57 protein-coding genes (1 of these 57 running past the window's edge) are annotated in these 54815 nt (G+C 70.4%); 28 read left to right on the top strand and 29 right to left on the bottom strand.

The window, feature by feature from the left end:
• Nucleotides 1–246, bottom strand: partial view of a phosphoserine transaminase gene (locus MKK69_RS13370; RefSeq protein WP_243968398.1) — the start only. It extends 924 nt beyond the left edge of the window; the window shows 246 of its 1170 coding nt (coding positions 1–246); the start codon lies at nucleotides 244–246; its stop codon lies beyond the left edge, outside the window.
• Nucleotides 247–596: 350 nt separating this feature from the next.
• Nucleotides 597–1346: a tRNA (guanosine(37)-N1)-methyltransferase TrmD gene (gene trmD, locus MKK69_RS13365; protein WP_243968396.1), complete on the bottom strand. Its 750-nt coding sequence runs from the start codon at nucleotides 1344–1346 to the stop codon at nucleotides 597–599.
• 74 nt (nucleotides 1347–1420) lie between these two features.
• On the opposite strand from trmD, the gene MKK69_RS13360 reads away from it, so the two are divergent.
• Together MKK69_RS13360 and MKK69_RS13355 are read left to right on the top strand one after the other, a co-directional pair.
• On the top strand, nucleotides 1421–2140 hold the full coding sequence (locus MKK69_RS13360; protein ID WP_243968395.1) for a class I SAM-dependent methyltransferase: 720 nt from the start codon (nucleotides 1421–1423) through the stop codon (nucleotides 2138–2140).
• Nucleotides 2141–2226: 86 nt separating this feature from the next.
• Nucleotides 2227–3012 carry a DUF4239 domain-containing protein gene (locus MKK69_RS13355; RefSeq protein WP_243968393.1) on the top strand — a complete coding sequence of 262 codons (786 nt, stop codon included), beginning with the start codon at nucleotides 2227–2229 and terminating at the stop codon, nucleotides 3010–3012.
• A 77-nt stretch (nucleotides 3013–3089) separates the two neighbouring features.
• Here MKK69_RS13355 and rimM read toward each other — a convergent pair whose 3' ends face one another.
• Genes rimM through MKK69_RS13330 form a run of 5 tightly spaced genes read right to left on the bottom strand, consistent with a single transcriptional unit; the run spans nucleotide 3090 to nucleotide 6285 of the window.
• Nucleotides 3090–3767: a ribosome maturation factor RimM gene (gene rimM / locus MKK69_RS13350; protein WP_243968391.1), complete on the bottom strand. Its 678-nt coding sequence runs from the start codon at nucleotides 3765–3767 to the stop codon at nucleotides 3090–3092.
• A gap of 10 nt (nucleotides 3768–3777) precedes the next feature.
• Nucleotides 3778–4140, bottom strand: a complete 363-nt coding sequence (gene rpsP, locus MKK69_RS13345; RefSeq protein ID WP_243968389.1) for a 30S ribosomal protein S16 — start codon at nucleotides 4138–4140, stop codon at nucleotides 3778–3780.
• A 4-nt stretch (nucleotides 4141–4144) separates the two neighbouring features.
• Complete coding sequence (locus MKK69_RS13340) at nucleotides 4145–4480, bottom strand: chorismate mutase (RefSeq protein WP_243968388.1); 336 nt, start codon at nucleotides 4478–4480, stop codon at nucleotides 4145–4147.
• Nucleotides 4477–6039: a signal recognition particle protein gene (gene ffh, locus MKK69_RS13335; protein WP_243968386.1), complete on the bottom strand. Its 1563-nt coding sequence runs from the start codon at nucleotides 6037–6039 to the stop codon at nucleotides 4477–4479. Before ffh ends, MKK69_RS13340 begins: the two co-directional genes overlap by 4 nt.
• 15 nt (nucleotides 6040–6054) lie before the next feature.
• Complete coding sequence (locus MKK69_RS13330) at nucleotides 6055–6285, bottom strand: glutathione S-transferase (RefSeq protein ID WP_243968385.1); 231 nt, start codon at nucleotides 6283–6285, stop codon at nucleotides 6055–6057.
• A 287-nt stretch (nucleotides 6286–6572) separates the two neighbouring features.
• Between MKK69_RS13330 and MKK69_RS13325 the strand changes: the two genes are divergently transcribed.
• The 6 genes from MKK69_RS13325 to MKK69_RS13300 all read left to right on the top strand — a co-directional run bounded on the left by MKK69_RS13325 (nucleotide 6573) and on the right by MKK69_RS13300 (nucleotide 12515).
• Nucleotides 6573–7148 (top strand): ATPase, encoded by a 576-nt coding sequence (locus MKK69_RS13325; RefSeq protein WP_243968384.1) that lies wholly within the window; start codon nucleotides 6573–6575, stop codon nucleotides 7146–7148.
• Between the two features lie 411 nt (nucleotides 7149–7559).
• The gene (locus tag MKK69_RS13320; RefSeq protein WP_409564809.1) at nucleotides 7560–8597 is read left to right on the top strand and encodes an aromatic ring-hydroxylating oxygenase subunit alpha; all 1038 of its coding nucleotides are present in this window, start codon (nucleotides 7560–7562) and stop codon (nucleotides 8595–8597) included.
• A 185-nt stretch (nucleotides 8598–8782) separates the two neighbouring features.
• Nucleotides 8783–9019, top strand: a complete 237-nt coding sequence (locus MKK69_RS13315) for a DUF6894 family protein (RefSeq protein ID WP_243968382.1) — start codon at nucleotides 8783–8785, stop codon at nucleotides 9017–9019.
• A gap of 88 nt (nucleotides 9020–9107) precedes the next feature.
• Nucleotides 9108–10169 (top strand): MBL fold metallo-hydrolase, encoded by a 1062-nt coding sequence (locus MKK69_RS13310; protein WP_243968381.1) that lies wholly within the window; start codon nucleotides 9108–9110, stop codon nucleotides 10167–10169.
• 129 nt (nucleotides 10170–10298) lie between these two features.
• Nucleotides 10299–11918, top strand: a complete 1620-nt coding sequence (locus tag MKK69_RS13305) for an ABC transporter substrate-binding protein (RefSeq protein ID WP_243968380.1) — start codon at nucleotides 10299–10301, stop codon at nucleotides 11916–11918.
• Nucleotides 11919–12101: 183 nt separating this feature from the next.
• On the top strand, nucleotides 12102–12515 hold the full coding sequence (locus MKK69_RS13300) for an EF-hand domain-containing protein (RefSeq protein ID WP_243968379.1): 414 nt from the start codon (nucleotides 12102–12104) through the stop codon (nucleotides 12513–12515).
• Between the two features lie 114 nt (nucleotides 12516–12629).
• Here the strand turns inward: MKK69_RS13300 and MKK69_RS13295 are convergent, their stop codons facing one another.
• Nucleotides 12630–12905 carry a DUF2061 domain-containing protein gene (locus tag MKK69_RS13295; protein ID WP_243968378.1) on the bottom strand — a complete coding sequence of 92 codons (276 nt, stop codon included), beginning with the start codon at nucleotides 12903–12905 and terminating at the stop codon, nucleotides 12630–12632.
• A 211-nt stretch (nucleotides 12906–13116) separates the two neighbouring features.
• Between MKK69_RS13295 and MKK69_RS13290 the strand changes: the two genes are divergently transcribed.
• Nucleotides 13117–13386: a hypothetical protein gene (locus MKK69_RS13290; RefSeq protein WP_243968377.1), complete on the top strand. Its 270-nt coding sequence runs from the start codon at nucleotides 13117–13119 to the stop codon at nucleotides 13384–13386.
• 27 nt (nucleotides 13387–13413) lie between these two features.
• On the opposite strand, the gene MKK69_RS13285 is transcribed toward MKK69_RS13290, so the two are convergent.
• Complete coding sequence (locus MKK69_RS13285; RefSeq protein WP_243968376.1) at nucleotides 13414–13779, bottom strand: hypothetical protein; 366 nt, start codon at nucleotides 13777–13779, stop codon at nucleotides 13414–13416.
• A gap of 98 nt (nucleotides 13780–13877) precedes the next feature.
• On the opposite strand from MKK69_RS13285, the gene MKK69_RS13280 reads away from it, so the two are divergent.
• Complete coding sequence (locus MKK69_RS13280; protein WP_243968375.1) at nucleotides 13878–14306, top strand: DUF1810 domain-containing protein; 429 nt, start codon at nucleotides 13878–13880, stop codon at nucleotides 14304–14306.
• A gap of 4 nt (nucleotides 14307–14310) precedes the next feature.
• On the opposite strand, the gene MKK69_RS13275 is transcribed toward MKK69_RS13280, so the two are convergent.
• Together MKK69_RS13275 and MKK69_RS13270 are read right to left on the bottom strand one after the other, a co-directional pair.
• Nucleotides 14311–16761: a PBP1A family penicillin-binding protein gene (locus MKK69_RS13275; protein WP_243968374.1), complete on the bottom strand. Its 2451-nt coding sequence runs from the start codon at nucleotides 16759–16761 to the stop codon at nucleotides 14311–14313.
• Between the two features lie 103 nt (nucleotides 16762–16864).
• Nucleotides 16865–17500 carry an HdeD family acid-resistance protein gene (locus tag MKK69_RS13270; protein ID WP_243968373.1) on the bottom strand — a complete coding sequence of 212 codons (636 nt, stop codon included), beginning with the start codon at nucleotides 17498–17500 and terminating at the stop codon, nucleotides 16865–16867.
• Between the two features lie 205 nt (nucleotides 17501–17705).
• On the opposite strand from MKK69_RS13270, the gene MKK69_RS13265 reads away from it, so the two are divergent.
• Together MKK69_RS13265 and MKK69_RS13260 are read left to right on the top strand one after the other, a co-directional pair.
• A complete protein-coding gene (locus tag MKK69_RS13265) occupies nucleotides 17706–18989 on the top strand; it encodes an HlyD family secretion protein (protein WP_243968372.1) in 1284 nt (427 codons plus the stop codon).
• 5 nt (nucleotides 18990–18994) lie between these two features.
• A complete protein-coding gene (locus MKK69_RS13260) occupies nucleotides 18995–20638 on the top strand; it encodes a DHA2 family efflux MFS transporter permease subunit (protein ID WP_243968371.1) in 1644 nt (547 codons plus the stop codon).
• 187 nt (nucleotides 20639–20825) lie between these two features.
• Here the strand turns inward: MKK69_RS13260 and murA are convergent, their stop codons facing one another.
• Together murA and MKK69_RS13250 are read right to left on the bottom strand one after the other, a co-directional pair.
• The gene (gene murA, locus MKK69_RS13255) at nucleotides 20826–22115 is read right to left on the bottom strand and encodes a UDP-N-acetylglucosamine 1-carboxyvinyltransferase (protein ID WP_243968432.1); all 1290 of its coding nucleotides are present in this window, start codon (nucleotides 22113–22115) and stop codon (nucleotides 20826–20828) included.
• 85 nt (nucleotides 22116–22200) lie between these two features.
• Entirely contained in the window at nucleotides 22201–22413 is a 213-nt protein-coding gene (locus MKK69_RS13250; RefSeq protein WP_243968370.1) for a hypothetical protein, read from the bottom strand.
• A 330-nt stretch (nucleotides 22414–22743) separates the two neighbouring features.
• On the opposite strand from MKK69_RS13250, the gene hemA reads away from it, so the two are divergent.
• The 8 genes from hemA to MKK69_RS13210 all read left to right on the top strand — a co-directional run bounded on the left by hemA (nucleotide 22744) and on the right by MKK69_RS13210 (nucleotide 29465).
• On the top strand, nucleotides 22744–24024 hold the full coding sequence (gene hemA / locus MKK69_RS13245) for a 5-aminolevulinate synthase (protein WP_243968430.1): 1281 nt from the start codon (nucleotides 22744–22746) through the stop codon (nucleotides 24022–24024).
• Nucleotides 24025–24183: 159 nt separating this feature from the next.
• Nucleotides 24184–24981, top strand: a complete 798-nt coding sequence (locus MKK69_RS13240; RefSeq protein WP_243968369.1) for an inositol monophosphatase family protein — start codon at nucleotides 24184–24186, stop codon at nucleotides 24979–24981.
• A 70-nt stretch (nucleotides 24982–25051) separates the two neighbouring features.
• The gene (locus MKK69_RS13235) at nucleotides 25052–25597 is read left to right on the top strand and encodes an adenine phosphoribosyltransferase (RefSeq protein ID WP_243968368.1); all 546 of its coding nucleotides are present in this window, start codon (nucleotides 25052–25054) and stop codon (nucleotides 25595–25597) included.
• A gap of 169 nt (nucleotides 25598–25766) precedes the next feature.
• Nucleotides 25767–25901: a 50S ribosomal protein L34 gene (gene rpmH / locus MKK69_RS13230; protein WP_039893469.1), complete on the top strand. Its 135-nt coding sequence runs from the start codon at nucleotides 25767–25769 to the stop codon at nucleotides 25899–25901.
• A gap of 61 nt (nucleotides 25902–25962) precedes the next feature.
• A complete protein-coding gene (rnpA, locus tag MKK69_RS13225; protein ID WP_243968367.1) occupies nucleotides 25963–26574 on the top strand; it encodes a ribonuclease P protein component in 612 nt (203 codons plus the stop codon).
• On the top strand, nucleotides 26564–28420 hold the full coding sequence (gene yidC / locus MKK69_RS13220; protein WP_243968366.1) for a membrane protein insertase YidC: 1857 nt from the start codon (nucleotides 26564–26566) through the stop codon (nucleotides 28418–28420). Before rnpA ends, yidC begins: the two co-directional genes overlap by 11 nt.
• Before the next feature lie 11 nt (nucleotides 28421–28431).
• Nucleotides 28432–29085, top strand: a complete 654-nt coding sequence (yihA, locus tag MKK69_RS13215) for a ribosome biogenesis GTP-binding protein YihA/YsxC (protein ID WP_243968365.1) — start codon at nucleotides 28432–28434, stop codon at nucleotides 29083–29085.
• Nucleotides 29086–29087: 2 nt separating this feature from the next.
• Nucleotides 29088–29465: a DUF423 domain-containing protein gene (locus MKK69_RS13210; RefSeq protein ID WP_243968428.1), complete on the top strand. Its 378-nt coding sequence runs from the start codon at nucleotides 29088–29090 to the stop codon at nucleotides 29463–29465.
• Here MKK69_RS13210 and MKK69_RS13205 read toward each other — a convergent pair.
• From MKK69_RS13205 to MKK69_RS13190, 4 genes are all read right to left on the bottom strand, one after another.
• Entirely contained in the window at nucleotides 29457–30134 is a 678-nt protein-coding gene (locus MKK69_RS13205; RefSeq protein WP_243968364.1) for a metallophosphoesterase family protein, read from the bottom strand. The two genes, MKK69_RS13210 and MKK69_RS13205, sit on opposite strands and share 9 nt — an antisense overlap.
• A gap of 59 nt (nucleotides 30135–30193) precedes the next feature.
• Nucleotides 30194–31357: a mandelate racemase/muconate lactonizing enzyme family protein gene (locus MKK69_RS13200; protein WP_243968363.1), complete on the bottom strand. Its 1164-nt coding sequence runs from the start codon at nucleotides 31355–31357 to the stop codon at nucleotides 30194–30196.
• A 55-nt stretch (nucleotides 31358–31412) separates the two neighbouring features.
• The gene (locus MKK69_RS13195) at nucleotides 31413–32054 is read right to left on the bottom strand and encodes an RraA family protein (RefSeq protein ID WP_243968362.1); all 642 of its coding nucleotides are present in this window, start codon (nucleotides 32052–32054) and stop codon (nucleotides 31413–31415) included.
• 171 nt (nucleotides 32055–32225) lie between these two features.
• Entirely contained in the window at nucleotides 32226–32717 is a 492-nt protein-coding gene (locus MKK69_RS13190) for a pilus assembly protein N-terminal domain-containing protein (RefSeq protein WP_243968361.1), read from the bottom strand.
• Between the two features lie 318 nt (nucleotides 32718–33035).
• Here MKK69_RS13190 and MKK69_RS13185 point away from each other — a divergent pair, with 318 nt between their 5' ends.
• The 3 genes from MKK69_RS13185 to MKK69_RS13175 all read left to right on the top strand — a co-directional run bounded on the left by MKK69_RS13185 (nucleotide 33036) and on the right by MKK69_RS13175 (nucleotide 34784).
• Nucleotides 33036–33200, top strand: coding sequence for a Flp family type IVb pilin (locus MKK69_RS13185; protein ID WP_243968360.1), 165 nt, complete (start codon nucleotides 33036–33038; stop codon nucleotides 33198–33200).
• 185 nt (nucleotides 33201–33385) lie between these two features.
• Nucleotides 33386–33937, top strand: a complete 552-nt coding sequence (locus tag MKK69_RS13180) for a prepilin peptidase (RefSeq protein WP_409564808.1) — start codon at nucleotides 33386–33388, stop codon at nucleotides 33935–33937.
• Nucleotides 33938–34049: 112 nt separating this feature from the next.
• Complete coding sequence (locus tag MKK69_RS13175; protein WP_243968358.1) at nucleotides 34050–34784, top strand: M48 family metallopeptidase; 735 nt, start codon at nucleotides 34050–34052, stop codon at nucleotides 34782–34784.
• Between the two features lie 16 nt (nucleotides 34785–34800).
• Here MKK69_RS13175 and MKK69_RS13170 read toward each other — a convergent pair whose 3' ends face one another.
• Entirely contained in the window at nucleotides 34801–35175 is a 375-nt protein-coding gene (locus tag MKK69_RS13170; RefSeq protein WP_243968427.1) for a hypothetical protein, read from the bottom strand.
• A gap of 185 nt (nucleotides 35176–35360) precedes the next feature.
• Between MKK69_RS13170 and MKK69_RS13165 the strand changes: the two genes are divergently transcribed.
• The 4 genes from MKK69_RS13165 (at nucleotide 35361) to MKK69_RS13150 (ending at nucleotide 40201) form a co-directional block, all read left to right on the top strand.
• Nucleotides 35361–35906, top strand: a complete 546-nt coding sequence (locus tag MKK69_RS13165) for an invasion associated locus B family protein (protein ID WP_409564807.1) — start codon at nucleotides 35361–35363, stop codon at nucleotides 35904–35906.
• A gap of 23 nt (nucleotides 35907–35929) precedes the next feature.
• Nucleotides 35930–36595 (top strand): hypothetical protein, encoded by a 666-nt coding sequence (locus MKK69_RS13160; RefSeq protein ID WP_243968357.1) that lies wholly within the window; start codon nucleotides 35930–35932, stop codon nucleotides 36593–36595.
• A gap of 151 nt (nucleotides 36596–36746) precedes the next feature.
• Entirely contained in the window at nucleotides 36747–38627 is a 1881-nt protein-coding gene (locus MKK69_RS13155) for a glycosyltransferase family 2 protein (protein ID WP_243968355.1), read from the top strand.
• Nucleotides 38624–40201, top strand: coding sequence for a glycosyltransferase (locus tag MKK69_RS13150; protein ID WP_243968353.1), 1578 nt, complete (start codon nucleotides 38624–38626; stop codon nucleotides 40199–40201). The genes MKK69_RS13155 and MKK69_RS13150 overlap by 4 nt, the downstream gene beginning before the upstream one ends.
• Before the next feature lie 5 nt (nucleotides 40202–40206).
• On the opposite strand, the gene purC is transcribed toward MKK69_RS13150, so the two are convergent.
• The 11 genes from purC to nth all read right to left on the bottom strand — a co-directional run bounded on the left by purC (nucleotide 40207) and on the right by nth (nucleotide 54053).
• Nucleotides 40207–41001 (bottom strand): phosphoribosylaminoimidazolesuccinocarboxamide synthase, encoded by a 795-nt coding sequence (purC, locus tag MKK69_RS13145; RefSeq protein WP_091789573.1) that lies wholly within the window; start codon nucleotides 40999–41001, stop codon nucleotides 40207–40209.
• Nucleotides 41002–41292: 291 nt separating this feature from the next.
• A complete protein-coding gene (locus MKK69_RS13140) occupies nucleotides 41293–43086 on the bottom strand; it encodes an ABC transporter ATP-binding protein/permease (RefSeq protein ID WP_243968351.1) in 1794 nt (597 codons plus the stop codon).
• A gap of 132 nt (nucleotides 43087–43218) precedes the next feature.
• Nucleotides 43219–45744 (bottom strand): TonB-dependent siderophore receptor, encoded by a 2526-nt coding sequence (locus MKK69_RS13135; RefSeq protein ID WP_243968350.1) that lies wholly within the window; start codon nucleotides 45742–45744, stop codon nucleotides 43219–43221.
• Between the two features lie 150 nt (nucleotides 45745–45894).
• Nucleotides 45895–46992, bottom strand: a complete 1098-nt coding sequence (locus MKK69_RS13130; protein WP_243968349.1) for a M16 family metallopeptidase — start codon at nucleotides 46990–46992, stop codon at nucleotides 45895–45897.
• A gap of 268 nt (nucleotides 46993–47260) precedes the next feature.
• Entirely contained in the window at nucleotides 47261–48565 is a 1305-nt protein-coding gene (locus MKK69_RS13125; protein WP_243968348.1) for a M16 family metallopeptidase, read from the bottom strand.
• 129 nt (nucleotides 48566–48694) lie between these two features.
• Nucleotides 48695–49126: a TonB system transport protein ExbD gene (exbD, locus tag MKK69_RS13120; protein ID WP_243968347.1), complete on the bottom strand. Its 432-nt coding sequence runs from the start codon at nucleotides 49124–49126 to the stop codon at nucleotides 48695–48697.
• A gap of 4 nt (nucleotides 49127–49130) precedes the next feature.
• Complete coding sequence (gene exbB, locus MKK69_RS13115; protein WP_243968346.1) at nucleotides 49131–50102, bottom strand: tonB-system energizer ExbB; 972 nt, start codon at nucleotides 50100–50102, stop codon at nucleotides 49131–49133.
• A gap of 120 nt (nucleotides 50103–50222) precedes the next feature.
• Entirely contained in the window at nucleotides 50223–51035 is an 813-nt protein-coding gene (locus MKK69_RS13110; protein WP_243968423.1) for an energy transducer TonB, read from the bottom strand.
• A 297-nt stretch (nucleotides 51036–51332) separates the two neighbouring features.
• Nucleotides 51333–52340, bottom strand: a complete 1008-nt coding sequence (locus tag MKK69_RS13105; protein WP_243968345.1) for a DUF4880 domain-containing protein — start codon at nucleotides 52338–52340, stop codon at nucleotides 51333–51335.
• Nucleotides 52341–52346: 6 nt separating this feature from the next.
• On the bottom strand, nucleotides 52347–52943 hold the full coding sequence (locus MKK69_RS13100) for a sigma-70 family RNA polymerase sigma factor (RefSeq protein WP_243968344.1): 597 nt from the start codon (nucleotides 52941–52943) through the stop codon (nucleotides 52347–52349).
• Nucleotides 52944–53273: 330 nt separating this feature from the next.
• Nucleotides 53274–54053: an endonuclease III gene (gene nth / locus MKK69_RS13095; protein WP_243968343.1), complete on the bottom strand. Its 780-nt coding sequence runs from the start codon at nucleotides 54051–54053 to the stop codon at nucleotides 53274–53276.
• A gap of 20 nt (nucleotides 54054–54073) precedes the next feature.
• Between nth and MKK69_RS13090 the strand changes: the two genes are divergently transcribed.
• Nucleotides 54074–54595 (top strand): DUF2244 domain-containing protein, encoded by a 522-nt coding sequence (locus MKK69_RS13090; RefSeq protein WP_243968341.1) that lies wholly within the window; start codon nucleotides 54074–54076, stop codon nucleotides 54593–54595.
• Nucleotides 54596–54815: the final 220 nt, after the last annotated feature.

The following is a 54815-nucleotide window of genomic DNA, read 5'->3' as shown; positions in this document are numbered from 1 at the left end:
CATCGCCATCTCGACGGCGCCGGTGTCCGAGGCCGGCACGATCCCGATGCGGTAATCGGCGGGCACCTGCAGGACCGACCGCGTCAAGTCGATGGCCCGGCCGAGCTTGGCCTTGCCGAGGGCCGAGCGATGCGAGCGGCCGAGGGCGGCGTCGGCGAGGGCGGCGGGGGTCCAGCCGGGGCGCTTGGCGCAGGGGCCGGAGGAGAAATGGGGCACGCGCGGGCGCTGCGCGGGGCGGCTGGTCATCGCAATCCATCCTTGCAGGGGATGCTCCGCGGCGGGGCGGCGCCTCCCGCGCTCGCGCATGCGCCCAAAGCGTCTGTCTTGCAAGCGCCCGCCGGGCCAGCGATCTTCGCTGCCTGCCCCCGGCCGGGACTCTCCGCGGACAGGCGTGGAACCGTCGATTAAGCCACGGGCATTAGCCTTAACAGCGTGCCGTGTTGTGTTCGAGGTACGCCCATGTCCATCCACAGCGCCGCGATACTGGCGGTCTGGTCTGCTCTGCTTGTGGTTATTGGAGCCTTAACGGCCCATGTCGCGCTTCCGAGCCATCTCCGGCGGCCGCTGCGCCAGCCGCTGCGGCGCGATCCGCTGGATCACGATCGCGACGGCCCGGTGATCGACCTCGAGGTGGCCTGATCCGGCGCGCCGGTGCCGCGCAGGTCCGGGCGGCGCTCGGCGGTGATGCGCTCGGCCTCCGCCCGCCGCCAGCGGGCGATGGCGCCGTGGTTGCCCCCGGACAGCACGTCGGGGATCGGCCGGCCCTCCCAGTCCCGGGGCCGCGTATAGTGCGGGTATTCGAGGAGCCCGCCCTCGAAGCTCTCCTCGACGCCGGATGCGACCTTGCCCATCACCCCGGGCAGGAGCCGGACGCAGGCATCGAGGACCACCAGGGCGGCGATCTCGCCCCCCGAGAGCACGTAATCGCCGATCGAGACCTCCTCCAGGCCGCGCCCGGCGATGACGCGCTCGTCGACCCCCTCGAACCGGCCGCAGACGATCAGCGCCCCCGGCCCCGCGGCGAGGTCGCGCACGCGAGCCTGGGTCAGCGGCCGGCCGCGGGGGGACATCAGCAGGCGCGGGCGCGGGTCGTTGGCCGGGCTCGCGGCGTCGATGGCGGCGGCCAGCACGTCGCAGCGCAGCACCATGCCGGCGCCCCCGCCGGCGGGCGTATCGTCCACCGCCCGGTGGCGGCCGAGCCCGTGCTCTCGGATGTTGCGGGCCTCCAGGCTCCAGGTGCCCCGGGCGAGCGCGTCGCCCGAGAGCGAGACGCCGAGGGGCCCGGGGAACATCTCCGGGTAGAGGGTCAGGATCGTGGCCCGCCAGGGCGTGTCCGCGCGCGTCATGGCGCTTGATCGCGCGCGGGGTGCGGCACGGTCAACGGCCCGGGCACCGATCCGCCCGCGGTGGGTTGTCGGCCATGATGCGCGTGGCGGCCCTTCTCTCCCTCGTCCTCGCCGGACCGGCCCTCGCGGCCGGACCGCTGGCTCCTCCAGGCGCGCCCGCGGAGGCGTTCCCGAAGCCCGACCGGCCGGTGGCCGAGATCGTCGCGCCCCGCTGGTCCGCGGAGGCCGAGCGCGACAAGGCGGGCGAGTTCGATCAGGTCGCCAGGGGAATGGGCATCGTGCCCGGCGAGACGGTGGCGGATATCGGTGCCGGCAGCGGCTACTACGTGGTCCGGCTGAGCCCCCGGGTCGGCCCGGGCGGCCGCGTGCTCGCTGAGGACGTCACCCCGGAGTACCTCGCCGCCCTGGAAACCCGGGTGAAGGATCTGTCCAACGTCACCGTGGTGCAGGGCGAGCCGCACGATCCGCGCCTGCCCCCGAACGCCGTCGACGCGGCGATCCTCGTGCACATGTACCACGAGATCACCCAGCCCTTCGGCCTGCTCCACAACCTCGCTTCGGCGATGCGCCCGGGCGGTCGCGTCGGCATCGTGGACGCCGATGACATCCCCTCCCGCCACGGCACACCGCCGGCGCTCCTGCGCTGCGAGCTCAAGGCCGCGGGTTACCGGGAGACCGGCTTCCACCCGCTGAAGGGCGGAGCCTACCTCGCGGTGTTCGCCGCACCCGCGCCCGAGCAGCGGCCGGCGCCGGAGGCGATCCACCCCTGCCGGGACGGGGCGACCCGGCGGTAACGCCTGTGAATCGGCGCCGACCTTCACGGTTTCTCAGCCCAAGGTTGTCAGCATCGCGGCTCGTCGCCCACGCTGCAGGCCGCCGCATGCTCCTCGGACTCTGGCTCGATCAACCGCTCTGGGCGATCTTCGCGGTGCTGGCCCTGTCGTTCGGCCTCCTCAGCGCGCTCCTGTACGGGCTGTCGCATCTGCGCCGGACGCGTCCGATGATGCGCCGCCTCGGCGCCGGCATGGTGCCGACCTACTTCACCGCGCTCGCGACCCTGCTGGCCCTGCTCACGGGCTTCGTGGCCAACGATGCCTGGGAGCGCCAGCGCTCGGCCGCCCGCGCCCTCCAGGCCGAACGCGCCGACGCCCTGGCGCTCTACGATCTCAGCCTCGCCTCGGCCTCCGACATGCGCAACATCCGGGCGGCCCTCGTCGGCTATCTCGACGCGGTGATCGAGCGGGAATGGCCGCGGATGAGCGAGGGCGGCTACGCCCCGGAGGCCGGGGTCGGGTTGCGGCGCCTCCTGGAGGCGGTGTCCGACCCGAAGATCACCGCGGAGGCGGGCGCGCCCACCCACACCGCGCTGGTCGGCGCCGCCATGGCCCTGCGGGGCGATCGCGGCGAACGGCTGGCGCTCAGCCAGACCGCCAGCGACGGAACCAAGTGGCTGACCCTCCTAATCCTGGCGGCGCTGACCCTGGTGGCCCTCGGGCTCGTCCACACGGAGCACCCGGCCGCCCAGGCGACGGTGCTGACGACCTTCTCGCTGGCGATGGTGACCACCCTCGGCCTGATCGCCCTGCACGAGCGCCCCTTCGACGGGCCGCTGGCGATGAGCGCGGAACCGCTGGTGATCGCCCGGGCCGCGGTGGCGGCGCCGTAGGGCATCCCTCCGGTTCGCCGAGGGAAAACCATCCCCCTCATCCTGACGAGCCGGAGCGAAGCGGAGGCCTCGAATGCTCAGCCCGGATCGTCGGTCGGCTTCACCCCCGGCGGCGCGAACAGATCCTCCGGCGCCAGCACGGTGACGCGGCGCTGCGCCACGTCGAGGTGCGGCACGAAGGCCTTCGTGAACGGCAGCAGCGCCGTGGGGCCTCCGCCGGGGGGGCGCAGTTCGAGCAGATCGCCGCCGCCGTAATTCGGCACGGCCACGATCGTGCCGATCTCCGTCCCGGCCTCGTCCACGGCCGTGGCGCCGATCAGGTCGGCGGCGTAGACCTCGTCGTCCCCGGGGGCAGCGAGCCGATCGCGGGGGACGAACAGGGCGAGGCGGTTCAACGCCTCCGCGGCGCTGCGGCCGGAGACGCCCGTCACCCGGGCGATCAGCATGTCGGGCGAGGAGCCCGGCGCAAGGCGCACCTCGGCGAGCGACAGGCTGCGCCCATCCGCCGTCATCAGGGCGCCGTAGCCGGCGATCGCCAGCGGGTCGGCGGTGTAGGATTTGAGGCGGACCTCGCCGTTGAGCCCGTGCGCCCGCCCGAACTCGCCCAGCAGGACGAGGCTCGGGTCGGGCGGCGGGGCCGGCTTCGGGGCCGGCGCCTTGGGCGAGGTCGCGGCGTCGGGCGCGATGGCGCCGACGGCCGCGCGGCCGCGGCGGCCGCCGTCGCGGGGGGAGGGACCTGCGGGGCGGCGCGCCATGATGCGGCCCTTAAGCGGCGGCGTCCTCGGCGGGGGCGGCGGCCTTCTCGGCGCGCTTGGCGGCGCGCTCCTTGGCCTTGTCGCCGGGCTCGGCCTTCTGCGGGTTGTTGCGGGTCGGACGCTTGGCGAGGCCGGCCTGGTCGAGGAAGCGCAGGACCCGGTCGGTCGGCTGCGCGCCCTTGGCGAGCCAGCCCTGGATCTTCTCGTTGTCGAGCACGATCCGGGCCGGATCGTCCTTGGCCTTCATCGGGTCGTAGGCGCCGACCTTGTCGATGAAGCGGCCGTCGCGGGGGGCGCGGGCGTCGGCGACGACGATGCGGTAATAGGGGCGCTTCTTGGCGCCGCCGCGGGTGAGCCGGATCTTCAGGGCCATTTTCTTACGACTTTCTCTCGGTGTCGGTCGCCGACTCGTGCGTCGCCGCGATCGACTGGTGGTGCCGGATGACTTCCTTGACCACGAAGGCCAGAAACTTCTCGGCGAAATCGGGGTCGAGCTTGGCCTCGACCGCGAGCGTGCGGAGCCGGGCGACCTGACGGGCCTCCCGGTCCGGATCGGAAGGGGGGATCCCCTTTCGGGCCTTGAGCTCGCCGACCCGCTGCGTGCAGCGGAAGCGCTCGGCGAGGAGATGGATCAGCGCCGCATCGAAATTGTCGATGCTGTCGCGCAGGCGCGCGAGTTCGGGATCGACGGCCTGCGCCGCGAGCACGTTCATTTCTTCTTCCCCGGCATGAACCCGCCGAGACCCGGAAGCTTCGGACCGCCCAGGCCCGGGAGCCCCGGCATCTTGGGCATCCCGCCCCCGCCCAGGCCCGGCGGCATCGGCGGCAGCTTGCCGCCGAACTGCTTCTCGATCTGCGCGATCTGCTCCGGCGTCGGCTCCGGCATGCCGGGGGGAAGGCCGGGCATGCCGCCGCCCATGCCGCCCCCGCCCAGGCCGAACATCGAGCCGAGCGCCTGCCCGATCCCGCGCTTGCCGGAGCCCATCGCCTTCATCATGTCGGCCATGGTCCGGTGCATCTTCAGGAGCTTGTTGATCTCCGAGACGTCGACCCCCGACCCCGCCGCGATGCGCTTCTTGCGGCTGTTCTTGAGGAGATCGGGGTTCTTGCGCTCCTGCGGGGTCATCGACGAGATGATGGCGCGCTGGCGCTTGAACATCTTCTCGTCGAGGTTGGCGCCCTCGACCTGCTTCTTGATCGCGCCCATGCCGGGCAGCATGCCCATCAGGCCGCCGATGCCGCCCATCTTCTCCATCTGGCCGAGCTGCATGGAGAGATCCTCCAGGTCGAACTTGCCCTTGCGCATCTTCTCCGCGGTGCGGAGCGCCTGCTCGTGGTCGATGGTCTCGGCGGCCTTCTCGACGAGGGAGACGATGTCGCCCATGCCGAGGATGCGGTTGGCCACCCGGGCCGGGTGGAACTCCTCCAGCGCGTCGACCTTCTCGCCGACGCCGACGAGCTTGATCGGCTTGCCGGTGACGGCGCGCATCGACAGGGCCGCGCCGCCGCGGGAATCGCCGTCCATGCGGGTCAGCACGATGCCGGTGACGCCGAGCCGCTCGTCGAAGGCCCGGGCGGTGTTGACCGCGTCCTGGCCGGTGAGCGCGTCGGCGACGAGCAGCACCTCGTGGGGTCTCGTGGCGGCCTTCACTTCGGCGGCCTCGGCCATCAGGGCCTCGTCCACCGTGGTGCGGCCGGCGGTGTCGAGCATCACCACGTCGAAGCCGCCGAGCCGCGCGGCATCCAGGGCGCGCTTGGCGATCTGCACCGCCGACTGGCCGGCGATGATCGGAAGGCTCTCGACGCCCACTTGCTTTGCCAGCACCGCCAGCTGCTCCATGGCGGCCGGGCGGCGGGTGTCGAGGGAGGCGAGCAGCACCTTGCGCTTCTCACGCTCGGTGAGCCGCCGGGCGATCTTGGCGGCGGTGGTGGTCTTGCCCGAACCCTGGAGGCCGACCATCAGGATCGGCACCGGGGCGGGGGCGTTGAGGTCCAGGGTCTCGGCGTCGGTGCCGAGCATGGCCACGAGCTCGTCGTTGACGATCTTCACGACCATCTGGCCGGGCGTCACCGACTTGAGCACGACGGCGCCGACCGCCTTCTCGCGCACCTTGTCGGTGAAGCTTCGCACCACTTCGAGGGCGACGTCGGCCTCCAGCAGGGCGCGGCGCACCTCGCGCATGGCGGCGGTGACGTCGACCTCGGTGAGCGCACCCCGGCGGGTGAGCCCGGAGAGGATGCCGGAGAGGCGGTCGGACAGGCCTTCGAACATGCTCTGGACCCGCGCTTACTGTTCGAGCCCGGCGCGCTCGACGCGGCGCGCCTGGAGGGCGGCCTCGAAGCTGCGCAGGGCGCCGGCGAACTTGTCCCGGCACTCCGGGTTGCAGAAGCCGACCACGGCGCCCTTGTAGAGGGTGAGCGAATCGGCCGAGATCGGCTTGCCCGACCACGGGCAGGTCTCGTTGATCGCGTCCTCGATGGTCAGCGCTTCAGTCAACGCTTGCTGGTCTCGCGTCATGCGGGTGCCTCGGCCGGCGGGTCCCGGCGCGGCGGATCGGCCAACGCCCATCGCGCCCGAGGGCGCACACGCGCTGTCGGGCGTTGACCTCCAGTCTCGCGGGACCGGTCGGCTTGGCTTCGGTCGATCTGCTACGGATCGGGAGGGCGGGGCGTAGCCGCGCCGGCACGGAAAGTCAATTTCCTGCGCCGTGGCGGCGCGATCGAGGTCGGCCAAGCGCGTTGCCTTTACCGATCGTTAAGCATGTTCGGATTGTCATCGGGGCCTCTTCGCTCAGGACGCCGCCGATGTCGGAACCCGCCCGCTCCCTGCCGCCGATCGAGGCCGGTGGCCGTCCCGCGCCCGGCCCGCTGCGGGACTGGCTGTCGGCGATGAAGACGCACAGCCCGGCCGAGCCGCGGCCGGAGGAGATCCGCCCGGACGCGAAGGCCGGGCGCGACACCTCCGATACCACGTGGTCGCCCCGGTTCGTCGCCCCGTCCGGGCCGGATGCGGCGGCCGAGGATGCCGACATCTCCGAGCTGATGGCCGAGAACCTGATGCTGAAGGCGAAGCTCCGCCTGGAGGCCGAGCATCAGGACGAGCTCCAGGCGATCCTCGCGGAGGAGATCCGGGTTCTGCGCGCGCACATCCAGGAGGAGATCGGCTCCCTCGACGATCTGCGGGCCGAGCAGGCGGAGATCCGCGCCGAGCGGGAGCGATTCCACACCGAGCGCGAGGCCATGAAGGCCGAGCGTGAACGGGCGTCGGCCGAGCGCCTCGCCCTTGTCGGCGAGCGCGATGCCCTGCGCGAGGAGCGCGACCTGTGGCGCGCCCGGACCGAGGCGCTGGCCCAGCCGCTGTTCCAGCTTCAGAAGCGCTGACGCGACCCTCGGACAGGACCCTGAAACATCGAAGGGCCACCCGCGAGGGTGGCCCTTCCATTGCCGAACCGTGTCGTCCGGCGGAACTGTCCCGAGATCGGGTCTCTGACGCGTCTTAGAGCGACGCGCCGGAGGCGACGGTCCAGGTCCGATGAGCCGAGACACACGGCTGATGACAATGAGACACTGGATCACCTCCTTTCGTTCGTTGCGGGTGGAGCGAAGGTAGGCGGCCCGGGCCGGCTTGTGAAGCCCCGGGGCTGCGCCCGTTTGTCCTCCCCGGGGGCGCGCTTTCCCGCCCCGCCTGCCGGGCGTATGACGGGTGCCCCGTGGTCAGCCCGAACCCCTTTGAACGCCCCCTTCACCAACCCGCCGCGTCCCGCCGACGAGGCCGCCCTCGACCCCGACGCGATGCGCCAGCCGCTCGGGAACGCGTGGTACTGCGTCGGCCAGGCCCGCGGCCTCGGCCCGCCGGGCAGCAAGACCGGCCTCCGCGCCGTGGAACTGAACGGCGAGCAGATCGTGCTGGGCCGCGCCCCCGATGGGACCGCGTTCGCGCTCCGCGACCGCTGCCCGCATCGCGGCATGGCCCTGTCCAAGGGCCGCTTCGACGGCGATACGCTGATGTGCCCGTTCCACGGCTGGCGCTTCGGCACGGATGGGCGCTGCCGCGACGTGCCGACCCTGTCGGAACACGACGCCGCCGACTTCTCCCGCATCCAGGTCCAGCGCTTCCCGGTGCGCGAGAGCGCCGGCTTCCTCTGGGTCAATCCGCATACGGGACCGGACGGCGGGGACGTGCCGGCCGTGCCGGACCTGGATTTCGCGCCGGCGGGCGCTCTGGTGGTGGAACTCGTGGTCGAAGCCTCCTTCGATCTCACGACCCTGAGCCTGGTGGATCCGGGGCACGTGGCCTTCGTCCACGATTCCTGGTGGTTCCGGCCCTCGAAGCAACTCCGCGAGAAGGTGAAGACCTTCCAGCCGGTGCCCCACGGCTTCGTCATGACCAGCCATGCCACCACGACGAGTTCGCCGGTCTACCGCCTGCTCGGCGGCGTACCGGAGGTCGAGATCGAGTTCCGCCTGCCGGGCGTGCGCCTGGAGCGGATCCGTGCCGGTGCGAAGCGTGTCGCCAACTACACCTTCGCGACGCCCCTGACGCCGGACCGGACGCTGCTCACCAACGCCCTCTACTGGAGCATGCCGGCCCTGAACCTGCTCAGGCCGGTGGCCCGCCCGCTGATGCGCCAGTTCCTGACCCAGGATCAGCAGGTGCTCCAGCACGCGCAGGACGGCCTCGACCGCAAGCCCACGATGGTGCTGTTCGGCCAGGGCGACCTGCCCTCGCAATGGTACTTCCGCCTGAAGCGCGAGGCGCTGGAATCGGCCCGCGACCGGCGCGTGTTCGCCAATCCGCTGGAGCGACGGGAGTTGCGCTGGCGCTCGTGAGCGCGGCACCTCAGGATGAGGGCGCGGGCTGGAGGCTCGTTCTGACTGTGACGATGGTTTCAGGCGTTCTTGGTCTGTAGGCCGGTTCGCCGTTAAAACCGTCCATTCCCGAAATTAAGTGCTCGTTAACCATAGCTAGAGCAATGATTGCGAAGCATTACCTCTTATCGAGACGCTTCGGGCCGATGCCTCGCTTCTTCATAGATCTTCACGACGGCTCCCAGCCGATCCGCGACGAGGTCGGCTTCGAGCTCCCGGACCTTCCGGCCGCCCGTGCCAAGGTCACCCGGATCATGTCGGCGATCGCCCGCGACATGCTGCCGGATGTCGAGCGCCAGGATTACGTGGCCTGCGTGCGCGACGGCGTCGGCAAGGTGGTCTACCGGGCGCGGCTCTCGCTCGCCGCCGAGGCCGTCGACTGACCGTCGCCGCGGCCCGGACAGGCCCTGAGGCCCGCCGCCGCAAGGCCGGTGAACTTGACCGGCGCGCGCGATCGGCCATCTCACATCCATGAAACGGCGCAGCCTGCTCACGGTCGCGAGTGCGGCCACGGTGATGACGCTCGGCGGCGTCGGCTATGCCGCCCACCGGCGCGGCAAGAATCCCTATTACCGGGGGCCCGTCTCCGACCATTTCGACGGCCTGCGGTTCTTCCTGCCGGACCAGGCGACCGACAAGTCGCTGCCCGATGTCCTGCGCTGGCAGGCCAAGCGCCAGCGGGAGCCCTGGCCGAAGCGTTTTCCGAGCCCCTATCCGGCGGACCGGCCGCCCGAACGCGTCGCGGGATTGCGGGTCGTGCTGATCGGCCATGCGAGCTACCTCGTTCAGGTCGCCGGCCGCAACATCCTGATCGACCCGGTCTTCGCCAAGCGCGCGAGCCCGGTCCGCTTCGCCGGCCCGAAGCGCGTGAACCTGCCGGGCATCGCCCTGTCCGACCTGCCGCCCATCGACGCGGTGCTGATCACACACAATCACTACGACCATCTCGACGGGCCGGCCCTCGCGCGGATCTGGCAGGCGCACCAGCCGCTGATCGTGGCGCCGCTGGGCAACGACGCGATCCTGCGCGGCTACGACGACACGATGCATGTCGAGACCCGCGACTGGGGTGAGTCGGTCGATCTCGGCGACGGGCTGCAGGTCCACCTGACCCCGGCGAACCATTGGTCGGCCCGGGGCGTGAAGGACCGGCGCATGGCGCTGTGGTGCGCCTTCGTGATCACCTCGTCCCGGGGCGTCCACTACCATGTCGGCGATACCGGCTTTGGCGACGGCGGCCTGTTTCGCGACATCCGCGCCCGGTTCGGGGCGCCCCGCCTCGCGACCCTGCCGATCGGCGCCTACGAGCCGCGCTGGTTCATGAAGGCCCAGCACGTGAACCCCGCCGAGGCCGTGGAGGCCCTGGCGCTGCTCGGGGCCGAGCAGGCGCTCGGCCACCATTGGGGCACCTTCCAGCTCACCGACGAGGGCATCGAACGCCCGGCGGAGGCGCTGTCCGCGGCGCTCGCAGCGCAGGGGATCGCCCCCGATCGGTTCCTGGCGCTGAGGCCCGGACAGGTCTGGGAGGGGTAGGGCGCCGAATACCGACGGCCGCGGCGTTGGGCACGATGCATGCAAGATACCGTATGCAGCCCCGGGCGCGGCGCCCCGACGGATGGGCGGCGCTTCCGGGCGGCGCGTTCCCCTCTGCCGAGAGACACGATGGATTCGATCAAGCCGACACGCCGCTCGCTGATGGCCGGAGGCGCCGCCCTGGCCGCGTTCGGGGCGCCGGACCGGGCCGGGGCGCAGGGTGCGGCCCCCGGCAGCCTGACCTACGGCATCTCGATGACCGATCTGCCGCTGACCACCGGCCAGCCCGACCGGGGCGCCGGCGGCTATCAGTTCACCGGCCTGACCCTCTATGACCCCCTGGTCGCCTGGGAACTCGACGTCGCCGACCGGCCGGGCAAGATGGTCCCGGGGCTCGCCACCGCCTGGGAGGCCGATCCGGCGGATCCCAAGGTCTGGACCTTCCACCTGCGCGAGGGCGTGACCTTCCACGACGGCTCGGCCTTCGACGCCGACGCGGTGATCTGGAACTTCGACAAGGTGCTGAACAAGGAGGCGCCGCATTTCGACCAGCGCCAGGCCGCGCAGGTCCGCCCGCGCCTGCCCGGCGTGGCGAGCTACCGGAAGCTCGACCCCAGGACCGTTCAGGTGACCACCAAGGCGCCCGACAGCCTGTTCCCCTACCAGATGCTCTGGTTCCTGATCTCCTCGCCGGCCCAGTACGAGAAGGTCGGCCACGACTGGGCGAAGTTCGCCTTCGAACCCTCGGGCACCGGGCCGTTCCGCATGGGCCAGCTGGTCCCGCGGGTGCGCCTCGAGCTCCTGCCGAACGTCGGATACTGGAACCCGAAGCGGGTGCCGAAGCTCGGCAAGCTCACGCTGAGCTGCGTCCCCGAGGACCTCGCCCGGGTGAACGCACTCCTGTCCGGCGCGGTCGACCTGATCGAATCGCCGGCCCCCGACGCGGTCCCGCGCCTGAAGGGCGCCGGCATGCGGGTCGTCGGCAACGAGACACCGCATGTCTGGAACTACCATCTCTCGATGCTGGAGGGCTCGCCCTGGCGGGACCTGCGCCTGCGCCGGGCCGCCAACCTCGCCGTCGACCGCGCGGGCGTCGTGGAGCTGATGGGCGGGCTCGCGCAGCCGGCCGTGGGTCAGGTGCAGCAGTCGAGCCCGTGGTTCGGCAAGCCGAGCTTCCAGATCAAGACCGACGTCGATCAGGCGCGCAAGCTCGTCGCGGAGGCGGGCTTCTCGGTGAAGAATCCGGTCAAGGCCACGATCCTGATCCCGACCGGCGGAACCGGGCAGATGCTGTCCCTGCCGATCAACGAGTTCATCCAGCAGAGCTGGGCGGAGGTCGGGATCCAGGTCGAATTCAAGACGGTGGAGCTGGAGGTGGCCTACACCGCCTGGCGCCAGGGGGCGGCGGATCCGAGCCTCAAGGGCGTCACGGCCGAGAACATCGCCTACGTCACCTCGGACCCGTTCTACGCGATCCTGCGCTTCTACGACTCGAAGCAGATCGCTCCGAACGGCGTGAACTGGAGCCACTATCGCAACCCCGAGGTCGATGCCCTGTGCGACAAGGTGAAGGCCAGCCTCGATACGGACGAGCAGAACAGGCTGCTGGCGCGCATCCACGAGATCGTCGTCGATGACGCGGTCCAGGTCTGGGTGGTGCACGACACCAATCCGCACGCCCTGTCGCCGCGGGTGAAGACCTATGTGCAGGCGCAGCATTGGTTCCAGGATCTCGCGACCCTCGCCTGATCCGATCCCCGACCCGCATTCCGACGATTGTCCAACACATGAGGGTCCGGCAACCGCCGGCCCCTTTCTCATGAAGGATCTGTCTTGTCCGTGCCGACGACCTCGGGCCGGCAATTTCGCACTTGCAGCAAAGCGAATCGCGAACTAGGAAGATCGGGCATAATTTTTCGGGAGAATTTGGCAATGACCCTTCGTGTTCTCAGTGGTTTCGCCGCCGCAGCCCTCGCGCTGTCCACCCTTTCGGTTCCGGCCGCGTGGGCCAAGCCCGTGAGCGGCGCCAGCGCCGTGAAGATGATCGACACCGACAGCGACGGCACGGTGGACATGAAGGAAGTCGAGGCGGTGGCCTCCGCGACCTTCGACCGTCTCGAGAAGGATTCCGACGGGACCCTCGACGCCCGTGAGCTGAAGGGTCGCCTGAGCCAGGTCGGCGTGAAGCAGGCCGACCCGGACAGCGACGGCACCCTCGACAAGAAGGAGTACCTCGCTGCGGTCGCCGCGCGCTTCAAGATGGCCGATCCGGACGGCGACGGCACCTTGGACGCCAAGGAGCTGAACACGAAGGCCGGCAAGGCGCTGCTCGCCCTCATCAAGTAACCGCACCGGGTCCCCAACTGGGGTGCCTCCGATCCGAACCCCCGTGGATCCCTCCACGGGGGTTTTTTCGTCGCGGCGCGCCAAACGCGGTCTGTCGGAGGGATACGCCCCCTCTCAGGCGCGGCCCAGACGCACCAGGCCCCAGCCGCGCTCGTGCAGGTAGTACAGTACCGTCTTGGTCAGGGTCTCCGTCGACGCGATGGAACCGGCGATCAGGACATTCCCGGTGAACAGGTAGGACAGCAGCAGCGTGTCGAGGCTTCCGACGACGCGCCAGCTCACGGCCTTGGCGATCGAGCGAAGGCGGGTCTCCCCGGGCGGCGCGGCCGGTCGCGCGCCGGGATCGGGTCGAACCGACTGGTCCTCGGTTGGTGAATCATCGGCCGGCATAGCGATCCCTTCCTGCCCGCCCGGACGCAGCCGCCTGGAGGCGCGGGCCGCCCTGATGGCCCCGACACCTGACGTTCGGCGGCCGGCGATGACAATGGCGCACGCGTGTCGGGGCGTCCGCGCCATTGCGGCGCCGCATCCAACATGGGTGAATGCGGCGCGCCGCGAAACGCTCGACAAACCCGGCCTGCGAGGCAGAAGGGTACGCGCGATGCACCAGCCTTCACGTCGAGATTCCGCGGGCTGCCAGCCCGGATTCTGGGAGACGGTCGCCGGGACGGTGACCGCCAAGGTCGAGCCGGTGATCGGACGGGGCGAGAAGCAGCGCAGTCCGGTGATCGATTACCTGCGTGATCTGGAAGCCCTGGCGCGGCGTCAGTGCGACAACCGCGACACGGTCCAGATCATCGCCTCGGCCCGCTGGCTCCTCGGCGACCGGAGCGAAATCGGTCCGTCGGACGGCCCCTTCGCGCGGACCTGAGCGCGGGGCGGTTCGAACCGGAGCAGGCTACCGGAGAGCGCTGCCGGCGCGCCGGTTCCGCGACCGGAGCAGGAGGATCGTGGCCGCCACCGCCCAGGCTGCGCAGGTCGGCGCCACCCACTGCTGAAGGTTCGGCAGGGCCCATCCATACAGGAATTCGGCGCCGAGATGCGCCTGAACGGCGTCCCAGCCCGCGTGCTTGACGTCGTGCTCGCGCTGGCCGGCCTCCCGGCCGTAATAGTAGGTCGAGACCAGGAGCGCAGCGGTGCCCTCCGGCCGGGGCGTCCGCAGCAGGATCAGGGCGGCCGCCATCCCGCCGGTCTCGAGGATGGCCGTCAGGGCGTGGCTTGTCGCCGGATTCGCGACCATGAAGGCGACGAGGGTGCCGAACATAGGCCGCGCTTACACGAAACCAGCCGGGACGTCAGGGACGCCCTGCATCCCGGAGCGCGCCGGGCCGTTGTCCCACCGAGGCGGCTAGGAGCGGGGCGATGGCGGACGTGCAGGATCTCGGACGCTTCGTCACGGCCCAGGACGGCGTCTATCCGCAGGCCCTCGCGGAATTGCGGGCCGGGGAGAAGCGCAGCCACTGGATGTGGTTCATCTTCCCGCAGATCGCCGGCCTGGGTTCGAGCCCGATGGCGCAGCGCTACGCGCTCGGTTCCCTGGCCGAGGCGCGCGCCTATCTCGCGCATCCGGTACTGGGGGCGCGCCTGCGGGCCTGCACGACGGCGGTCAACGCCGTGTCCGGGCGCTCGGCGCGGGCGATCTTCGGCTCCCCGGACGACGTGAAGTTCCGCTCCAGCCTGACGCTGTTCTCCGCCGCTGCGCCGGACGAGGCCCTCTTCGCCGAGGCGCTGGCCCGGTATTTCGCCGCCGAACCCGATCCGCTGACCCTGGCCAAGCTCGGAACGGGCTGACGCCTCAGCGGCCCCAGAGGCCGACGCGCTCGGCCCGCGCCTGCTCCTCGGCGCCGAGCAGGTCCAGGGGCGCATCCTCCGCGGCCCGGGCCCCGCCCGCCGCCAGGATCAGCCCGGCGAGGTCGTCGCCCTCGATCCGGCACCGGGCGCCGGCGGCGTCGGCAACCCCGGTGCAGACCACCTCGCGCCGTCGCAGGTAGCTCGCGAGCTGGCGGGCGAGATGGCCACGCTCCCCCTCGACGCCGAGGAGGCGCACGGTGCGCCCGCGCAGGGACAGGGTCCCGGTATCGACCACCTCCGGCACGCCCCGGATATCCCCCGCCGCGGCCTGCGCGGGCGTGGGAGCCCGGGCCGGCTCGGACCGTTCCGCGGAGGGGCGCGGCTTCCCCTTGGCCAGCTTCTCCGACGCCCGCTGGACGAAGTCGTGGAAGATCCCGGCGGGCATCTCGCCGCCGAACATCCGGTTCATCGGGCTGTCGTCGTCGTTGCCGACCCAGATCCCCACCACGAGATCCGGGCTCATGCCCACGAACCACGCGTCGCGGAAAGCCTGGCTCGTGCCGGTCTTGCCACCGATGATCTGGCCCGGCACCCGCGCCGCCAGTCCGGTCCCGGACTCGACCACCGCTTGGAGCGAATCGAGCATCGCCGTGCGCGGCTCCTGGGCGAGGGTTGCCCCGGGTGCGGCGTCGGGCTGGACATAGAGCGGCTGCGGTGCCGCCCCGCGGATCGCCTGGATGGCGAAGGCCTGGAGCGGAGCGCGGCTGGACAGCACCGAACCGTAGGCGCGGGTCATCTCCAGGAGGCTCACGGCGCCCGAGCCGAGGACCAGGCTCGGCACGTTCGGCAGGTCGGACTGGATCCCGAGCTTGCGCGCGGTCGCGATCACCGCCGGGATGCCGACCTCCTGGCCGAGCTGGGCCGCCACCGTGTTGATCGAGAGGGCGAAGGCGGTCCGCAGCGGCACCGGCCCGCGAAAGCGCCCGTCGTCGTTCTCCGGCTCCCAGTCGCCGATCTGCACCGGCCGGTCGACCAGCACGGAGTCGGGCGTGTAGCCCTGCTCGTAGGCGGTGAGGTAGACGAGGAGCTTAAACAGGGAGCCCGGCTGGCGCTTGGCCTGGACGGCGCGGTTGAACTGGCTGTCCTCGTAGTCGCGGCCCCCCACCATGGCGAGGATCGCGCCCTCCTTCGACAGCACCACCATGGCCGCCTGGCCGACCTTGCGGCGGCGCCCGTCCTTGTCGAGGCGCCGGGCGACGACGCCCTCGGCGAGACTCTGGAGGTCGAGGTTCAGGGTCGAGCGGACCGTGAGGTCGCCGTCCTTGCCGGCCAACCGCTTCACGTCGCCGGCGATCATGTCGAGGAAGTAGTTGGTGCCGGGGGGCGCCTCGGGCGGCGTCTTCAGGGTCACGCTCTGGCGCCGCGCCGCGTCGGACTCGCTCTGGGTGATCGCGCCGGTCTCGACCATGGCCTGGAGCACCACGTCGGCCCGCTCCTTGGCGCCGCCGAGGTTGCGCGTCGGGGCGAGCTGCGAGGGCGCGCGCACCAGCCCGGCCAGCATGGCCGATTCCGGGAGGTTCAGGGCCTTGGCCGGTTTGCCGAAGTAGCGCCGGGCCGCCGCGTCGGCCCCGTAGGCCCCGGCGCCGAAATAGGCGGTGTCGAGGTAGCCCAGCAGGATCTCGTCCTTGCTCATGGTCGCCTCGACCCGCAGAGCCAGCAGCGCCTCCTGCGCCTTGCGCCAGAGTGTCTTCTCCTGGTTCAGGGAGGTGAGGCGCGCGTATTGCTGCGTGATCGTCGATCCGCCCTCGCGGACGCCGCCGCCCGCGACGTCGCGCCACGCGGCCCGGATGAGGCCGCGCAGGTCGATGCCCCAGTGGCTGTAGAAACGCCGATCCTCGATCGCCACGATCGCCTGGGCGAGATGTGGCGGCAGGTCGGCCGCGGTGAGTTTCTGGCCCCGGAAGCTGCCGCGGGTGGCGAAGACGCGTCCGTCATCGGCCTCGACCGTGATCGCCCGCTGGCCGCTCTCGATGACGGCCCCGCCGAGTGGCGGCAGGGTCAGGAGGGCGGCGAGCAGGTAGACCGCCAGCGCCAGGACCGGGAGCAGGATCACGGCCGCGGCGGCGATCAGGGCCGGGTGCCGGCGCAGGCGGGAGCGGAGCGGCCGGTCGCCACGGAGAGGTGAGGCGGCGGTGGTCCCGATCGGCTCCGGCGATCGGACCACCGGGCCGGCGCGGCGCCGTCGCTCCAGCAGGCCCCGCGCCCGCACAGAGATCGTGCGCGCCAGGCCGGCGATACCGAGGCCGCCCGCGGCGATCAGGGCCCAGAGGCTGCGCGCGAGGTCGCCGGCGGCGCGGCGGGCCTCCCGGGCCGCCGAGCGCGGGTCCGGCCCGGCATTCGAACCTGACGGGGTCGGCCCGTCGGCCGGGCTGCGCTCCGGCGCATCGGGCATCATCGCATGGGGTTCCGGGGCCGGGCGTTCCGGCCGTGGGTCGGTTCTAGAGCATCGTTCGGAACGGTGACCACCGGCCTTTGGGGAAAAGACGGTGCGCCCGGCCTCACCGCAGCCCGGCCGCGCCGTGCCGGTTTCGCAGCTGGATCGCGAGGATCAGCAGGAGAACGCCGAAGGCGAGGCTGTAGCCACCGATCCACCACGTCAGCACCAGGGCCGACATGCCCGGCGCGACGATCAGCGCGATCCCGAACAGGATCGACACGAGGCCGCCCAGGATCAGCCACCAGCGCCCATAATGGAGATGCAGCCGGAACGCGGCCGCGATCATGAGGCCGCCGGTCACCAGCGCCCAGGCGGCGAGCATGAGCACGAAGGCCCAGACGGCGGCGGCCGGCACCAGCGCGGCGGCGACCGCCACCACGATGTCGACCAGCCCCTCCAGGAGCAGGAAGCCCCAGCGCTCGTGACGTTGCGCGGCCCGGACCGCGCCGAGGATGGCGAAGACGCCGTCGGTCAGCATGTAGGCGGCGAAGAACAGCACCAGGGAGAGCACGAACGCCCCCGGGGCGGTGAGGGCGAGGGCGCCGAACAGGATCGCCACGACCCCGCGCAGGGCGACGAGCCACCAGTTGCGGGCGAGCGCCGCGCTCATGGCATCGAGACGCGCGACACCCACCAGCGGGATTCCGGTGGGAGAGGTCGCTGTCGGCCCGGGGGAGGGGGTCGGACTGCTGGTCATGGTGGGACTCCGAATCTGCACGGCCTTGGACGGCCGAGATTCCCGCGCAAAACGCCGCATCGCGGCAACCGTTCCTGTGCAGGGCGGCATCGCTGGGGAACCGCGATGGAACCTTGGGCCGGCGCCCGGCTTTTGAACCGCGAGGCGGGCGATGTGCAGAGCCCGGTCACCGTGAGGTGGCCGGCCCATCGGGCGGCGACTTCCCATGCTTGACGATCAGCGGCAGGCCTCCGAGGCCGAGGCACGCGCGCGGCCGGCCGATAGCCGGCTTGATGCGGGCGACCGGGACGGCGCGGGCCGCGCCCTCTCCGACCGCGACGTCATGGATCTCGGCGGCGATCGCCCAGAGCGGGACCCGGAGACCGCCCGCAAACCCGGCTCGGACGGCGACGATCAGGCCGCGCAGGCCGAGGACAAGGCCGACGCGACGGAGGACGACGCGCAGGGCGACGCGCGGCGCCCCAACATCCTGCGGCGGCACCCCGTCGCGTTCCTGCTCGGCGGCCTCGCGGTGGTCGCCCTGTGCGTCGGGGTGTTCTTCTACTGGCTCCTGTACATGCATCCCTACGAGAGCACGGACGACGCATTCGTCGATGCCCGCAGCATCTCGATCCAGCCCAAGGTCGGCGGCTACCTCGTCGACGTGCCGGTCACCGACAACCAGCACGTCGAGGCGGGGCAGATCCTGTTCCAGATCTATCAGCGCGACTACGCGATTGCCCTCGATCAGGCGAAGGCGCAGGTCGTGGCCGACCAGGCCGCGATCCGGAACATCGATGCCCAGATCCAGGCGCAGAACGCCAATATCGACGTGTCGAAGGCGCAGGTCGCCACCGCCGAGGCGGCCCTGAAATTCGCCCAGGAGGACGCCGCCCGCTACAAGGACCTCGCCGATCGCGGCTCGGGCTCGATCCAGCAATCACAATCGGCGACCTCGACGCTCCAGCAGCGTCAGGCCGCGCTGCAGAGCGCCAATGCCAGCGTGGTCGCGGCGCAGAAGCAGATCGGCTCGCTCGAAGCCCAGAAAGCCTCGACACAGGCACAGCTCGCCCGCGACCAGGCGCAGGTCGAGCAGGCGGAGCTGAATCTCGGCTACACGACGGTCCGTGCCGTCCAGTCCGGCCGCGTCGTGCGGCTCACCGGCGGCATCGGCCAGCTCGCCCAGGCCGGTCAGAGCCTGTCGATGTTCGTGCCCGACGACATCTGGGTCACCGCGAATTTCAAGGAGACCCAGATCACCGACATGCGTCCGGACCAGCCGGTCGACCTGGAGATCGACGCCTACCCGAACCGCAAGATCCACGGCACCGTGGCCTCGGTCCAGCCCGGTTCCGGCACCGCCTTCAGCCTGCTGCCGGCGCAGAACGCCACCGGCAACTACGTGAAGGTCACGCAGCGCATCCCGGTCAAGATCGTCGTCAAGGACTGGCCGAAGGACGTCGCGATCGGCCCGGGCATGTCGATCGTCCCCACCGTCACGGTGCGGTGAGCGGGATGGCCGGCAGCACCGGGGCCGGCAAGGCGGCATCAGGCAAGGCGGCATCAGGCAAGTCCGCCTCCGGCACCGCGCCGGGCGGGCACAATCCATGGCTGATCGCCGGCGTGGTGGCGCTCGCGACCTTCATGGAGGTGCTCGACACCACGATCGCCAACGTGGCGCTGCGCTACATCTCGGGGGGGCTCGCGGTCGGGCCCGACGAGGCGGCCTGGGTGGTGACGAGCTACCTCGTGGCCAACGCGATCACGCTGACGGCGTCGAGCTTCCTGGCCAAGCGCTACGGCCGCAAGGCCTTCTTCATGTGGTCGGTGGGCCTGTTCACCATCGCGTCGATCCTGTGCGGCTTCGCCTGGAGCCTGGAATCGCTCCTGTTCTTCCGGGTGCTCCAGGGACTCGGCGGCGGCGGGATGGCACCGCTCGCGCAGTCGATCCTGGCCGATTCCTTCCCGCCGGCGAAGCGGGGACAGGCCTTCGCACTCTACGGCGTCGCCATCGTGGTCGCGCCCGTGATCGGCCCGACGCTGGGCGGCTGGCTCTCCGACAACGCCTCCTGGCACTGGTGCTTCCTGATCAACGGACCCATCGGTATCATCGCCCTCGGGCTGATGTACTGGCTCATCGAGGACAGCGAGGCAGCCAAGACCGAACGCCGCGCCCTGGTTCGGAAGGGGATCCGCTTCGACATCGTCGGCTTCCTGCTGGTCGCCCTGTTCCTCGGCTCCCTGGAGGTGATCCTCGACGAGGGCCAGCGGAAGGACTGGTTCGGCACCTCGACGCTGATGAACGTCTCGGCCGTGCTGATGGTGGTCTCGTTCATCGCCATGATCCCGTGGCTCCTGAACAAGAAGAACCCGGCCGTCGATCTGAGCCTCATCGGCAACCGCCAGTTCGGCTCCTGCTTCCTGGTGATGATGTTCACCGGGGCGATCCTGATCGCCACCACGCAGTTCATCCCGCAGATCACGCAGGAGTATTACGGCTACACCGCCACCCTGTCGGGGCTGGTGCTCGGCCCGGGCGGCATCGTCACGGTGGTGATGATGTTCCTGACCGGCCGCGTCTCCGCCTACATCCAGCCGAAATGGCTGATCGCCGCCGGCATGGCCATCGTGGCGCTCGGGATGGTCGACCTGACCCGGCTCGACGGCACCACCACCTTCGCGTTCTTCGCATGGTCGCGGGTCTATATCGGGATCGGACTGCCGATGGTGTTCCTGTCGATCACCTCCGCCTCCTACGAGGGGATCCGCAAGGACCAGACCGATCAGGCCTCGGCACTGATCAACGTCGCCCGCAATGTCGGCGGCTCGATGGGCGTCTCGCTGGCCCAGAACATCCTGGCCTACCGCAGCCAGTTCCACCAGAGCCGGCTTGTCGAGACCGTGACGCCCTCCGCGCCGGCCTATCAGGAGACCATGCGGCAGGCGACGCAGTACTTCTCCGAGCACGGCTATGCCGGCGTGGAGGCCCAGAACCAGGCGACCGCCTGGATCGGCACCGTCCTCCAGACCCAGGTCGCTTACTGGGCCTATATCGACGTGTTCTGGGTGCTCGGGCTCGTGGCCGCCTGCGCGGTGCCCCTGGCGCTCAGCCTGAAGACCGTCAAGCTCGGCGGCGGTGCGCCGGCCGGGGGGCATTGACGGAGCTCGTGGTTCGCCGATCGCGATCGGGTGGTGCGATGCGCGATCATCCCGGCGGCGATGCCCGACGCGGTCGCCGGGATCGGAAGCGGGGGCCCCATTCCATACGCGCGGACGGGGGCTTCGTCACGGGCGCGGTGCCGGGCGGCCCCCGGTCTCGACCAGGGTCCCGGCTCCGCGGCGCGACTCAGCTGCGGACGCGCTCGATCCGGGCGCCGCAGCGGGCGAGCTTGGCTTCCAGGGCCTCGAAGCCGCGGTCGAGGTGGTAGACCCGGTTGATCTGCGTCTCGCCCTCGGCGGCGAGCCCGGCGATGACCAGGGAGACGGAGGCGCGCAGGTCGGTCGCCATCACGGGGGCACCCTTCAGCCGCTCGACGCCCTCGACCACGGCCAGGTCGCCGTCCAGCCGGATCTTCGCGCCGAGGCGGGCCAGCTCCTGCACATGCATGAACCGGTTCTCGAAGATCGTCTCGCGGATGTGCGACTGGCCCTTGGCGAGGGTCATCAGCGCCATGAACTGCGCCTGCAGGTCGGTGGGGAAACCCGGGAACGGGTCGGTGGTCACGTCGACCGCCGCGATGCCGGCGCCGTTGCGACGCACCCGGATCCCGCCCTCGACCTGGCTGATCTCGGCCCCGGTGGTCGACAGGATGTCGAGGGCGGAATGCAGCAGGTCGGCCCGGGTGTCCTTGAGGGTCACGTCGCCGCCGGCCATCGCCACCGCCATGGCGTAGGTGCCGGTCTCGATCCGGTCGGGCAGCACCGCGTGGCGGGCGCCGCCGAGCCGGGCCACGCCCTCGATCTCGATATGGGGCGTGCCGGCGCCGCGGATCTTGGCGCCCATCTTGTTCAGGCACTCGGCAAGGTCGACCACCTCGGGCTCCCGGGCGGCGTTCTCGATCACCGTGGTGCCGTAGGCCAGCGCCGCCGCCATCAGCGCCACGTGGGTGCCGCCCACCGTGACCTTCGGGAAGGCGATCTCGGCCCCGCGCAATCCGTTCTTCGTCTTCGCGACCACGTAGCCGGCGTCGATCTCGATCTCGGCCCCGAGCTTCTCGAGCGCCATGATCAGCAGATCCACCGGCCGCGTGCCGATGGCGCAGCCGCCGGGCAGCGAGACCTTCGCCTCGCCGAACCGGGCAAGCAGCGGGGCGATCACCCAGAAGCTTGCCCGCATGGTCGAGACCAGCTCGTAGGGCGCCGTGGTGTCGATCACGTTGGAGGCGGTGAGCCGGATCGTCTGCCCGGTCTCCGTGGTCTGACCGGGACGCTTGCCGACGACCATGTGGTCGACGCCGTGATTGCCGAGGATCCGCGTCAGCGCGGCGATGTCAGCCAGCCGCGGCACGTTGATGAGTTCGAGCGTCTCGCCGGTGAGCAGGCTCGCGATCATCAGCGGCAGCGCCGCGTTCTTGGCGCCCGAGATCGGGATCACGCCGTTGAGCGGCACGCCGCCGGTGATGTGGATGCGGTCCATCATGTATCCTCGGGCGGCGCGCCCAGAGGGGCGCGCGGCCGGCCGTCTTCCCCGCGGACGCTGCGGCGCCCGGGCTTGGCTGTTCCTATAGCCGGGATTTGTCGGAATCTGGACCGCTGCGCGCGACCCCGCCATCGACGATCTGGTCCGCGTCGGGGGAGGGCTGCGCCTCGGCCCGCCCGCGGCCCTGTGCCTTCCGGCGCCGCAGGTTCTCGCGCAGCGCGGCCTTGAGGCGCTCCGCGCGCCCGTCCTTCGCGCGCCCATCCCTGGCGCCCCCCCCGTCCTTGCCGTCCGTCACCGCGCGACCCTTCGCCGCCGCAAGATCGCGGCATGTCCTTGGACCGGCCAGGGTCCGTCTCGGAAGGAAGCGTCGCGGAGGCTCAAGGAACGGGCGCCATGTTCGGGGAATGAGATCGCGTCGACGCTATCGCGTTCGGCCGGCCCTCTCAACGGATGCAGGGCAGCGATGTCGGAACCTTACCTTGAACCAGTTCCAAATCCGCGCGTATCTTCGGCCACTCACGCGAAGGATTGAACCGAGGCCGGACCTCGATCGCGGGATCCGGGTGCCCGATGGCGCCACCCCGCCGGCCGAACACGCGAAGGACGCTCGATGACCGTCACCCGGATGCCCAGCACGGTGCTCGCCCAAGCGGGATCGACGCGCGCCGGCTCGGGATACGAACGGTATTTCCGCGGCGCCCTGGAACAGCTGCACGGCGAGCGCCGCTACCGCGTCTTCGCCGACATCGAGCGCATCTCCGGGCGTTTCCCCACGGCGAAGTGGCGCCAGCCGGACGGCAAGACCGCCGAGATCACTGTATGGTGCTCCAACGACTATCTCGGCATGGGCCAGCATAAGGAGGTGGTGGCCGCCATGACCGAGACCGCCGCCCGCTGCGGCGTCGGCGCGGGGGGCACGCGCAACATCGCCGGCAACAACTCGCCCCTGGTCGATCTGGAGCGCGAACTCGCCGACCTGCACGGCAAGGAGGCCGGCCTCGTCTTCACCTCGGGCTACGTCTCGAACCAGGCGGGCATCTCGACCATCGCCAAGCTGATCCCGGACTGCCTGATCCTGTCCGACGCCTTCAACCACAATTCGATGATCGAGGGCGTGCGCCATTCCGGCTGCGCGAAGACGATCTTCCGCCACAACGACCTCCAGCATCTGGAGGAACTCCTGCGCGAGGCCGGCGACCGGCCCAAGCTGATCGTGTTCGAGTCGGTCTATTCCATGGACGGCGACGTGGCGCCGATCGGCCGGATCTGCGACCTCGCCGACCGCTACGGGGCGATGACCTACCTGGACGAGGTCCACGCGGTCGGGCTCTACGGCGCGCGCGGCGGCGGCATCGCCGAGCGCGACGGGGTGATGCACCGGGTCGACGTGATCGAGGGGACGCTCGCCAAGGGGTTCGGCTGCGTCGGCGGCTACATCACCGCTTCGGCGGCGATCTGCGACGCGGTGCGCAGCTTCGCGCCGGGCTTCATCTTCACGACCGCGCTGCCGCCCGCGGTGGCCGCTGCGGCCCGGGCCTCGGTGCGCTATCTCAAGCGCTCCAGCGCCGAGCGCGAGGCGCATCAGCGCCAGGCGGCGGCCACCAAAGCGGCGCTGACGGCGGCGGGTCTGCCGGTGCTGGAGACCGAGACCCATATCGTGCCGGTGATGGTCGGCGATGCCGAATTGTGCAAGGCGGCGGCCGACCACCTGCTGGAGCGGCACGCGATCTACATCCAGCCGATCAACTACCCGACGGTCCCGCGCGGCACCGAGCGCCTGCGGATCACGCCCTCGCCGTTCCACGATGCCGGGCACATCGAACGCCTGGCTGCGGCGTTGACAGAGACCTGGGAGACCCTGGACCTGCCGCGGGCCGGGACGGTGTTCGTCGAGGCAGCGGAGTAGGTTTTTTCGAGGCTCGCCGCGCCATTCCCTCCCCCGCACAGGGGGGAGGGGGAGCCGCTGTACTCTCTGCGCCCGCCCATCTCCCGCCCCCATCTCGTCTTTTCCGGCGCGCCCCTGTAACGACGGCGCCAACCCGTTCTCGCGAAAAGTCTCATAAAAATGATCTCCTCCCCGCTCATGACCGTGATGGTCGACGCCGCCCGCAAGGCCGCGCGCGGCCTGCGCCGCGACTTCGGCGAGGTCGAGAACCTCCAGGTCTCGCGCAAGGGCCCCGGCGACTTCGTCTCGGCGGCCGACCGCAAGGCCGAGGAGGTGCTGCGCGAGGCGCTGATGAAGGCCCGGCCCGGCTACGGTCTCGTGATGGAGGAGAACGGCATCATCGAGGGCACCGACAAGAGCCACACCTGGCACATCGACCCCCTCGACGGCACGTCGAACTTCCTGCACGGCGTGCCGCATTTCGCGGTGTCGGTCGGCCTGGAGCGCGAGGGCCAGATCGTGGCCGGCGTGATCTTCGACCCGATCAAGGACGAGCTGTTCGTCGCCGAGCGCGGCAAGGGCGCCTACCTCAACAACCGCCGCCTGCGGGTCTCAGGCCGCCAGGACATGGCCGACGCCCTGGTCGGCTACGGCACGCCCTACCTCGGCCGGGGCAGCCATCCGCGCCTCCTGCGCGAACTCGGCGCCGTCATGGCGGTGGCGGGCGGCACAAGGCGGATGGGATCGGCGGCCCTCGATCTGGCCTACGTCGCCTGCGGGCGCCTCGACGCCTACTGGGAGCGCGACCTCCAGACCTACGATTTCGCCGCCGGCGTGATCCTGGTGCGCGAGGCGGGCGGCTACGTGACCTCGGCGGACGGCGCGGCCGAACCGCTGGCGCCGCGCTCGGTCGCCTGCGGCAACGAGGGGCTGCACCGGGAGCTGGTCGCCATCCTCAAGAAGGTCCAGGCGGCCTGAGCCGTCGGAAACTGGTCAGGGCGGCGCGCTTCTGCTTTAAGCCCGCGGATCCCCACGGAAGGCCGAACGCATGGAAGCCCGCCGCCACGTCGCGCTGAAGGAATCGATCCGCTCGATTCCCGACTACCCGAAGCCCGGGATCGTCTTCCGCGACATCACCACCCTCCTCAGCGACCCGCGGGCCTTCCGCCGGGCCGTGGACGCGCTGGTCCACCCCTATGCGGGCGGGCAGATCCATCAGGTGGCCGGTATCGAGGCGCGGGGCTTCATCCTGGGCGGCGCCATCGCCCATCAGCTCTCCTGCGGCTTCGTGCCGATCCGCAAGAAGGGCAAGCTGCCCCACAAGACCGTCTCGATGGCCTACGCCCTCGAATACGGCACCGACGAGATCGAGATCCACGTCGATGCCGTGCGGCCCGGTGATCGGGTGCTGCTGGTCGACGACCTGATCGCCACCGGCGGTACCGCCACCGCCGCCGTGAACCTGCTCCAGAAGATCGGCGCCGAGATCGTGGCCGCCTGCTTCGTCATCGACCTGCCGGAGATCGGCGGGGCGCAGCGCCTGCGCGACATGGGCGTCGAGGTGCGCACCCTGATGCAGTTCGAGGGTCATTGAGGCCGGCGAAACGTTGACTTCGCAAGACCCTTCCGCCATAAGCCCGCCACTCGCGACGTGGCGCCCCGCCTGGGCGCCCTTCGTGTTTGCAGACAACCAAGGACGCGTGAAGGTCGGGTGCGGCATTAGCCGCCCGCGAGCGCGCCTCGACCTTTGAAGGCTCTGAGCCATGAAGAGAACCTACCAGCCGAGCAAGCTCGTCCGTAAGCGCCGTCACGGTTTCCGTGCGCGCATGGCCACCGCCGGCGGCCGCAAGGTCATCGCGCGCCGCCGCGCCCACGGCCGAAAGAAGCTGTCGGCCTAAGGCTGGATAGCCCTTCGCGGCCATGCCGCGGGGGATAGGATTGGCCGGGATCGGACCATCGATGGCGACGATCGAGCGGCTCAAGAAACGACCCGACTTCCTGGCGGCGGCCGAGGGGCGCCGCTTCCACACCGAGCGGATGAGTGCCCAGGGCCGTCTCCGGACGGCGGACGGACCGCCCTGCCTCCGGCTCGGCTTCACCATCACGAAGCGGGTCGGCCACGCGACGGAGCGCAACCGCATCCGCCGCCGCCTGCGCGCCGCCGTGTCCCTGGTTGCGGCCGATCTCCCAAACGACCTCGCGAGCCTGCCGGCCGATATCGTGCTGATCGCCCGCCGCCCCGCACTGGACGCGCCCTTCGAGACCCTCGCCGAGGATCTGCGCCGGGCGTTGCCCGCGGTGACGCGCCCGGCCGGCCCCCGGCCTCCGGGACAGGGCCGCGGCAAGCGGCCCCCCGGCAAGCCTGGCGATCGGTCTTCCACGACCACACCCAAGACCACACCTTTCCCGCATCTGGCGGGTGAGCCCGCGCCGTCCGGCCAAGCCGACATCGGCACGTCGTACGGGCGCGGCAGAGGTCCCCGAATCACAGGCGCGCGCGGGTCCGACGGGACCGGCGTCCGCCCTGACGTCACTCCGAACGCGTGCGGCGGTGTCCCTGATGGGCAATGACAAGACGAACATGTTCGTGGCCATCGGCCTGTCGCTGCTGGTGCTGCTGGGGTGGCAGTACTTCGTGGCCGGCCCGCGGATGGAGCAGCAGCGGCTGATCGAGGCGCAGAACAAGGCCGCCCAGCAACAGCAGCAGCCCCCGGGCGTGACCCCGGACGGCGTGCCCTCGCCCTCGCCCAAGGAGGGCGGCCCGGCCGCCCCGGCGCCGGGAACCCTGCCGACCGCGCAGGGCGGCCCGGTTTCCCGCGAGGCCGCGCTCGCCCGCTCGCCGCGGATCCGGATCGAGACCCCGGCGCTCTCCGGCTCGATCGCCCTCAAGGGCGGCCGCGTCGACGACGTGGCCCTCAAGAACTATCACGAGACCGTCGACCCCAAGAGCCCGGAGATCGTGCTGTTCTCGCCGGCTGGGAGCGAGACGCCGTACTACGCCGAGTTCGGCTGGGTCGGGGCCGAGGCCGGTCCGCTGCCGACCAACGACACCCTCTGGACCAGCGACGGCAAGGTGCTCTCCCCCGGCGCGCCGGTGACCCTGACCTGGGACAACGGTGCCGGTCTCGTCTTCAAGCGGATCGTCGCGGTCGACGACAAGTACATGTTCACGGTCCGCGACGAGGTCGAGAACAAGGGCTCGGGCGCGATCACGCTCTACCCGTACAGCCTCGTCTCCCGCTGGGGTAAGCCGCACACCCAGGGCTACTACGTCCTGCACGAGGGCATGATCGGCTATCTCGGGAACGACGGCCTGCAGGAATTCACCTACGACAAGCTCGCCAAGGAGGGCGCCTATGGCGGCGCCAACACCAAGGGCCGCGCCTGGACCGGCGTGAGCGGCGGCTTCGTGGGCATCACCGACAAGTACTGGGCGGCGGCCGCGATCCCCGATCAGGACATGCCGTACACGGGCGCCTTCACCGACCGCACCGACGGCACCACCAACGTCTACCAGGCGAGCGTGCGCGGCGATCCCGTGAACCTCGCGGCGGGCGCCTCGGCCACCGCGACCCAGCGGCTGTTCGCCGGCGCCAAGGAAGTCAACCTGATCAACAACTACGAGAAAGACCTGAACATCAAGCACTTCGATCTGATGATCGATTGGGGCTGGTTCTTCTTCATCACCAAGCCGATGTTCCGGGCGCTGGACTTCTTCTACCACCTGTTCGGCAATTTCGGCGTGTCGATCCTGGTGGTGACCTTCTGCCTGAAGCTGCTGTTCCTGCCGATCGCCAACCGCTCCTATGTGTCCATGGCCAAGATGAAGGCCGTGCAGCCTGAAATGGCCAGCATCCGCGAGCGGTACAAGGACGACCGCATGAAGCAGCAGCAGGCCACAATGGAGCTGTACAAGAAGGAGAAGATCAATCCGGTCGCCGGCTGCTGGCCGGTCCTGATCCAGATCCCGGTGTTCTTCGCGCTCTACAAGGTGCTGTTCATCACCATCGAGATGCGCCACGCGCCGTTCTTCGGCTGGATCCACGATCTCGCGGCCCCGGATCCGACGAGCATCGTCAACCTGTTCGGCCTGCTGCCCTTCCCGGCGCCGGACTTCGTCCATCTCGGCGTCTGGCCGCTGATCATGGGCGTGACCATGTTCGTGCAGATGAAGATGAACCCCGCGCCGCCGGACCCGGTCCAGGCGCAGATCTTCACCTTCATGCCGATCGTATTCACCTTCATGCTGGGTTCGTTCCCCGCCGGTCTCGTAATCTACTGGGCCTGGAACAACACCCTGTCGGTGATTCAGCAATACGTCATCATGCGCCGCAACGGCGTGAAGGTGGAGCTGTGGGACAACCTGCGATCGACATTCCGGCGCGGTAGCACTAAGGCGGCCACCACCAAGGGCTGACAGGGAAAGCCGTGACCGAGACCAACGACGACGCGGCCGACCTCGTCGAGGCCGGCCGCCTGCTGTTCGCCGGCGCCGCCGACTTCTACGCGGCCACCCAGACCCTCGAGCGCATCCCGCCCATGGAGGGTGTCGAGATCGCCTTCGCGGGGCGCTCGAACGTGGGTAAGTCGAGCCTGATCAACGCGCTCACCGGTCGCAACACCCTGGCGCGGACCTCGCACACCCCGGGCCGGACGCAGCAGCTCAACTTCTTCCGGATCGGGGAGCGGCTGTCGCTCGTCGACATGCCGGGCTACGGCTACGCCGCCGTCGAGAAGGCCAAGGTCGAGGCCTGGACCCGGCTGATCCACGCCTATCTCAAGGGCCGCGCCAACCTCGCCCGGGTGTTCATGCTGATCGACGCCCGGCACGGGTTCAAGGCGATCGATACCGACGTGCTCGACGGCCTCGACAAGGCGGCGGTGAGCTATCAGGTCGTGCTGACCAAGGGCGATTCTCTCAAGAAGGGCGAGGTCGCCGACCGCATCAGCGGCATCGAGGCGGGGCTCGCCCGGCGCCCGGCCGCCTATCCGCAGGTGATCCTGACCTCCAGCCGCGACGACAGCGGCGTCCCGGAACTCCGGGCGGCGATCGCCAAGCTCCTCGTGGAGCGCCCGGCGTGAGATTGTCCGGCCTCGACCGCGCGCTCGCGGCGCTCGCCTGCCTCGCCGGCCTGCTCGGCGTCGCGCTCAGCGCCGCCGCCGCGCACATCCCCGGGGCGGATTCGCTGAAGACGGCGGCGCAGTTCCTCCTGTTCCATGCCCCGGCGATCCTGGCTCTCGTCGGCTTCGGCGCGGCCGGCCTCGCCCGGCCGGGTCTCGCCCGCGCGGCGGCGGGGCTGCTGGTCCTCGGCCTGATCCTGTTCTGCGGCGATCTCGCGGTGCGGACCTGGCTGCAGCACCCGCTCTTCCCGATGGCGGCGCCCACCGGTGGTTTCGCCCTCATGGGCGGCTGGCTCACTGGGATTGTGTGCGCCGTGGTACCGCTGCGCCGCCTAGCTTAACGCCCGGACCTGCAGGAACGCCAGCGCCGGTCCCTGGGCCTGGGAGAACACCCCGGCCGTCAATGCGCCGCCGTAGACCGCCGCGGTGTCGAGGTTGGTGCGGAACCGGCGCCGCTCCGGCCGTCCGGTCCGCTGCGGCGTGTGGCCGTGGACCACGTGCCGGCCGAAATCGTGGTCGCCCTCCAGGAACGGCTCGCGGATCCACAGGCGGTTGTGGTCGTCCGGATCCGGAATCGGGGCGCCCGGCCGGAAGCCGGCATGGACGTACCAGCGGGCCGCGTCCGCATGCAGGGTTGGCAGGGCCTCGATCCAGTCGAGGGTGTCGCGGGGAAGCTCGCCGACCTCGTGCGCGTTGAACGATTCAAGCGTCGCGTCGCCGCCGTTGCTGAGCCAGCGCTCGGCCGCCTGCGGCGTGTGTAAGGCGTCGAGCAACATGCGCTCGTGATTGCCCATCAGGCAGGTGACGCGGTCGGGCTCGGCCCAGTTGAGGCGGCCGAGGGTGTGCAGGACCGCGGCGCTGTCGGGCCCCCGGTCGATGTAGTCGCCCAGGAAGACGAGCCGGTGCGCCCGGCCGCCGGCATGGTCGGCGATCCGCTCCAGGAGGGTATCGAGGAGGGCCGCGCAGCCGTGGATGTCGCCGACGGCGTAGGTGAGGGATTCGGATTCCATGGCGCCATCGTCCAACGCGGCGGCGCCCGCCGCAAGGCCGTGCCGGATCCGCAGGGGCGCTACGCCGCGAGATCCCGCATCACGGTGATCAGATCCGCCTTGCCCTCGAAGCCGATGCCCGGCAGGTCCAGCATGGTGATGTGGCCGTCCTCGACCCGCACGCCGTCCGGAAAGCCGCCGTAGGGCTGGAACAGGTCGGGGTAGCTCTCGTTGCCGCCGAGCCCGAGGCCGGCCGCGATGTTGAGCGACATCTGATGTCCCCCGTGCGGGATGCAGCGGGACGCCGACCAGCCGAATTCGGCGAGCACGTCGAGGGTGCGCAAATACTCCACCAGCCCATACGACAGTGCGCAGTCGAATTGCAGCCAGTCGCGGTCCGGCCGCATGGCGCCGTAGCGCAGGAGGTTGCGCGCGTCCTGATGCGAGAACAGGTTCTCGCCGGTGGCCATCGGCCCGGGGTAATAGGGCGCCAGCGCCGCCTGGAGCGCGTAGTCGAGCGGATCGCCCGCCTCCTCGTACCAGAACAGCGGGTAATCCCGCAGCATCCGCGCGTAGGCGATGGCGGTCTCGAGGTCGAAGCGGCCGTTGGCGTCCACCGCGAGGCGGCCCCGTCCGCCGATCTCGGCGAGCACCGCTTCGATCCGGCGCCGGTCCTCGTCGATCGGGGCGCCGCCGATCTTCATCTTCACCACCGTGTAGCCGCGGTCGAGATAGCCGCGCATCTCGGCCTGCAGGGCGGAATCGTCCTTGCCGGGGTAGTAATAGCCGCCCGCCGCGTAGACGAAGACCCGCGGGTTCGCATGCTTCCCGGTCCGTTCGGCCAGCATCCGGAACAGTGGCTTGCCGGCGATCTTGGCCGCCGCATCCCAGATCGCCATGTCGAGGGTGCCCACCGCCACCGAGCGCTCGCCGTGGCCGCCGGGCTTCTCGTTGCGCATCATGGCGGCCCAGATCCGGTGCGGATCCAGGGTGTCGCCGCCCTCGGTGAGCAGGCTCGCGGGATCGGCCTCCAGGATCCGGTCGCGGAACCGCTCGCGGATCAGGCCGCCCTGGCCGTATCGGCCGTTGGAATTGAAGCCGTAGCCGACGACCCGGCGCCCGTCCCGGACGACGTCGGTGACCACCGCCACGAGGCTCGTGGTCATCTTCGAGAAATCGATATAGGCGTTGCGGATCGGCGAGGCGATCGGCTTGGTCACCTCGCGGATGTCGACGATGCGCATGGTGGGCTGTCCTTTCGCTGGCCTCCGCCACCGTATCGCCGGCGGCGCCTTGGTCCTAAGCGGGCCGGGCGTAGCGCCCGTCGTAGCGGCCTTCCCGGATCAGCGCGAGAACCTCCGCCTCCCGGTCGGCCTGGGCGCGCACGGCCTCGCGCAGCGTCGGCGCGATTCCCGGCGGGAAGGTCACGACGCCGTCCGCGTCGCCCACCACCACATCGCCCGGATTTACCGTCCAGCCGCCGATGCAGACCGGCAGGTTGGTGGCGCCGGGGCCCGTCTTGAACGGACCGCGCGGGGTCGCGGCACGGGCGTAGCAGGGGAAATCGGACGCCGCGAAGGCGTCGGTGTCGCGTACGGCGCCGTCGATCACGAAGCCCGCGACGCCCCGGCTCTCGGCGATCGCCTTCATGACGTCGCCGACGAGGGCGCGGCTCGTATCGCCGCCACCATCGACCACGATCACGTCGCCGCGGCGGGCCGCCTCCAGCGCCTGATGGATGGCGAGGTTGTCGCCCGCCCGGACCCGGACCGTGAAGGCGGTGCCGATCAGCCGGCCGCCGCGATGGAACGCGCGCAGGCCCGCCAGGACCGGCATCCGGTCGAGGCAGTCGCTGATCGTCGCCGTCGCGACATCCCGGAACGCGGCGAGCAGGCCGGGATCGACGGAAGGCGGCGGCGGGTTGTGCGTGATGGCGGTCATCGGCCCGGATCTCACCCCAGCGGCTTGCCCGCCGGCTCCGTGCGGAACCGGCGACGCGTCGGGGGATCTTGCCTCAAGAACCGCCCATTGTCGTTCGCGGATCTCGGCAGTCGCTTCTTGAAAGGTATCGTCGAGGGCCGGGGGCCGGCGACCACCGTTCGGGACGATGCGCTAGTGATCGGCCGCCGCCGGCACCGCCCCGCCGCCGCCCGTGGCGAGCTTGCGCCGAGCGTCCGCCTGGCCGCTGGCGGCCCCGAAATAGCTCGCCGAATCGCCGAGCTGGACCGCCGGCTGGCAGTTCGGCGTGCAGGACAGCGATTCCCGATCCAGGCCGCGCTGGACCGTGATGGTCGAATCCCGTGACGCCTCGACCCGGATCATGGTCTCGGCGATCATCGCGCCCGCGTTGTCCAGGGCGATCAGGTTGGTCGAGCCGAAGCTCTTGCCCGTGAGCACGAGCACGCCGTTCTTCTGCGGGGTGACCTCCGCGATGATCGGATTGCCCACGATGACGGTCGCGGTCTTCTCGGGCAGGCGGATGACCTTGGCGTTGTCCACCAGCACGGTCACCACCGGCAGCGGCTCGGACTGTCCGGCCGCCGCGACGCCCATCATCAGGAGTAGGAGGCCGGCTCGGCCCGCATTCGACAGGGTGCGGCGCATCGGACGTGCTCGAATGGAGGCGGGCGGAGGACGGGACTCCGCCCTTGGTGTCGGGGATACGCCGCACCGGTGAAGGAAGCGCTAAGCAAACTTGCGTGGTGGAACCGCAGCGCGTCGGCCGATTTGCGGGGCATCGCCGAAACTGAACCTTCACCAAGCTTCCAATGGTTACGGCCGACGATGCATCCAAAATCCGATTTAACCGATTTTCAAGGCGTAATTGGCAGTCTGTGCAAGCCGCCGATCGAGACCTCATAATTCTTCGTCGGTCATCGCTTGAGTTTCCGTCGCCCCGTGTTGATCGAAGGATCGCCCCCCATGAAGAGCTTGTTCACGCGTTTCACCTCCGACGAGTCCGGAGCCACCGCCATCGAGTACGGCATGATCGCGGCCCTGATCGCCGTCGCCATCATCGCCGCGCTGAAGACCGTCGGTAACAACCTGACCAACAAGTTCACCCAGATCTCCGGCAACCTGAACTGATCGAACCCCGACGATCACGATCTGCGGCAGGTCCGGGACACCCCCGTCGCGCGTGAGCGGACGGGGGCGTTCTCGGCCGGCCGGCGCCGACGTGGCGCGGAGCGCAGACGGCCTCCGACGGGCGGATGGTCCCGGCCCCGCGCAAATCTCCTTTCCGGCAACTGACAACGCAGGTTGGCCCCGTCATGGTCGGTGCAGGCGCGGCAGGCTCTGAGATGGCGGGCCTCGGCCCCGCAGGCTTCGGCCTGCTCGTGCTGTTCCCGTTCCTGATGGCCTACGCGGCCGCGAGCGACCTGCTGACCATGCTGATCCCGAACCGGATCTCGCTCGCCCTGGTGGCGGGTTTCGCGCTGCTCGCGCTCGCCGGCCCGCTGAGCTGGGCCGAGGTCGGCTCCCACCTCGGCGCGGGGGCCGCGATCCTCGCGGTCACCTTCACGCTGTTCGCCTGCGGCGTGATCGGCGGCGGCGACGCCAAGCTGGCGGCCGCAACGGCCCTGTGGCTCGGTTTCGACGGTCTTGCCGACTATCTCCTCGTCGCGTCGATCCTCGGCGGCGCCCTGACCCTGGCGATCCTGTTCGCGCGGACGCACCCGCTGCCCCTGCGCATCGCCCGCATGCCGTTCGCCCTGCACCTGCACGACGCCAAGACCGGAATTCCCTACGGGATCGCCCTCGCGGCCGCCGCCCTCCTGGTCCTTCCCGAGACCGAGGTCTGGACCCGGGCGCTCGCCGGCTGACACGCGGCACTCGGGATTGTGTCCCGCGCCGACCCTGCCGTTTCCACCTACCCGACTCGATTCCCGAGGCCGCCGTCTGGAGCCCCGGTCCGGGCCCCGCTAAAAGTCCGGCATGCCCCTCGCGCTGCTGCGTCGCCCCGATCCGGAACACCTCGAGGTCCAGCACGAGGGCGCACGCCTGCGCATCGCGCTCCGGCGCCGCCCGACCGCGCGCCGCATCACCCTCCGGGTCTCAGCCGCCACCGGCGAGGTGGTGATCACGCTCCCAAGCCGGACGGCCGTGGACACCGCGCAGCGTTTCGCCGCCAGCCACGCCGGCTGGATCGCCGCGCGGCTGGCCCGTCTGCCCGAACGCGTGGTCTTCGAGCCGGGCGCGCACCTGCCGTTGCGTGGCGCGCCGCACCGCGTGACCCTCCGCGACAGGCGCGGCGGCGCGGTGCGCGTCGAACACGATGCCGGCGGGCCGGTGATCTCGCTCGCCTGCGAGCCCGCCCACGTTGCCCGCCGGATCCGGGATTTCCTGGCCCGGGAGGCCCGGCGGGATCTCGCCGCGGCGGTCGAGCGCTACGCGCCGCGGCTCGGCCAGCGGCCGGGCCGCATCACCCTGCGCGATACCCGCAGCCGCTGGGGATCCTGCACCGCGCGGGGCGAGCTGAATTTCTCGTGGCGCCTGATCCTGGCACCTCCGATGGTGCTGGACTACCTCGTCGCCCACGAGATGGCGCATCTGCGCGAGATGAACCACTCGCCCCGGTTCTGGACGCTGCTGGGGGAGCTGTGCCCGAACGTGGAGGCCGCGGAGGCGTGGCTGAAGCGCAACGGCACCGGCCTGCACCGCTACGGCTGAGCGCGGCGGCGGCCGGTCAGCCCTTGGCGCGCAGCACGCGCTGGCCGATGACGGCGTCGGCCGGCCATGCCGGCCGCGGCTCGACTTCGCCGGGATTGAGGGTGCGCGGGGCGACGCCGTCGCAGATCTCGCGCTGGCGGAGGATCACCGGGTTGCCGAACGCGTCGCGCCGCCGGATCAGGCCGCCCTCCCGGCAATAGCCGGCGATCGCCGCCTGGCCGTTGCGGCGGCCATACGGGTTCTCCGCCACGGGCGGATGCTCGATCACCAGCGTATCGGTGTGGTTGAGCGAGCGCTCGACATAGGTGGTCTCATCGACCGGCAGGGACTGGGCCCCGGCCTGGGTGACGGCGGCCATCAAGCAGGCGGCCGAGAGGGCGAGCAGGCGCATCACGACGTCACGATCCGGCGCTTGAGGACTGATGACGACTTATCTAGGCCGTAAGCCGCGCGCCGGGTAGCACCGTCGCGCAACACAGGGCCCGCATCGCTTGACAGCGCGGGTCCGACCATGGTCCGAACACGCCCGATTGTACGGCTCCCGCCCGTCCGGGCCGGAGCGTTCCGAAGGGATCGGTGGTGCCGCTTCACGCGAGGCTCGTTCGTTTCCGGCGCGCTGTCCGGCGCGCCGCGCCGCCGGTTTTTCTCGCCCTGGTCGCGGCGGCGCTCGCCCCCGCGGGGCCCGCCATGGCTCAGGGCATGGTGCGCAAGACCTTCGACGATTGGCAGCTGCGCTGCGAGACGCCGGCCGGCGCCAAGGCCGAGCAATGCGCCCTGGTCCAGTATCTCGCCGCCGAGGACCGGCCGAACCTGACCCTCGTGGTCATCGTCTTGAAGACGGCCGACAACCGCGGCTACCTGCTGCGGGTCGTGGCGCCCTTGGGGGTGCTCCTGCCCTCCGGCCTCGGCCTGAAGATCGACCAGACCGATATCGGCCGGGCCGGCTTCGTCCGCTGCCTCACCACCGGTTGCGTGGCCGAGGTGGTGATGGATGACGGCCTGGTCCGGCAGTTCAAGAGCGGCACGCAGGCGACCTTCATCGTGTTCCAGACGCCCGAGGAAGGCGTCGGCATCCCGCTCTCGATGAAGGGCTTCGCGGCCGGGTTCGACAGCCTGAAATGACGATGCCGCTCGGGAGCCGTGCGATGGTTGGAGGTCGGGACGGAGCGGGGATCTGCCGCCGGTTTGCGCCCCTGTGCGCGACCGCCGCCGTTCTGGTGGTCGCGGCGGCGCTTGCGGCTTTCCCGGCCCGGGCCGAGGAGGGCAACATCTTCTCCAACCTGCTCAAGTTCGGCGGCACGACCGTCCCGCCGTCGCAGGCCGAGGGCCTCGAGCCGCCCTACTGCCCGCCCGTGGAGGTCGCCGAAGGCGCGGCTGCAACCCGCACCCTGGCCGGCTCCGAGGTGCGCACGCAATTCTCCCTCGGCCGTCTCGCCCGGGAATGCACGCGGCTCCAGGACGGCTCGATCTCGGTCAAGGCCGGCGTCGAGGTGAACGTCCTGCTCGGGCCTGCCGGCGCGCCGGGGCGGTTCGATGTCCCGGTCACGCTCCAGATCCGCCATGACGGCAAGGTGGTCACGAGCCGTGTCGAGCGCGCCAGCGTGGTCGTCGGGCCCGGCGAGGCGCAGGGTTTCGCCACCATCGTGGCCGACGCGCTCCTGGTCCCCACCGCGTTGACGGCGGATTACGACATCGCGGTGGCCGTCGGCGCTGGCGGCAAGGGTACCAAGACCGCCACCAAGCCGCGCCGCCGGAAGCCGGCGGTCGCCGCGTCGCCCCCCGCGGGCGGAGGCGACGACGCTGCCCAGTGACGCCGCGGCGCGCCGCGTCGATCCGCGCCCGTCGACGATCGATCGCCACCGGCTCTGGTCGGGCCGCGCGACCCGCTTCCGCCTGGAACCGGCGGACGACCCCGTCTTCGACCGCCGCCTCGTCCTCCCGGACCATCCGACCGGCTGGGTCGTGCTGAGCTACGGGGGCGCCGCCACGGGGGCGCCGCGTCGCCCGATCCTCCGCGTCCTGCGCGAGTCCGACCAAACGCCCCAGGATTTCGTCCTGCCGGGGGCATCCCAGGGCGTGGCGCATTGGCTCGGCCTGATCCCGCCCGACGCGCGGGAGATCCGCCTCTGCGCCGGTCCCGACTTCGTTCTGGAGCGGGTCGGAGCCCGGCGGGAGATCGAGGTGCTGGCGCAATGCCTCCTGCGGCGGCCCTGGCGCTGCGTCGGGGCGCTCTATGAACGGGCCCGCGGCGCGCAGCGTCCCTATCGCGACACCCTGCGCGGCGCCTGCGCGGTGACGCCGCTGGCGCGCTTCCCGTCCTGGGCCGCGGCCCGGACCCGGCCGAGCCCCCTGCCGCCTTCGAGCCTGCGGATCCGCTGCCTCGTCCTCGCGCGGCCCGGGGAGGCCACGGCCCTGGCCGCCACGCTCGACGCGCTCGCGGCGCAGACGCACCGCGCGCCGGAGATCGATGTCGCCTGGGCGGGCGAGCCGCCCGGGGCGCCGGACGCCCGCGCCTCCCACCGTCGCTGGGACGAGCGCGCCGGCCCGGACGATCTCATCGGGGATGCCGAGGCCCTGTGCCTCCTGCGGGCGGGCGACATCCCGGAGCCCGATGCCCTGGCGCTCCTCGCGCAGGCGATGCCGGGGGCGGACCTCGCCTACGGCGACGCCATCGGTCCCGACGGGAAACCGCGCCTGAACCCGGATTGGAGCCCGGATCTCGCCCTGGCGACGGGCTATCCGGGCCGGCCCCTGCTGGCGGCGCGGCCGTTTCTCGCCACCGCCCTGCCGGCCCCGGTGGGGCCGATGGCGCAGATGGACCTCGCCCTGGAGGTCGCGGCCGTCGCGGCGCGGGCGCAGGTGGCCCACATCCCGCGGATCCTCGCCCGCACCGTGGCGGCGCCCCTCGACGCCGCCGCCCGGGCGCGGGCGCTCGGCGCGCGCCTGGAGGGAGCGGGCGCACCGGCCGCGACCGCGCTTCACGAGAGCGCCGTCCGGCTGGACTGGCCGCTGCCGCAGCCGGCGCCGACGGTCAGCGTCGTGATCCCGTCGCGCGACCGGCTCGAGCTGATCGCCCGCGTCTGCCGGGGCGTCCTGCACGAGACGGCCTACGCGCCCCTCGAACTGATCATCGTCGACAACGGTTCGACCGACCCCGCGGTCCTGGCCCATTACGAGGTCCTGCGCCGGGATCCGCGGGTGCGCATCCGCATCGACCCGCATCCGTTCAACTTCGCCGCCATGGTCAATGCCGGCGTCGCCCTGGCGACGGGCACCGTGATCGTGCTGCTTAACAACGACGTGGCGGTGCTGGAACCCGGCTGGCTGGACGCGATGGTTCGCCACGCCTGCCGGCCCGAGGTGGGCGCCGTGGGCGCCAAGCTCGTCTACGGCGACGGCACCCTGCAGCATGCCGGCGTCGTCGTCGGCCTCGGCGGACGGGCGGGCCACATCCTGCGCCGCCGGCCCGGGGACACCCCCGGCCATCTCGGTCGCCTGCGCGTCGCCCACGAGGTCGCGGCGGTGACGGCGGCCTGCCTGGCGGTGTCACGCGAGAAATATCGGGCGGTGGGCGGCTTCGACGCCGAGGCCTTCCCAGTCGACTTCAACGATGTCGATTTCTGCCTGCGGCTCGGCGCCGCCGGCTGGAAGACGGTCTGGACCCCGGCCGCGACCCTCGCGCATCTGGAATCGGTCAGCCGGGGGCCTTCGGTCGGCGCGCAGCGCATCCGGTTCGAGCGGGAGGCCGCGCGGTTCTCCGAGCGCTGGCGCGAGGCGATCCGCCACGATCCGTTCTATCATCCGGCCCTGTCGCTCACGACCTTCGGCGAGGATCTGGAATGACGCCGCGCCGATTCCGGCGCGGGTTGGCCGATGCGATGCGCCGGGTCCTGAGCCATCCCCGGGAGGCGGGGGCGATCGCCTGGGCGCGCCTGACCGGGAAGCGGCTGCGCGCCCGCCAGAGACTCGCGGCACTCGTCGGCATCGACCACCGGCTCGCCCTGCCGGACCGGATCCTCGCGCGGTTCCCGCCGGCTCCCGACGGACCAGGCGACGACATCCGTCTGATCGGCGACGGCGAACTCGTCGCCGGTGCCCCGGCACGGATCGCCGCGGCCTTCGCATCCGATCCCGATCTCCAGGCCGTCTACGGCGACGCGCTCGCGCAGGATCACCCCGGCGGCCCGGTTCTGCCGCTGCTGCCGCCGGTCTTCGACGCCGACCGGCTCGCGGCCTTCGACTATCTCGGGCCGGTCCTGGCCTATCGGCGCGGCGCCCTCGATCCCGGCCAAGCCCCGCTCAGCCCGGCCGATGCCGCGTTCCGCATCGCAGAGCGGCACGGCGCCCGATCGGTCGGCCACCTGCCGGAGATTCTGTCGGTCCGCCGTGGGGGCACGTCCGGCACCGCCCCGCTTGCGGGGGAGGGGAGGGGGGGCATCCAACATCGGGTGGTGGAGGCCCATCTCGCACGAACCGGCCGCGCCGGAACCGGCATCGCCGCCGCGGCGGACGGTCTGCTGCGCGTGGAGCACCCGCTCCCCGAGCCGCCGCCGCTCGCCAGCCTCATCGTGCCGACCCGGGACCGCCTCGACCTGCTCCGCCCCTGCCTGGACAGCTTGCGGACCGCCACCGACTGGCCGTCCCTCGAGATCCTGGTCTGCGATAACGACAGCCGCGAGCCGGAGACCCTGGCCTACCTCGTCGATCTGGAACGGCAGGGGAGGGGGCACGTCGTGCCCTGTCCCGGTCCGTTCAACTTCGCCGCGATGAACAACGCCGCCGCCGCCCGGGCCAGGGGGGCGCTGCTGGTCTTCGTCAACAACGATGTCGAGGCGTTCCGACCCGACTGGCTGACGCTCATGGCCCGCGAGGCCCTGAGGCCGGAGGTCGGGGCCGTCGGCGCCAAGCTCCTCGACGGCGAGGGCCGCATCCAGCACGGCGGCATCGTGCTCGGCACCGGCGGGCTGGTGACGCACGGGCACCGCCACTTCCCCGGTGATGCGCCGGGCTATCTCGCGGCGCTGCGCGCGACGCACGCGGTCTCGGCGGTCACCGCCGCCTGCCTGGTCGTCGAGGCGGCGAAGTTCCGGTCGGTCGGGGGCTTCGACGACGAACATTTCGCCGTCGATTTCAACGACGTGGATCTGTGCCTGCGCCTCCGCGCGGCCGGCTACCGCACCCTCCTCGTGCCGGCGGCGGTGCTGCATCACCGGGAGGCGGCGAGCCGCCGCTGGACGCCGGAGGCCCGCGCCCGGCACGAGCGCGAGATCGCGGCTCTCGAAAAGCGATGGGGGCCGCTGCTGGCGCAGGACCCCCATTATCACCCGGGCTTCGATCCGGACCTCTCGACCCATGCGCGCCTGCGCACGGGCTTCCCGGGGGGCGGATCTGCCGGCCTGCGCCGTCCGCGCGCCTGACGCCGCTACTGGACGAGCCGCGGCCCGCTGCCCTGGACCTTCTCGTTCTCCGACATGATCCCGAGCCGCTTGGCGACTTCGGTATAGGCCTCGATCAGGCCGCCCAGATCCTTGCGGAACCGGTCCTTGTCGAGCTTGTCGGACGACTTGATGTCCCAGAGCCGGCAGGAATCCGGGGAAATCTCGTCGGCGACGACGATGCGCATCATGTCGCCCTCCCACAGGCGGCCGGTCTCGATCTTGAAGTCGACGAGCCGGATGCCGACGCCGAGGAAGAGGCCCGACAGGAAGTCGTTGACGCGGATCGCCAGCGCCATGATGTCGTCGATCTCCTGCGGCGTCGCCCAGCCGAAGGCCGTGATGTGCTCCTCCGACACCATCGGGTCGTTGAGAGCGTCGTTTTTGTAATAGAACTCGATGATCGAGCGCGGCAGCTGGGTGCCTTCCTCCAGGCCCAGCCGGGTTGCCAGCGAGCCCGCCGCCACGTTGCGCACCACAACCTCGAGCGGGATGATCTCGACCTCGCGGATCAGCTGCTCGCGCATGTTGAGCCGGCGAATGAAATGCGTCGGCACGCCGATGTCGTTGAGGTGCTGAAAGACGAATTCCGAGATCCGGTTGTTCAGCACGCCCTTGCCGTCAATGACCTCGTGCTTCTTCGCGTTGAAGGCCGTCGCGTCATCCTTGAAGTGCTGGATGAGCGTGCCGGGCTCGGGTCCCTCGTAGAGGACCTTCGCCTTGCCCTCGTAGATGCGACGGCGGCGGTTCATAGGCGTGTACCGTGGTTTGAGGAAGTCCATGGGCCGAGGCTCCTGATGCGCGACGATGGGGCGGAATCCGCGGCGCGGCGACCGGACGCGAGGTCGGGCCGCCGGACGACCTCTGCCCGAGAGCCCCGGCGACCGGCTTCTAAACTAGCCGAACCGGGCTTCCAGCACAACGCGTTAGCCCGCGGGGCAGGGGTGCCGGATCCGCGTCGACGCGGGGCGCGGGCGCGGATGGCCGGCCGAGTCTCCCCCGGCCGGCATCGGGCGGAGCGTGCGGCGCAGGGGGGGGCGGGGTTCGGCGTCAGGCCCGCCCCGGGATCCAATTCAGGCGGGATGGAGCTGAGCGGGCTCATCCACCGCCGCGTCGAGGCGCTCGAGGGTCCAGTCCGTCGGCGACAGGCGCAGCACCGTGTCGTGATAGGCCGTGAGGCTGGGCCGGTGGGCGACGCTGACCACGGTCGCACCGGTGCGGCGCAACTGGTGGTACAGGAGCTGTTCGGTCTCCGGATCGAGGGCGCTGGTCGCCTCGTCGAGGAAGACGCAGCGCGGCCGGCTCGCGAGGATACGGGCGAAGGCGATCCGCTGCTGCTCGCCGAGGGACAGGATCCGGCCCCAGTCGCGCCGCGCCGCGAAGCCGCCCGCCTGTTCCGCGAGGTCCGGCAGGTGCACGCGTTCGAGGATCGCCTGAAGCTCCCCGTCGCTCAAGGACAGGCTCCGCTGACGGGGATAGGTGAGCTGGAGCCGCAGGTCACCGAGCGGCATGTAGGGCCGCTGCGGCAGGAACATCATCGTGGCGGGATCGGGCATCTCGATGGTGCCCTGTCCCCGGGTCCAGAGCCCGGCCATCGCGCGCAGGAGCGAACTCTTGCCGATGCCCGTCCGGCCCACGATCAGCAGGCGCTCCCCGGCGCCGAGGCTGAGGGTGAGCCGCTCGACGAGATGGCGCTCGCCCGCCGGCGTCTGGACCGACACGTCGCGGAGCGCGATCCGGTCGGTGCTCCCATAGCGCAGGGTGATGCGCGGGGCGTCGTCCGGCCGGGCGTTGGCGGCCAGCGCGTTGAACGTCTCTTGGATCTCCGCGATGCGCACCACCGTCGGGGCGGCCTCGACGATGCTCGGGATGAAGCGCGAGACCACGCTGAGGCCGCCGACGATCATGCTCGCCGCCGCGATCCCGGCCGTCATGGTCCCGTAATCCATCGCCTCCGCGAAGAACACCGGCGCCAGGCAGATCGCCGGCAGGGCATGCCAGATGATGGCGGTGAGTTCGCCCGCCCCGGCGATCACCAGGGCGTAGCGGACGATGCGCAGCCGCCTGGCGAGGACGATCCTCAGTCGATCGAGCAGGTGCGTCCGCTCCGCGGCCTCGCCCTGATAGAACGCGATGGTTTCCGCGTGATCGCGCACGTGCAGCAGGCCGTAGCGCAGGTCCGCCTCCGCGACCGTCACGTCCCATTGCTTCCGGATCAGCGGCCGATAGACGACGTAGTTCAGGACGATCTGCAAGCCGACATAGGCCAGCGTCGCGATCAGCATCGACCGGGAGATGCTCGCCAGGATCGCGACCTGGACGCCGACATCGATGCTCGCATGGGTCAGTTCCCGCGGAAAGCGGCTGACGGCCTCGCAGAACGGCTCGACCTGCTCCTGGATGCGCTGATCGGGATTGTCGATCGACTGCGTGAGGCTGATCTCGTAATAGGTCCGCGCCGACAGGTATTGATCGATCAACCGGGTCGTCAGCCATCCGCGCCAGTGCACATTGAGGTATTGGCTGGACAGGATCTGCAGCGTGCTGATGATCTGGCGCAGGAAATTGAGCCCGAGCAGCGCGAAGAGCAGCGGCCAGTACGCCGATGCGTTCCTGGCGACGAGCTGGTTCGTGAGGCTCGCGGTGGTGGTGGTCACGTAGCCGCCCGCGATGCCGTAGGTGGCCGACAGAACGATCCCCGCGAGCGCGAGCAGCCAGGATGGCCACGCCCCCCGACGCAGCCAGTAGGGTTTGAGAACTGCCCAGAGTCGCCGCGCGAAGCGGGTGTCCAGCTTGAAATTGCCGGGATCCGTCGCGACGCGGCTCGCCTCGGCCGAGGCGAGGCCGGTCACGGATTGGTCCTGCATCGCATCGTGTCCGGTATTCGATCACGTATCGGCAAAATCCCGGTTTCAGAAGGTCTCGGACCGTGTGCGGGTTCTGAGCGCAGCCCTGGAGATCGCGGGCCTGCACAGCGGGCCCGAGGATCCCGGCACAGGTCAGAACGTGAGATGGACCGAACCCACCACCGTCCGCCCCTGGCCGAGCCAATTGCCGCCGCCGAAGGTACCGATCGACTGATAGTACCGACGGTCCAAGAGATTGTACACGTTGATCTGGGCGAAGGCCGTTTCGGTGACGTCATACTTGATGAGCGCGTTGAATGTCGCGTAGCTCGGCTGCCTGATCTGATAGAAGAACGCTTGCGGACGGCGTCCGACAACATCGTAATACACGCCCGAATGGGCCGTTGTGCTGCGGAAATCGGTACCGAACCCGATCCGTACCCGCCGCAATTGCTGATCCAGTTCTTCCCACCCGGTCCAGGGCCGGAAGGTCGTGAACAGCTTGGCAATATGTTTTGGGAACAGGTAGGTTGTCTTCTGGTTTGACCCGTCGCCGGAAAATGATTTGTTGTCGTTGAACGTGTAGTTCGCGTTTACATCCCAATCCGGCGTGACCTTGCCCGACACGGCCACATCGAACCCTTGCGAGATCGCCCGGCCGGCCGGCAGGAAGCAGCAGCTCAGCAGCGATGTCGGATCCTGATTGTAGGGTTGGCTCGGATCCAAGAGGGGCACATTGATCAATTCCGATTGATAGAATGCCAGCGACGATTGGAGTTGATTATCGAAATCGCTGCGCTTGATGCCGGCCTCCCAGGTATGGCCCTCCATCGGCGGCATCAGCTTGCTCGGCGCGGACAGGTTCTGGGTGATCTGATAGATCGTCGTGTAACTTCCGTATATCGATGTCTGCGGATCGATATCCAGCGTCAGCCCGACATCCGGGATCGGGATGTGAATGTTGCCGCTGTTGGAGGTAATGGTCGTTCCGTTATTGAACTCTTGGATATTCTGCTGGAAGCCGCTGATCCGTTCGGCTATCAGGAGATGCGCCCACGGAACGGGCGACAGACGGATGCTTGCGTAACCGCCGATCTGGGTGAGGTCATAGGCCTTGTCGTATTGATCCACCTTGAAATATTTGGACAGGGGCATCCGCGGCAGTTCATATCCCGAATACCCGAGGACGTTGATGCGTGTCGCGTTGGGATAGGAATAACTGAGCGGCTGATTCGGCAAGGCCTGGTTGATGTATTGGATGCTGGTGCCGAACGTTGTCTCGATCGGCACCCCAAAAAGATCGTCTTTTCCGGTAATGAAGCTGTCGAGCAGATACTGATCGGATTTGCTCTGATTGTATGTTGCGAACCAGCGCGATCCGGTGTTGTTCGCGAGGATGCCGTTATTTTCTCTGGCGTTGAAATTCGAATTGTCGTTTTTCGAGCTCTGCAAATTGACGGAGCTGTTCAGATTGAATTGCCACCCCTCCACGATATCCTGCCGGACCTGGGCAAAATACTCGTCGGTGACGATATCGGTCTTGGCCCACGGTGCGCAGAGGCAGATCGACCTGGAGAACGGGATGAAGGCGCCGCCCTTGTAGGTCGGCAGACCGTTGAACCACGGCACGGCGTTCGTCTCGTTGTGGGTCCCGCCGAGATTGATCTGCGTCCCCTCCGCCGGACGGATCTCGGCGTTGAGATAGCCCTGATTGACGGTCTTGTTCGAGATCCGGTAAAAATTCTCGGTGTCGTCGTGGACGAACGATCCCCGGATGCTGACCAGTCCGTCGAGCATCGGGCCGGTATTGATATCGCCGACGGTTCTCTTGCTTCCGAACGAGTCGAACGATTGGTCGATTGAGCCCGTCAGCCGGTCGAGGGGCCGCTTGCGCTGCAGGCTGAGGGTGCCGCCGGGCGAGCCGGTGCCGCTGTACTGGCCGCCGGAGCCGCGCAGGATCTGCACGCTGTCGTATTGCGACAGGTCGATGACCGGGATGTAGCTGGATCTGAACGATTCGCCGAGGTCACCGATCAGGATCGGGGTGCCGCCATCCACCGACAGGCTGGTGATCTGGTTGCCGCGGGAATAATAGGCGCTGCTGAGGTTGCTCTGGCCGGCGCCGCCGCCTGTTTGCCTTATCAGGCCCGGCGCGGCATCGACGGCCTGATCGAGGGTCGTGATCTTCTGATCCTGAAGCTGCTGCTGCGTGATGACCGAGACGCTCTGCGGCGTGTCCTTGAGCGACAGGGGTGTCTTGCTGGCGACGTTGGCGGCGGCGGCGCCGTAGCTTCCCGATCCCTCGGTCGCCAGGGGGTCGCTGCTGCCGTTGGCGTTGATGCCGTTGCCGGTGACGTCGATGTCGGCGATGTCGGTGGCGGCGCCCCCGGACGCCGCGGGGGCCGGCCGGGCCGTGACCATCACCATGCCGTTGGCGCCCACGCTCATCCGCAGGGGCGTGCCCGCGATGGCCCGCGCGACCGCATCCGTCTTGCTCATCCGTCCCCGGATCGGCCCGGCCTTCAGGCCCTGGACCGCCTGCGGCGGAAACGAGATCGGCGACCCCGAAACCGTTCCGATCTGCGTGAGCACGTCGCCGAGTGTGCCGGAGCTTATCGCGAAGTCGACCGCGCCGTCTTCGGCGCGTGCCAAGTTGCCGAGTGTGACATGTGCCGGCACCGCCAATAATATTGGCAGACTCGATAGCAGACATACTTTTCCGATACGCCGCAAGCTCATGCCACGCCCCCACGACTCGGGCTGTTCCAGCCCTTTCTGTTGTCCTGGGATGACGAGCGAGATCGCGAAAGCGCAACCGGTTCCGGCGCGTCAGGGGTCGATCGCAGGGCCCGCGACGGAGAACAGCAGCGCGCCGTCTCCGAAGACGCGGCCGATGGCCCGGTCCACCTCCGCCGCGCCGACCGCCGCGATCATCGCCGGCCATGCATCCAGCCAGTCTGGCTGCCGGCCCTCGACCTGAAGCGTCAGCAGGGCGCCGGCGAGGGCGGAGGAGCTGGCGAGCCCCATGTCGTGCGAACCGATCAGGTAGCTCTTCGCCGCCTCCAATTCGGCGGCGTCCAGGCCCGTCTCGGCGAGGCATCGCATCTCGCCGCGGAGCCGGTCGATCATCTCGGGCACGCGGTCGTTACCGGTCCGCGTCGAGCCGATGAGCGTGCTCGCCCCCCGGAACGGGGCCACGCTCGTTCCGACCGCGTAGCAGAGCCCATCTCTCTCCCGCAGCGCCCGGAACAGGCGGGAGGTCAGGCCGCCGCCGCCGAAGCAATGGTTCGCCACGATCGCGGCGGCGAAATCCGGATCGTCCCGGGGGAGGGCGGGCCGGCCGAAGACGATCGCGGTCTGCGGCGCGGCGTGGTCGGTCCGGACCAGTTCGCCCAGGCCGCCGAGTTCGGTTCGGGCGACCGGCGGGGCGGCCCCGCCGGGGAGCGCCGCGAAGGCGCGATCGAGGAGCGGCCCGAGCGCGTCTGCGGTGATCGCCCCGACCACCGCCACGTGAAGGTTGTCCCGGGTCAGCAGCCGCGCCTGAACGGCCCGGAGGTCGGCCTCGCCGATCCGCGCGATGGAGGCGAGGTCGCCCTGGACCGGCCGCGCATAGGCATGGCCGCGGAAACCCCGCGCCATGAAGGCCTGCCGGGCGACCTCCTCGGGCCGGCCGCCGGCGGACCGGATCTGCGCGGCGATCACGGCGCGCAGCCGTTCCACCGCGTCGGGCGCCAAGGCGGGCTCCCGGACGGCGAGCCCCAGCAGCGTGAAGGCGCTCTCCGCCGTCCGGACGAGGCAGGTGAGGCTGCCCTGGAGGCCGTCGAGCCCGACGCTGGTCCCCAGCCGGATCGCCCCGTCGCCGAGGGCCTCGTGAAAAGCGGTTCCGTCGAGGGCGCCGGCCCCCTCCGTGAGCAGGCCCCCCAGCATGCGCGTCGCCCCGGGGGCGCCCTCTGGATCGAGACGCGCGCCGCCGCGGAAATCGAAGGCACAGGTCAGGACCGGGCGGGTGTGGTCCTCGATCAGCCAGGCCGCGATGCCGCCGGGACTGCGCAGGATTCGGATCCGCTCCGCGTAGGTCGAGGGGCGGGCGAGGGGGGCTGCGATGGCATGGACGCGGTCTCGATCCGGGTGGAAACGGCACGGCTGGGGACGGTCGATCTCCCGGCGACCGGGTCGCGCCGGGCCCCCGGCGCCCTCAGCCGCCGACGAGGTAGCCGGAGACGCCGTGCCGGCGGTCGAGGAATGTCAGCGCCGCGGCGAGCGCCTCCGGCGTCACCGCCTCGATGCGGTCCTGCCAGCCCGCGAGGTCGGCGAGGCTCGCGCCCAGGGCCAGGGACCGCCCGTACCAGGTCGCCAGCTGCACCTGCCTGTCGCGGGCATAGAGGGCGTCGGCGACGATCTGCGTCTTGGCCCGCGCGAGCGCGGCCGGCGCGAAACCGGTGTCGCGCACGGCTTGAAGGGCCGCCTCCACCGCGTCGTCGATGGCCTCCGGCGTGACCCCGACGGCCGGCTCGGCGACGAGGTAGCAGCGCGATTCCTGGGCGAAGTACTCGCTCAGGTAGTACACGCCGACTGAGGTCGCGCAGCGCGTCTCGACCACCAGCCGCCGGTGCAGCGCGGAGGTCCGGCCCCCGCCCAGCAGGTGGCACAGAACCTCCAGGGCCTCCGCCTCGCCGGGGGCTGCCGTGCGGGGCGAGGGTACCGCGTGAAGGCGCTGCAGTTGCGGCTGCCGGACGCGCGCATCCGCCAGGGTGATCCGCCGGCCGACCGGGGGCAGCGGGTTCGGCGCCGGGCGCCGGATGAAGGCCGCCCCGCCGGCAACCGGGCCGTAGGCGTCGTCCGCGAGCCGCACGATTTCCTCGGCCGTGGTGTCGCCGGCGACGATCAGGGTGGCGTTGGCGGGCGCGTAGAAGCGCCCGTGATAGGCCTGCGCGTCGGCGCCCGTGAGGCCGGCGATCTCATGCCGCCAGCCGATGATCGGGCGCCCGGCCGGATGCTCCGGGATCAACGCGGCCGCCATGGCCTCTTCGAGGAGCGCCTGCGGCCGTCCGTCGGCCACCAGGGCGCGCTCTTCGAGGATGACCGCGCGCTCGGTCGCGGCCACCGCCGCGTCGATGGTGAGCCGGCCCATCCGGTCGGCTTCGAACGCCATGCAGGCGCTCAGGTGCGGACGGGGAACCTGCTGGTGGTAGCAGGTGTAGTTCCAGCTCGTGAACGCGTTCTCCTGGCCGCCGACTCTTCCCAGGAACGCGCTGAACGCCCCGGCCGGATAGCGCGCCGTACCCTTGAACATCAGGTGTTCCAGGAAGTGCGCGGTGCCCGATCGTCCGGGCAGATCCTCAGCCGCCCCGGTCCGATACCAGACCATATGGGTGACCACGGGGCTGCGCCGGTCCGGGATCACGACGATCTGCAGGCCGTTCGGCAGGCATGCGGCCTCGACGGCGACCGGCTCGCCGCCGTCGGGCGCCGGGCTGTTGGATGCGGTGGGACGATGCATCACGGGCGGCATCCTGGGCCGGCGGGTTTCGGACGGGCGCCTCGGCCTCTCGGCAGGCCGGACGGATTTTTTGAGCGGGAGCCGGTCCATGGCGCGCAGGCGGACACGCGCGATCGCGTCCCGCTCGGCTCAGGGGGCGCCGGTCGCGTCTTCGAGGCCGACGAGGCCGATCTTGAGGTAGCCCGCCGCCCGCAGCAGGTTCATCACCTGCATAAGTTCGCCATAGGGCACGCCCTTGTCGGACCGGAGGAAGATGCGTTCCTCCTTCGAGCCGTTCGCAGCGGCGTCGAGGGCGGCGGCGAGGGCCGGGCGGGCCACCGGCTCCTCGCCCAGGGCCAGGGACAGGTCCGCCCGCACGCTGAGGAAGATCGGCTTGCTCGGGTGCGGCTGCGGCTTGGCGTTCGACGTCGGTAGTTCGACCGGGACAGTCACGGTCGAGAGCGGGGCCGCCACCATGAAGATGATCAGCAGCACCAGGATCACGTCGATGAACGGCGTGATGTTGATGTCGGCGTTCTCGCTGAGATCGCCGTCGTCGCCCGATCCGACCTGGAAGGCCATCGCCTTACTCCGCCGCCGCGCGCAGGCCGACCGTCGGCCCGGCGGCCTCGGAGTCGCGCCGGTCGAGGTCCCGGGAGAGGTGACGCAGGACGAGGGCGGCGGCATCGCCGACCAGCATCCGGTAGCCTCCGATCGAGCGGGTCAGGGCATTGTAGATCACCACCGCCGGGATCGCCGCGACGAGGCCGATGCCGGTGGCGAGCAGCGCCTCGGCGATGCCGGGGGCGACCACGGCGAGGTTCGTCGTGTTGGACTTCGCGATGCCGACGAAGCTGTGCATGATGCCCCAGACGGTCCCGAACAGGCCGACGAAGGGACCGATCGAACCGGTCGTGGCCAGGATGCCGGTGCCGACCGCCATGCGCCTGGCCGCGGCGGCTTCGATGCGCTGGAGGCCGATGGCGGCGCGCTCCTTGATCCCCTCGGCGGCCAGACCCTGCGAGGCGGCGAGCTCCTCCTCCACCTCCAGGAGAATGTGGGCGGCGATCCCCCGGCGGACCCTGAGCCCCGCCTCGGCGAGGCTGCGCGCCGCGCCGATCGCCGCGAGGTCCGCGCTCAGGCGCCATCTGGCGAGCCGGAGGCCGAGTCCCTTGACCAGCAGCACCACCCAGGAGGCCATGGAGGCGCACGCGAGCAGGATCATCACGCCCTGCACGACCGGGTCGGCGTGGAGAAACATGCCGGCCGGCGTCAGGTCGTGGTCCTTCGGGGTCGCGGCCGCGACCGCGGGCCCGGCGGAGACGGGCGGTGACGGGGCGTCTGCCGACGACGAGGACGGCGGAGCCGCGACGGCCGGCGCGCCGGTCTCCCCGCCCGATACGGCCGGCGCGGTCTGACCGACTGTCTCGACATCCTGGGCGCCTGCGGATCCCGCGACCGGGCCGAGGAGCGGCATGGCCAGCACGACAAGCCTCAGCAGCCGGCGCACCGCGCCGGACGGGAGGAACGGATGGATTGCTGCGATCCATGCCGGCATCGTTTCTAGCCCCCTGGAGAAGACGGTTCCCTATGCTTGTGCGACGAGCCCCGGAATCCGAAACGGGGCGCCGCGATTTTCTTCGCCTCGCGCCCGCGCTGCTCCGGGTGCAGGGGCCGCTCAGCGGGGGCGGAAGTTCATCCGGAACGTCAGGGTCTGCGGGCCCGCCGGCGGCGGCGGCAGCGGCGAGGCCCGGTGGACGGTCTGGACCGCGGCGGCGTCGAGTTCCGGCGAGCCGGAGGACGCGATCACCGCCGCGGCGGTGACTTGCCCTGAGGCGGCGATGCCGACCCGGAGCGTCGGGCTGCCGCTCAGCGCCACGCCGGAGGGAAAGCGCTTGTTCCGGTTGAGGGCCGCCGAGACGAGGCTCTTCCAGTCGGCGGCGGACAGGGAATTGGCCGCTCCGGCCGCAGCCGCGGCGGTCGCCGCGGCGTGCTGCTCCGAGCGCGGCGCGCTGGCGGTGCGGAGGCCGACCTTGCGCACGACATGCGGCGTCCGCTCGGGCGGCTTGCGCGTCACCGGCTTGCGCTCGGCGGGCTTCGCCTTCTCCCTGTGCTGCGGAAGCGGCGCGACCGCCTCGACCGGCGCGTCCGCGACCTTCGGCACCGGCTCGACCGTCTCCTCCGGTGGTGCCGGTTCCGGCATGGTGGGCTCGGCCTGCTCCTCCGGCTTGGCGACGGCGGCGTCCACCTGCGAGGCGGCCTGCCGGATCTCGGGGGCGAGGTCGATCACGATCGCCCCCATCTCGTCGGCGCGGGCCGGGTCCGGGATCCGGGCGCGCGTCAGGAGAAAGGCCCCGCCGACATGCAGCCCGACCACCAGGAGGGCGGCGGCGCCCCATCCGGCGGCCAGCGCCCGGCGGCGGCTCCTCTCCTCCGCCTGAAGCGCCCGCCTGCGATCCGGATGGATCCGACCCTGGGCGGTGGGGGGCATCGCGGCCACGGACCACATTCGCCCATCGGAGCCCCCCTCGCGACCCGGCCGTGCGCGGCCATGCGTGCCCCGACGGCCGATCTCGGCCTCATGGAGGGGGCGCCGCGCTTCCAGACGCGGGACGAAGAGTTGCAAGGCTGGCCATCCCCGAGCCGACATGCTTCATCTCCTTGAAGACACCGCCCCGCGACGGCACGGCCGCTTCGCAGCACCGCTTCGAGGAAGACGGGGCTGACGCCCGGAGTGACACCCCCCGCGGCGAAAAAGTTTGCGGGAATGCATGGTCCTCCGGTCGGCTCAGGCGATCACGTCGACGCTCAGCCAGAAGGGCGTCACGGCGCGGATCGTGACCGGGGCGATTTCGGTGAGGGCGTCGAGCGTGCCGTGCGGGTCGCTGACGTCGAACACGCCCGCCACCCGCACCGCCGCGGCCGCCGGCGAGACCCGGATGAGGCCGACGAAATACGGCTGCAACGCGCGAACCACGCCGGCGAGATGGCCGTCGCGGAGGATCAGGAGGCCCCTGGTCCAGGCGGCCTCGACCTCGACATCGGCACGTCCTTGACGCAGCGCGCCGTCCTCGAACGTGAGGGTCTCGGTCGCCTCGACGCTGAGCCGCCGCCCCCCGACGGTCGCCCGCACCGGCGCATCGAGGCCGACCATCGCGAGGGACGGGCCGTTCCGATGCAGCGACAGGCGCCCGGCCGTCGGTTCGAGCAGCCAGTCGCCCATCGTGACGTGCAGGGGCCGGCGCCGTGCGGCATCGAGCGTCACGAACAGGTCGCCGGTCAGGAGATCGATGCGGTCGGTCCCCGCGTTGCCGCCCAGATTGACGGCCGAGCGCGGCCCCAGGATCAGGCTCCCACCGCCCGCGAGGTCGAGCGCCCGCCGCTCGCCGGTCCATGTCGTTTGGTCGGCGAGGAGATCGCCGAGGGGGCGCACCCTGTCCGCCAAACCGGCCCCGGCCACTGCGGCGCCGCCGAGGGCCACGGTCTTGACGAAGCGGCGGCGGCTCATCTCGCCTCGGACGAGGCGCCGGCCGAGGCCGTCCCCTGATACGGGTTGCGCGTCGCGGACGAGATCCGCCCGGGCGAGCGACGCGGACAGGCGGCCCCAGGCCTCCCTGTGCGCGGCATCGGCCTCGTACCAGGCGGCGAAGTCCCGGCGCTCGCACGCCGTCACCGCGCCGGAATTCAGATTGACCATCCAGGTGATCGCCTCGATCACCGCGGGAGGAACCTCTTCGGACGAACCCGAGACCGGCGCATCGGCGCGAAATCTCTCGGAGGATCTGGACTTCGCCACGGGCTCTCAGCCCCGGTCCGGGTGGTGTTGGTAGAAGCGCATCAGGCCCTGCGCGATATAGCGTCGGACCATCGTCACCGACACGCCGAGCTCCCGGGCGACATCGGTGTATGTCATGCCGTCGATATGGCTGAGCAGGAAGGCCGCCCGGGCCCGCGGCGACATCGACGCCAGGATCCTGCTGATCTCGCGCAGGGCTTCCAGCACGATGAGCTGGTGTTCGGGGGACGCGACCGTGCCGACGGGGGCCCGCGCGAGTTCGGCCTCGTAATCCTTGCGCAGCTGATTTCGCCGAAAGATCTCGATCATCAGCCGTTTGGCGATCGTGATCATCATGGCCTGCGGCTCGCGGAGCGCTGCGAGCCGGTCCATCGACAGAAGCCGTATGAAGACCTCCGCGGCGATGTCTTCGGCATGGCTATCGCTCTTGGCGAAGGAGCGTATCCATTTGATCAGCCAGGAATTGTGGTCGCGGAATAGACGATCGACAATGATCCTGTCGTCCATGCAGGGAATGGATCCGCTCATATCGACGTTCCGTGGCTCACAAGAATAAATTGCCTCTCCGGACGCAGAGGGTGAGGGGCTGACGATCGCGATCATAGCGATGGCGCTGCCCCTGAAAAGATCAAAATTTTGCCGGCATGCTCACGCTTTAAGCCAAAAGCTGGAGCCTTTATCGAAACTCTTCGCAATAGGGCCGAGATTGATTGTTAAGAAGCCAATCTACGCAAATTATAAGTGGTCAATTTGATTTTATACTAACAGAATGCACATGTGTAGTTTGGTAAAATCTGCTCTCAAAATGCCGGTGCGCGAAACAGATCACGTTCGCACCGCGCTCGAGCGAGAAGATGATGTTCGGAGCACGGATCTGTCCGAAGGGCCTTCCGCACGGCGGCCGAATGGCCAGGCCCGACGGCACGAGCGCGCTCAGGCCATCGTCTTCGACGGGTATCGGCAGAGGTCGGCGATGTGGCAGCGCGGGCATTCGGGCTTGCGCGCCTTGCAGATGTAGCGCCCGTGCAGGATCAGCCAGTGATGCGCGTGTAGGCGGTAGGGTTCCGGCACGATCGCCTCCAGTCCGGCCTGGACCTTGTCGGTGGTCGTGCCGACGAACAGGGGTATCCGATTCGACACCCGGAAGATGTGGGTGTCGACGGCGATGCGGGGGATGCCGAAGGCGATGTTCAGCACGACGCTCGCGGTCTTGGCGCCGACGCCGGGCAGGACCTGAAGCGCCTCCAGGGTTGCCGGCACCGCACCGCCGTGCTCCTCCACGAGGATGCGCGAGAGCGCGACGACGTTCTTCGCCTTGGTGTTGAACAGACCGATGGTCCGGATGGAGTCGCGGACGCGATCCTCGCCGAGCGCGAGCATCGTCTCGGGCGTATCGGCGACCGCGAAGAGCGGGCCGGTGGCGCGATTGACGCCCCGATCTGTCGCCTGGGCCGAGAGCACCACGGCGACGAGCAGCGTGAACGGGTTGACGTGGTGCAACTCGCCCTTCGGCTCCGGTTCCGCCTCGTGGAAGCGGCGGAAGATCTCCGCCAAAGTCGCGGCATCGACGGCTGCGGGCGCGGTTTCCAGGTGGGCGGTGACCGCGGGGACGATCGGACCGCCGAGACGGCCGGATGCGACGCGACTGGATCGACCGGGCGACCGGTGGTCGGCGCGATCCGTCACGGGGCGCGGTGGCTTTCTCGGGGGCATCGGCGCGTTATATGGAGCGCATGGCGAGCGGCAATCCTTTTGTCCATCCCGACGGGCTCGATCCGGACACGATCGATCGGCCTGTCTTCAGCGCGACGATCCGGCCGCACCAATCCCTGAGCCGGCGCGGTTTCCGGGTGGTGATGACCGGCTGCTGCGCGGTCTCCCTCACGGTCTCGGTCTGGGCCTGGCGGATGGGGTTCTGGCCGGTGGCCGGCTTCTTCGGCCTCGACATGCTGGCGATCTACGCGGCGCTCAAGGTGAGCTTCCGCCGCGGCCGCTCCTTCGAGGAGGTGATGATCTCCCAGATCGAGATCCTGCTGGCCCGGGTCAGCCATCGCGGCGAGCGCCGCGAGTGGCGGTTCAATCCGCTCTGGACCAAGCTCGAGACCGTCGAGGACGACGAGTTCGGCCTGCAGCGTCTGACCCTCGTCTCGCGCCGCCAGCAGGCGCTCGTGGCCCGGGACGCCGACCCCGACGAGCGGGCCCGTGTCGCGCAGGGCCTGACCCGCGCCCTCGCACGGGTGAAGAAGGGGTACTGAGCGCACGGTCTCCCGCATCGGGGGATGAGCGGGCTGGAAGGCCGTCCGAGCTCATCCGACCGCGGCTGGAAAAAATCACGCCCCCCGCGGAACAAGGGTGTTGACGTGTCGGGTGGGGGTCCGTATACCCCGGTTCATCGGCGCCGGCCGCGAGAGTGGCCCGGGCGCTGAGGCATCTTCTGACAGATCTGCGGGGTTGGCCGGCGGGAACGCTGGGCGG

This window comes from Methylobacterium sp. J-026, assembly GCF_022829585.1.
In the GTDB taxonomy this organism is placed as follows: domain Bacteria; phylum Pseudomonadota; class Alphaproteobacteria; order Rhizobiales; family Beijerinckiaceae; genus Methylobacterium.
The sequence above is the reverse complement of the archived record's forward strand: the minus strand, read 5'-3'. Positions and strand labels throughout refer to the sequence as shown.

Coding starts and splice junctions, on each gene's coding strand:
- trmD (WP_243968396.1), bottom strand. CDS start 1,346: ATGACGCGCGCGGACACGCCCTGGCGGGCCACGATCCTGACCCTCTAC.
- MKK69_RS13360 (WP_243968395.1), top strand. CDS start 1,421: ATGATGCGCGTGGCGGCCCTTCTCTCCCTCGTCCTCGCCGGACCGGCC.
- MKK69_RS13355 (WP_243968393.1), top strand. CDS start 2,227: ATGCTCCTCGGACTCTGGCTCGATCAACCGCTCTGGGCGATCTTCGCG.
- rimM (WP_243968391.1), bottom strand. CDS start 3,767: ATGGCGCGCCGCCCCGCAGGTCCCTCCCCCCGCGACGGCGGCCGCCGC.
- rpsP (WP_243968389.1), bottom strand. CDS start 4,140: ATGGCCCTGAAGATCCGGCTCACCCGCGGCGGCGCCAAGAAGCGCCCC.
- MKK69_RS13340 (WP_243968388.1), bottom strand. CDS start 4,480: ATGAACGTGCTCGCGGCGCAGGCCGTCGATCCCGAACTCGCGCGCCTG.
- ffh (WP_243968386.1), bottom strand. CDS start 6,039: ATGTTCGAAGGCCTGTCCGACCGCCTCTCCGGCATCCTCTCCGGGCTC.
- MKK69_RS13330 (WP_243968385.1), bottom strand. CDS start 6,285: ATGACGCGAGACCAGCAAGCGTTGACTGAAGCGCTGACCATCGAGGAC.
- MKK69_RS13325 (WP_243968384.1), top strand. CDS start 6,573: ATGTCGGAACCCGCCCGCTCCCTGCCGCCGATCGAGGCCGGTGGCCGT.
- MKK69_RS13320 (WP_409564809.1), top strand. CDS start 7,560: ATGCGCCAGCCGCTCGGGAACGCGTGGTACTGCGTCGGCCAGGCCCGC.
- MKK69_RS13315 (WP_243968382.1), top strand. CDS start 8,783: ATGCCTCGCTTCTTCATAGATCTTCACGACGGCTCCCAGCCGATCCGC.
- MKK69_RS13310 (WP_243968381.1), top strand. CDS start 9,108: ATGAAACGGCGCAGCCTGCTCACGGTCGCGAGTGCGGCCACGGTGATG.
- MKK69_RS13305 (WP_243968380.1), top strand. CDS start 10,299: ATGGATTCGATCAAGCCGACACGCCGCTCGCTGATGGCCGGAGGCGCC.
- MKK69_RS13300 (WP_243968379.1), top strand. CDS start 12,102: ATGACCCTTCGTGTTCTCAGTGGTTTCGCCGCCGCAGCCCTCGCGCTG.
- MKK69_RS13295 (WP_243968378.1), bottom strand. CDS start 12,905: ATGCCGGCCGATGATTCACCAACCGAGGACCAGTCGGTTCGACCCGAT.
- MKK69_RS13290 (WP_243968377.1), top strand. CDS start 13,117: ATGCACCAGCCTTCACGTCGAGATTCCGCGGGCTGCCAGCCCGGATTC.
- MKK69_RS13285 (WP_243968376.1), bottom strand. CDS start 13,779: ATGTTCGGCACCCTCGTCGCCTTCATGGTCGCGAATCCGGCGACAAGC.
- MKK69_RS13280 (WP_243968375.1), top strand. CDS start 13,878: ATGGCGGACGTGCAGGATCTCGGACGCTTCGTCACGGCCCAGGACGGC.
- MKK69_RS13275 (WP_243968374.1), bottom strand. CDS start 16,761: ATGATGCCCGATGCGCCGGAGCGCAGCCCGGCCGACGGGCCGACCCCG.
- MKK69_RS13270 (WP_243968373.1), bottom strand. CDS start 17,500: ATGACCAGCAGTCCGACCCCCTCCCCCGGGCCGACAGCGACCTCTCCC.
- MKK69_RS13265 (WP_243968372.1), top strand. CDS start 17,706: ATGCTTGACGATCAGCGGCAGGCCTCCGAGGCCGAGGCACGCGCGCGG.
- MKK69_RS13260 (WP_243968371.1), top strand. CDS start 18,995: ATGGCCGGCAGCACCGGGGCCGGCAAGGCGGCATCAGGCAAGGCGGCA.
- murA (WP_243968432.1), bottom strand. CDS start 22,115: ATGGACCGCATCCACATCACCGGCGGCGTGCCGCTCAACGGCGTGATC.
- hemA (WP_243968430.1), top strand. CDS start 22,744: ATGCCCAGCACGGTGCTCGCCCAAGCGGGATCGACGCGCGCCGGCTCG.
- MKK69_RS13240 (WP_243968369.1), top strand. CDS start 24,184: ATGATCTCCTCCCCGCTCATGACCGTGATGGTCGACGCCGCCCGCAAG.
- MKK69_RS13235 (WP_243968368.1), top strand. CDS start 25,052: ATGGAAGCCCGCCGCCACGTCGCGCTGAAGGAATCGATCCGCTCGATT.
- rpmH (WP_039893469.1), top strand. CDS start 25,767: ATGAAGAGAACCTACCAGCCGAGCAAGCTCGTCCGTAAGCGCCGTCAC.
- rnpA (WP_243968367.1), top strand. CDS start 25,963: ATGGCGACGATCGAGCGGCTCAAGAAACGACCCGACTTCCTGGCGGCG.
- yidC (WP_243968366.1), top strand. CDS start 26,564: ATGGGCAATGACAAGACGAACATGTTCGTGGCCATCGGCCTGTCGCTG.
- MKK69_RS13205 (WP_243968364.1), bottom strand. CDS start 30,134: ATGGAATCCGAATCCCTCACCTACGCCGTCGGCGACATCCACGGCTGC.
- MKK69_RS13200 (WP_243968363.1), bottom strand. CDS start 31,357: ATGCGCATCGTCGACATCCGCGAGGTGACCAAGCCGATCGCCTCGCCG.
- MKK69_RS13195 (WP_243968362.1), bottom strand. CDS start 32,054: ATGACCGCCATCACGCACAACCCGCCGCCGCCTTCCGTCGATCCCGGC.
- MKK69_RS13190 (WP_243968361.1), bottom strand. CDS start 32,717: ATGCGCCGCACCCTGTCGAATGCGGGCCGAGCCGGCCTCCTACTCCTG.
- MKK69_RS13185 (WP_243968360.1), top strand. CDS start 33,036: ATGAAGAGCTTGTTCACGCGTTTCACCTCCGACGAGTCCGGAGCCACC.
- MKK69_RS13180 (WP_409564808.1), top strand. CDS start 33,386: ATGGTCGGTGCAGGCGCGGCAGGCTCTGAGATGGCGGGCCTCGGCCCC.
- MKK69_RS13175 (WP_243968358.1), top strand. CDS start 34,050: ATGCCCCTCGCGCTGCTGCGTCGCCCCGATCCGGAACACCTCGAGGTC.
- MKK69_RS13170 (WP_243968427.1), bottom strand. CDS start 35,175: ATGCGCCTGCTCGCCCTCTCGGCCGCCTGCTTGATGGCCGCCGTCACC.
- MKK69_RS13160 (WP_243968357.1), top strand. CDS start 35,930: ATGGTTGGAGGTCGGGACGGAGCGGGGATCTGCCGCCGGTTTGCGCCC.
- MKK69_RS13150 (WP_243968353.1), top strand. CDS start 38,624: ATGACGCCGCGCCGATTCCGGCGCGGGTTGGCCGATGCGATGCGCCGG.
- purC (WP_091789573.1), bottom strand. CDS start 41,001: ATGGACTTCCTCAAACCACGGTACACGCCTATGAACCGCCGCCGTCGC.
- MKK69_RS13140 (WP_243968351.1), bottom strand. CDS start 43,086: ATGCAGGACCAATCCGTGACCGGCCTCGCCTCGGCCGAGGCGAGCCGC.
- MKK69_RS13130 (WP_243968349.1), bottom strand. CDS start 46,992: ATGCTGGGGGGCCTGCTCACGGAGGGGGCCGGCGCCCTCGACGGAACC.
- MKK69_RS13125 (WP_243968348.1), bottom strand. CDS start 48,565: ATGCATCGTCCCACCGCATCCAACAGCCCGGCGCCCGACGGCGGCGAG.
- exbD (WP_243968347.1), bottom strand. CDS start 49,126: ATGGCCTTCCAGGTCGGATCGGGCGACGACGGCGATCTCAGCGAGAAC.
- exbB (WP_243968346.1), bottom strand. CDS start 50,102: ATGCCGGCATGGATCGCAGCAATCCATCCGTTCCTCCCGTCCGGCGCG.
- MKK69_RS13110 (WP_243968423.1), bottom strand. CDS start 51,035: ATGCCCCCCACCGCCCAGGGTCGGATCCATCCGGATCGCAGGCGGGCG.
- MKK69_RS13100 (WP_243968344.1), bottom strand. CDS start 52,943: ATGATCGCGATCGTCAGCCCCTCACCCTCTGCGTCCGGAGAGGCAATT.
- nth (WP_243968343.1), bottom strand. CDS start 54,053: ATGCCCCCGAGAAAGCCACCGCGCCCCGTGACGGATCGCGCCGACCAC.
- MKK69_RS13090 (WP_243968341.1), top strand. CDS start 54,074: ATGGCGAGCGGCAATCCTTTTGTCCATCCCGACGGGCTCGATCCGGAC.